At 70.8% G+C, this 57,671-nt stretch carries 48 protein-coding genes and 2 pseudogenes (1 of these 50 only partly in view); 27 read left to right on the forward strand and 23 right to left on the reverse strand.

From position 1 onward, the window contains the following. The 7 genes from BUS84_RS10540 to BUS84_RS10570 all read left to right on the forward strand — a co-directional run. A protein-coding gene (locus BUS84_RS10540; RefSeq protein WP_074310926.1) for a TetR family transcriptional regulator crosses the window boundary here: on the forward strand, window positions 1–397 show its 3' portion. 332 nt of this gene lie to the left of the window's left edge; 397 of the gene's 729 nt are visible here — the last part of the coding sequence; its start codon lies beyond the left edge, outside the window; it ends in the stop codon at window positions 395–397. After that, window positions 394–690, forward strand: coding sequence for a DUF4873 domain-containing protein (locus BUS84_RS10545; RefSeq protein WP_074310928.1), 297 nt, complete (start codon window positions 394–396; stop codon window positions 688–690). The genes BUS84_RS10540 and BUS84_RS10545 overlap by 4 nt, the downstream gene beginning before the upstream one ends. A gap of 13 nt (window positions 691–703) precedes the next feature. Further along, complete coding sequence (locus tag BUS84_RS10550) at window positions 704–1,570, forward strand: SDR family oxidoreductase (RefSeq protein WP_074310930.1); 867 nt, start codon at window positions 704–706, stop codon at window positions 1,568–1,570. 2 nt (window positions 1,571–1,572) lie between these two features. Next, window positions 1,573–2,430, forward strand: coding sequence for an alpha/beta fold hydrolase (locus BUS84_RS10555; RefSeq protein WP_074310932.1), 858 nt, complete (start codon window positions 1,573–1,575; stop codon window positions 2,428–2,430). Window positions 2,431–2,470: 40 nt separating this feature from the next. Then, complete coding sequence (locus BUS84_RS10560) at window positions 2,471–3,091, forward strand: acyl-CoA-like ligand-binding transcription factor (protein ID WP_074310934.1); 621 nt, start codon at window positions 2,471–2,473, stop codon at window positions 3,089–3,091. Window positions 3,092–3,165: 74 nt separating this feature from the next. Continuing rightward, window positions 3,166–4,743, forward strand: coding sequence for an MDR family MFS transporter (locus tag BUS84_RS10565; RefSeq protein ID WP_074310935.1), 1,578 nt, complete (start codon window positions 3,166–3,168; stop codon window positions 4,741–4,743). A 481-nt stretch (window positions 4,744–5,224) separates the two neighbouring features. Next, window positions 5,225–6,781 carry an OFA family MFS transporter gene (locus tag BUS84_RS10570; protein WP_074310937.1) on the forward strand — a complete coding sequence of 519 codons (1,557 nt, stop codon included), beginning with the start codon at window positions 5,225–5,227 and terminating at the stop codon, window positions 6,779–6,781. Window positions 6,782–6,905: 124 nt separating this feature from the next. On the opposite strand, the gene nrfD is transcribed toward BUS84_RS10570, so the two are convergent. The 4 genes and pseudogenes from nrfD to BUS84_RS10595 all read right to left on the reverse strand — a co-directional run bounded on the left by nrfD (window position 6,906) and on the right by BUS84_RS10595 (window position 13,574). After that, window positions 6,906–7,976 carry an NrfD/PsrC family molybdoenzyme membrane anchor subunit gene (gene nrfD / locus BUS84_RS10575; RefSeq protein WP_074310939.1) on the reverse strand — a complete coding sequence of 357 codons (1,071 nt, stop codon included), beginning with the start codon at window positions 7,974–7,976 and terminating at the stop codon, window positions 6,906–6,908. Continuing rightward, window positions 7,973–9,016, reverse strand: a complete 1,044-nt coding sequence (locus BUS84_RS10580) for a 4Fe-4S dicluster domain-containing protein (protein WP_074310941.1) — start codon at window positions 9,014–9,016, stop codon at window positions 7,973–7,975. Before BUS84_RS10580 ends, nrfD begins: the two co-directional genes overlap by 4 nt. Window positions 9,017–9,045: 29 nt before the next feature. Further along, a pseudogene (gene fdh / locus BUS84_RS10585) lies at window positions 9,046–12,294 on the reverse strand (formate dehydrogenase); the annotation flags it as partial. Between the two features lie 119 nt (window positions 12,295–12,413). Beyond that, the gene (locus tag BUS84_RS10595) at window positions 12,414–13,574 is read right to left on the reverse strand and encodes an XdhC family protein (RefSeq protein ID WP_074310947.1); all 1,161 of its coding nucleotides are present in this window, start codon (window positions 13,572–13,574) and stop codon (window positions 12,414–12,416) included. 118 nt (window positions 13,575–13,692) lie between these two features. Here BUS84_RS10595 and BUS84_RS10600 point away from each other — a divergent pair, with 118 nt between their 5' ends. From BUS84_RS10600 to BUS84_RS10635, 8 genes are read left to right on the forward strand one after another with little or no spacing between them, the layout of a single operon-like run. Further along, window positions 13,693–14,565 carry an FAD binding domain-containing protein gene (locus BUS84_RS10600; protein WP_074310949.1) on the forward strand — a complete coding sequence of 291 codons (873 nt, stop codon included), beginning with the start codon at window positions 13,693–13,695 and terminating at the stop codon, window positions 14,563–14,565. A 2-nt stretch (window positions 14,566–14,567) separates the two neighbouring features. Continuing rightward, complete coding sequence (locus BUS84_RS10605; RefSeq protein WP_074310951.1) at window positions 14,568–15,116, forward strand: (2Fe-2S)-binding protein; 549 nt, start codon at window positions 14,568–14,570, stop codon at window positions 15,114–15,116. Next, window positions 15,113–17,503: an aerobic carbon-monoxide dehydrogenase large subunit gene (locus tag BUS84_RS10610; RefSeq protein WP_074310953.1), complete on the forward strand. Its 2,391-nt coding sequence runs from the start codon at window positions 15,113–15,115 to the stop codon at window positions 17,501–17,503. Before BUS84_RS10605 ends, BUS84_RS10610 begins: the two co-directional genes overlap by 4 nt. 11 nt (window positions 17,504–17,514) lie before the next feature. Then, a complete protein-coding gene (locus tag BUS84_RS10615) occupies window positions 17,515–18,381 on the forward strand; it encodes an XdhC family protein (RefSeq protein WP_074310956.1) in 867 nt (288 codons plus the stop codon). A 3-nt stretch (window positions 18,382–18,384) separates the two neighbouring features. Further along, a complete protein-coding gene (locus BUS84_RS10620; protein WP_074310959.1) occupies window positions 18,385–18,960 on the forward strand; it encodes a nucleotidyltransferase family protein in 576 nt (191 codons plus the stop codon). Continuing rightward, window positions 18,957–19,826: an AAA family ATPase gene (locus BUS84_RS10625; protein ID WP_074310962.1), complete on the forward strand. Its 870-nt coding sequence runs from the start codon at window positions 18,957–18,959 to the stop codon at window positions 19,824–19,826. The genes BUS84_RS10620 and BUS84_RS10625 overlap by 4 nt, the downstream gene beginning before the upstream one ends. Next, window positions 19,823–20,608 carry an SRPBCC family protein gene (locus BUS84_RS10630; protein ID WP_074310964.1) on the forward strand — a complete coding sequence of 262 codons (786 nt, stop codon included), beginning with the start codon at window positions 19,823–19,825 and terminating at the stop codon, window positions 20,606–20,608. The genes BUS84_RS10625 and BUS84_RS10630 overlap by 4 nt, the downstream gene beginning before the upstream one ends. Further along, window positions 20,605–21,807 carry a vWA domain-containing protein gene (locus BUS84_RS10635; RefSeq protein ID WP_074310966.1) on the forward strand — a complete coding sequence of 401 codons (1,203 nt, stop codon included), beginning with the start codon at window positions 20,605–20,607 and terminating at the stop codon, window positions 21,805–21,807. Before BUS84_RS10630 ends, BUS84_RS10635 begins: the two co-directional genes overlap by 4 nt. On the opposite strand, the gene BUS84_RS10640 is transcribed toward BUS84_RS10635, so the two are convergent. Continuing rightward, window positions 21,768–22,724, reverse strand: a complete 957-nt coding sequence (locus tag BUS84_RS10640) for a LysR family transcriptional regulator (protein ID WP_074310968.1) — start codon at window positions 22,722–22,724, stop codon at window positions 21,768–21,770. The two genes, BUS84_RS10635 and BUS84_RS10640, sit on opposite strands and share 40 nt — an antisense overlap. A gap of 796 nt (window positions 22,725–23,520) precedes the next feature. Here BUS84_RS10640 and BUS84_RS10645 point away from each other — a divergent pair. Beyond that, complete coding sequence (locus BUS84_RS10645; protein WP_074310970.1) at window positions 23,521–25,050, forward strand: TROVE domain-containing protein; 1,530 nt, start codon at window positions 23,521–23,523, stop codon at window positions 25,048–25,050. Between the two features lie 236 nt (window positions 25,051–25,286). On the opposite strand, the gene BUS84_RS10650 is transcribed toward BUS84_RS10645, so the two are convergent. Then, window positions 25,287–25,709, reverse strand: a complete 423-nt coding sequence (locus tag BUS84_RS10650; RefSeq protein ID WP_074310972.1) for an ASCH domain-containing protein — start codon at window positions 25,707–25,709, stop codon at window positions 25,287–25,289. A 150-nt stretch (window positions 25,710–25,859) separates the two neighbouring features. On the opposite strand from BUS84_RS10650, the gene BUS84_RS10655 reads away from it, so the two are divergent. Continuing rightward, window positions 25,860–26,525, forward strand: coding sequence for a permease-like cell division protein FtsX (locus BUS84_RS10655; RefSeq protein ID WP_244298558.1), 666 nt, complete (start codon window positions 25,860–25,862; stop codon window positions 26,523–26,525). A gap of 50 nt (window positions 26,526–26,575) precedes the next feature. Here the strand turns inward: BUS84_RS10655 and BUS84_RS10660 are convergent, their stop codons facing one another. Both BUS84_RS10660 and BUS84_RS10665 read right to left on the reverse strand, forming a co-directional pair. After that, entirely contained in the window at window positions 26,576–27,343 is a 768-nt protein-coding gene (locus BUS84_RS10660) for a hypothetical protein (RefSeq protein WP_074312462.1), read from the reverse strand. 101 nt (window positions 27,344–27,444) lie between these two features. After that, entirely contained in the window at window positions 27,445–28,194 is a 750-nt protein-coding gene (locus BUS84_RS10665) for a VOC family protein (RefSeq protein WP_208869568.1), read from the reverse strand. 166 nt (window positions 28,195–28,360) lie between these two features. Here BUS84_RS10665 and BUS84_RS10670 point away from each other — a divergent pair, with 166 nt between their 5' ends. From BUS84_RS10670 to BUS84_RS10690, 5 genes are all read left to right on the forward strand, one after another. Then, window positions 28,361–29,290: a hypothetical protein gene (locus BUS84_RS10670; RefSeq protein WP_074310976.1), complete on the forward strand. Its 930-nt coding sequence runs from the start codon at window positions 28,361–28,363 to the stop codon at window positions 29,288–29,290. Then, window positions 29,287–29,742 carry an ABA4-like family protein gene (locus BUS84_RS10675; protein ID WP_074310978.1) on the forward strand — a complete coding sequence of 152 codons (456 nt, stop codon included), beginning with the start codon at window positions 29,287–29,289 and terminating at the stop codon, window positions 29,740–29,742. The genes BUS84_RS10670 and BUS84_RS10675 overlap by 4 nt, the downstream gene beginning before the upstream one ends. A 5-nt stretch (window positions 29,743–29,747) precedes the next feature. Further along, entirely contained in the window at window positions 29,748–30,998 is a 1,251-nt protein-coding gene (locus BUS84_RS10680; protein ID WP_084757326.1) for a sensor histidine kinase, read from the forward strand. Beyond that, complete coding sequence (locus BUS84_RS10685) at window positions 30,995–31,621, forward strand: response regulator (protein WP_074310980.1); 627 nt, start codon at window positions 30,995–30,997, stop codon at window positions 31,619–31,621. The genes BUS84_RS10680 and BUS84_RS10685 overlap by 4 nt, the downstream gene beginning before the upstream one ends. A 120-nt stretch (window positions 31,622–31,741) precedes the next feature. Beyond that, window positions 31,742–32,707 carry a helix-turn-helix transcriptional regulator gene (locus tag BUS84_RS10690; RefSeq protein ID WP_074312468.1) on the forward strand — a complete coding sequence of 322 codons (966 nt, stop codon included), beginning with the start codon at window positions 31,742–31,744 and terminating at the stop codon, window positions 32,705–32,707. Between the two features lie 49 nt (window positions 32,708–32,756). On the opposite strand, the gene BUS84_RS10695 is transcribed toward BUS84_RS10690, so the two are convergent. Together BUS84_RS10695 and BUS84_RS10700 are read right to left on the reverse strand one after the other, a co-directional pair. Further along, window positions 32,757–36,596: a S8 family serine peptidase gene (locus BUS84_RS10695; RefSeq protein ID WP_074310986.1), complete on the reverse strand. Its 3,840-nt coding sequence runs from the start codon at window positions 36,594–36,596 to the stop codon at window positions 32,757–32,759. 209 nt (window positions 36,597–36,805) lie between these two features. After that, window positions 36,806–37,522, reverse strand: coding sequence for a YoaK family protein (locus BUS84_RS10700; protein WP_074310988.1), 717 nt, complete (start codon window positions 37,520–37,522; stop codon window positions 36,806–36,808). Window positions 37,523–37,593: 71 nt separating this feature from the next. Here BUS84_RS10700 and BUS84_RS10705 point away from each other — a divergent pair, with 71 nt between their 5' ends. Beyond that, entirely contained in the window at window positions 37,594–38,274 is a 681-nt protein-coding gene (locus BUS84_RS10705; RefSeq protein ID WP_143728318.1) for a GntR family transcriptional regulator, read from the forward strand. Here BUS84_RS10705 and BUS84_RS10710 read toward each other — a convergent pair. The 8 genes from BUS84_RS10710 to BUS84_RS10745 form a co-directional block, all read right to left on the reverse strand. Continuing rightward, on the reverse strand, window positions 38,271–40,061 hold the full coding sequence (locus BUS84_RS10710; protein ID WP_074310992.1) for a gamma-glutamyltransferase family protein: 1,791 nt from the start codon (window positions 40,059–40,061) through the stop codon (window positions 38,271–38,273). The genes BUS84_RS10705 and BUS84_RS10710 overlap by 4 nt on opposite strands. Next, complete coding sequence (locus tag BUS84_RS10715) at window positions 40,058–41,059, reverse strand: ABC transporter ATP-binding protein (protein WP_074310994.1); 1,002 nt, start codon at window positions 41,057–41,059, stop codon at window positions 40,058–40,060. Before BUS84_RS10715 ends, BUS84_RS10710 begins: the two co-directional genes overlap by 4 nt. After that, window positions 41,056–42,117, reverse strand: coding sequence for an ABC transporter ATP-binding protein (locus BUS84_RS10720; RefSeq protein ID WP_074310996.1), 1,062 nt, complete (start codon window positions 42,115–42,117; stop codon window positions 41,056–41,058). The genes BUS84_RS10715 and BUS84_RS10720 overlap by 4 nt, the downstream gene beginning before the upstream one ends. Continuing rightward, window positions 42,114–43,001, reverse strand: a complete 888-nt coding sequence (locus BUS84_RS10725; protein ID WP_074310998.1) for an ABC transporter permease — start codon at window positions 42,999–43,001, stop codon at window positions 42,114–42,116. The genes BUS84_RS10720 and BUS84_RS10725 overlap by 4 nt, the downstream gene beginning before the upstream one ends. After that, the gene (locus BUS84_RS10730; RefSeq protein WP_074311000.1) at window positions 42,998–43,954 is read right to left on the reverse strand and encodes an ABC transporter permease; all 957 of its coding nucleotides are present in this window, start codon (window positions 43,952–43,954) and stop codon (window positions 42,998–43,000) included. Before BUS84_RS10730 ends, BUS84_RS10725 begins: the two co-directional genes overlap by 4 nt. 6 nt (window positions 43,955–43,960) lie before the next feature. Then, window positions 43,961–45,640: an ABC transporter substrate-binding protein gene (locus BUS84_RS10735; RefSeq protein WP_084757330.1), complete on the reverse strand. Its 1,680-nt coding sequence runs from the start codon at window positions 45,638–45,640 to the stop codon at window positions 43,961–43,963. A gap of 136 nt (window positions 45,641–45,776) precedes the next feature. Then, entirely contained in the window at window positions 45,777–46,997 is a 1,221-nt protein-coding gene (locus BUS84_RS10740; RefSeq protein WP_208869569.1) for an MFS transporter, read from the reverse strand. A 149-nt stretch (window positions 46,998–47,146) separates the two neighbouring features. Then, complete coding sequence (locus BUS84_RS10745; protein WP_084757331.1) at window positions 47,147–47,731, reverse strand: TetR family transcriptional regulator; 585 nt, start codon at window positions 47,729–47,731, stop codon at window positions 47,147–47,149. 66 nt (window positions 47,732–47,797) lie between these two features. On the opposite strand from BUS84_RS10745, the gene BUS84_RS10750 reads away from it, so the two are divergent. Next, complete coding sequence (locus BUS84_RS10750; protein WP_074311004.1) at window positions 47,798–48,493, forward strand: NAD(P)-dependent oxidoreductase; 696 nt, start codon at window positions 47,798–47,800, stop codon at window positions 48,491–48,493. 212 nt (window positions 48,494–48,705) lie between these two features. Here the strand turns inward: BUS84_RS10750 and BUS84_RS38195 are convergent. From BUS84_RS38195 to BUS84_RS10760, 3 genes and pseudogenes are all read right to left on the reverse strand, one after another. Further along, window positions 48,706–48,996, reverse strand: a pseudogene (locus BUS84_RS38195) (glycoside hydrolase family 2 protein); the annotation flags it as partial. A 1,028-nt stretch (window positions 48,997–50,024) separates the two neighbouring features. Further along, window positions 50,025–50,249 carry a translation initiation factor IF-1 gene (gene infA, locus BUS84_RS10755; RefSeq protein ID WP_074311006.1) on the reverse strand — a complete coding sequence of 75 codons (225 nt, stop codon included), beginning with the start codon at window positions 50,247–50,249 and terminating at the stop codon, window positions 50,025–50,027. A gap of 25 nt (window positions 50,250–50,274) precedes the next feature. After that, the gene (locus tag BUS84_RS10760; protein WP_074311008.1) at window positions 50,275–51,045 is read right to left on the reverse strand and encodes a GNAT family N-acetyltransferase; all 771 of its coding nucleotides are present in this window, start codon (window positions 51,043–51,045) and stop codon (window positions 50,275–50,277) included. A 428-nt stretch (window positions 51,046–51,473) separates the two neighbouring features. Between BUS84_RS10760 and BUS84_RS10765 the strand changes: the two genes are divergently transcribed. Continuing rightward, window positions 51,474–52,589, forward strand: a complete 1,116-nt coding sequence (locus tag BUS84_RS10765; protein WP_074311010.1) for a MerR family transcriptional regulator — start codon at window positions 51,474–51,476, stop codon at window positions 52,587–52,589. A gap of 348 nt (window positions 52,590–52,937) precedes the next feature. Here the strand turns inward: BUS84_RS10765 and BUS84_RS10770 are convergent, their stop codons facing one another. Continuing rightward, window positions 52,938–53,255 carry a hypothetical protein gene (locus tag BUS84_RS10770; RefSeq protein ID WP_084757332.1) on the reverse strand — a complete coding sequence of 106 codons (318 nt, stop codon included), beginning with the start codon at window positions 53,253–53,255 and terminating at the stop codon, window positions 52,938–52,940. A 728-nt stretch (window positions 53,256–53,983) separates the two neighbouring features. Here BUS84_RS10770 and BUS84_RS10775 point away from each other — a divergent pair. After that, window positions 53,984–55,408, forward strand: a complete 1,425-nt coding sequence (locus BUS84_RS10775) for a M1 family metallopeptidase (RefSeq protein WP_208869570.1) — start codon at window positions 53,984–53,986, stop codon at window positions 55,406–55,408. A gap of 481 nt (window positions 55,409–55,889) precedes the next feature. Here the strand turns inward: BUS84_RS10775 and BUS84_RS10785 are convergent, their stop codons facing one another. After that, entirely contained in the window at window positions 55,890–56,579 is a 690-nt protein-coding gene (locus tag BUS84_RS10785; RefSeq protein WP_074311014.1) for an IS6 family transposase, read from the reverse strand. A 349-nt stretch (window positions 56,580–56,928) separates the two neighbouring features. Here BUS84_RS10785 and BUS84_RS10790 point away from each other — a divergent pair, with 349 nt between their 5' ends. Next, entirely contained in the window at window positions 56,929–57,588 is a 660-nt protein-coding gene (locus BUS84_RS10790) for a hypothetical protein (protein ID WP_074312476.1), read from the forward strand. Window positions 57,589–57,671 lie beyond the last annotated feature (83 nt).

The raw sequence follows: 57,671 nt of genomic DNA on the forward strand, positions 1-57,671 counted from the left end.
ACGCGGCCTGGTGCAGGCGACCATCGACGCGTACCTCGGGGTGATCGAGGCGCAGCCCACGCTCTACCGGTTCCTGATGCACCAGTCGGGCCACCCCGGCATCCACCAGGTGGTCGCCGGGACCAGCCAGCAGGTCGCCGCCGGATTGGCTCGCGTGATCGGCGACCGGCTGCGCGCGCTGGGCCTGGACGCCGGCCCCGCCGAGCCGTGGGCGTACGGCCTGGTGGGCTTCGTGCAGGCGGTCGGCGACTGGTGGACCACGCACGGCCAGCCGATCAGCCGCGCGGCCCTCACCGACTACCTGACCGCTCTGCTGTGGAACGGAATCGAGGGCGTACGCGCCAGCGCCGACCTGCCGCGCGAGCTCACCCGAGCCCACGAACGGATCGCGCCGTGAGTTACCACGGCCCGGCGGGCGTCGCGGGCACCGCGGTCCGGGTGCACCTCAGCGGGCGGTGGGAGCCGGTCGACGGCCGCTACCACTGGGGTGGGCGGATCGAACCCGATCCGCGGGTGGCCCAGCTGCTGCGCTCCGGTCAGCGTGACGTCGAGCTGCGGATCGCCGACCGGGTCCGGGCCGCCCGGCTCGCCGAGGTCGACCCGTGGGGCGGCGTACGGATCACCGGCGTGGGCGATCCGCCCTGGCCGCCGGCCGGACCGGGCCCGGCGCCCGAGCCTCTGGAGGAGTGATGGAGACACGCGGATGCGCTATGACCTGACCGGCAGGACCCTGCTCATCACCGGCGCGGCGCGCGGCATCGGGGCGCAACTGGCCCGCGCGGCCGTCGCCCGCGGCGCCCAGGTCGCCCTCGTGGGCCTGGAAGCCGAGCTGCTCAAGCAGCTCAGCACCGAGCTGGACGCTCACTGGCAGGAGTGCGACGTCACCGACCAGACGGCTCTGGAGGCCGCAGTCGCCTCCACCGTGGAGCGCTTCGGCGGCATCGACGTGGTCGTGGCGAACGCCGGCATCGCGAACCTCGGCACCGTCGCCGTGGGGCCGATCGACGCGTTGGTCCGTACCGTCGAGGTGAACCTCTGCGGCGCGATCCGCACGGTCAGCGCGGCGCTGCCCCACGTCACGGCCGCCCGCGGCCACGTCCTCATCGTCTCGTCAGCCGCGGCCTTCGCGGCGATGCCCGGCATGGCCGCCTACTGCGCGTCGAAGGCGGGCGTGGAGCAGTTCGCGAACGTGTTACGGCTGGAGACCCGCCAGCGCGGCGTCACCGTCGGCACCGCGCATCCGATCTGGATCGACACAGACCTGGTCCGGGACATCCGCGACGACCTGGCGTCGTTCCGCAGCACGCTGCGCCGGCTGCCGTGGCCGCTGTCCACCGTCGTACCCGTCGAGCAGTGCGTCGACGCCCTGCTGCGGGGCATCGAGCGCCGCAAGCGCAAGGTCTATGTGCCACGCTCGCTCGCCGTGGTGCAGGCGCTGCGGCCGGTGGTGTTGAGCGGGCTCTCGGACGCGCTGATCACCCGATTCGGCGGGCACCGCATGGTCGACCAGATGGAAGACGAGGTACGCCAGCTCGGGCGTTCCTTCGGCAGGACCTCCGTGGAGGGGTAGCCATGACCGTTCACTTTCGTCGCGCCGGCAGCGGTGAGCCGCTCGTGCTCATCCACGGCATCGGTCACCGCCACCAGGCCTGGGAGCCGGTGTTCGACCGGCTCACCGCCCATCACGAGGTGATCGCGCTCGACCTGCCCGGCTTCGGGAACTCCCCGGTGCCCGACGCCGGCATGCCCGCCGACATGGCCGCCACCGTCGCCGGGATCCTGCCGGTCCTGACCGCATGGGGGCTGGAGCGCCCGCACGTGGCCGGCTACAGCCTCGGTGGGGCGATCAGCCTGGAGCTCGCCGCCACCGGGGCGGTCGCCTCGGCCACCGCCTTCTCCCCCGCCGGGTTCTTCACCCCCGCCGAGCGCCGCCGGGCACTGGCCATCCTCACGATGTTGCGGGTCAATTCGCACCTACCCACCCCGATCATGCGGCTCGCGCTGCGCTCGGCGTACCTGCGGGCGATGTGCTTCGCGCCGTTGGTGGCCCATCCGAGGCTGCTGGACGCCGACCGCGCGCTGGGCGACGCGCTCGCCCTGCGGCGTGGGCTCGGCTTCAACGCCGTGGCCCGGGCCGCCCGCGACTACCGCTTCGACGGTCTCCGGCTGGCCGACGCGACGGTGCCGGTGACCGTCGGATGGGGTGACTGCGACCGCATCTTCGGCGTCCACCAGGCCGAGCGCGCCCGGGCTGGCCTGCCGGCGGCCCGGGTGGTGACGTTGCCCGGCTGCGGGCACGTGCCGATGAGTGACGACCCGGATCTGGTCGCCGCGCTCATCCTGGAGACCACCGGTGCCGTGCCCTCGGCGTCGTCCAATCCCCCGGCCGCGGCGCGACGCGGGAGTCAGGAACATCACTTCACAGAATAAAAACTTGCAGGCTCCGCAAGATCCCTCCTAGCCTCGCCGGGTGACCGATACCGACCAGGCTGCCACCGGGCGTCGCGACCGCAAGAAGCGGCAGACGCGGGCCGCGCTGACCGCCGCCGCGCTGCGGCTGGTCGCCGAACGCGGCCTGGAGCACGTGACGGTGGAGGAGATCAGCGAGGCCGCCGACGTCTCCTCGCGTACCTTCTTCAACTACTTCACCTGCAAGGATGAAGCCCTCACCAACGACCCGGCGCTCGACGGCACTCCGGTCGTGGCGCGGCTGGCCACCGCTCCGCGGGAGGTGCCGGCGTTGCAGGCCGTGCGACTCGCCCTCGACGAGGCGGTCGACACGATGCAGGTCGACCGGGAGCTGTGGCGACTGCGGCTCGCCGTCATCGCCCAGAACCCCGCGCTGCTGCCCCGGCTGATGGCGGGGAACGTCGAGACCGAGCGGGCCATGATCGCGGCCATCGCCGCCCGCCTCGGTGTCGATCCCGACCACGGCCACCCGGCGCTGGTCACCGCTGTGGCCGGCGCGACGTTCCGCACCGCGATGCTGCGCTGGGCCGCCGGCGACGACAGCCGGCCCCTGCACGACTTCGTGGACGAGGCGTTCGCCGCGGTCGCCGCCGGCCTGCCGGATCCACCACCCCCGTCCTGACCACACCAGCCCCCGCTCCGGCCGTACCGGTTCCGGGGCCAGCCCTCCAACAACACCCCGACAAGGGAGCGTCAATGACCACCACCGCCCCGCCCGCTGACGTAGCCGACGTCAGCACGCGCATGTCGCGTCGCGAGGTTCTCCAGGCCCTCTCCGGCCTGATGGTCGGCATGTTCGTGTCCATCCTCGCCTCCACGGTGGTGGCGAACGCGCTGCCGCGGATCATCGCCGACCTGAACGGCAGCCAGACCGTCTACACCTGGATCGTCACCAGCGAACTGCTCGCCATGACGGCGACGGTGCCGCTCTGGGGCAAGATGGCCGACCTCTACAGCAAGAAGCTGCTGATCCAGCTGTCGCTGGGGCTGTTCGTGGTGGGTTCGCTGATCGCGGGCTTCACGCCGAACGTCGAGGTGCTGCTGATCAGCCGGGTCGTGCAGGGCATCGGCGCCGGCGGCATGACGGCGCTGGCCACGATCGTGATGGCGGCGATGATCCCACCGCGCGAGCTGGGCCGCTACGCCGGCATCTTCGGCGCGGTCTTCGGTGTCGGCACCATCGCCGGGCCGCTGATCGGCGGCCTGCTCGTCGACACGTCGTGGCTGGGCTGGCGGTGGTGCTTCCTGATCGGGGTCCCCTTCACCATCCTGTCCATCGTCCTGCTGCAGCGCACCCTGCACCTCCCGGTCGTCCGCCGCAAGTTCAAGATCGACTGGCTCGGCGCCGTGCTCATCACCGCGGGCGTCTGCACGCTGCTGATCTGGTCGTCCCTGGCCGGAAACAAGTTCGCCTGGGCCTCGGGCTGGACGGCCGCGATGGTCCTCGGCGGTCTGGTCCTGCTGGCGCTGGCCGTCTTCGTCGAATCGCGGGCGGCGGAGCCGATCGTTCCGCTGGACATCTTCCGCAACCGCACGGTCTCGCTGGCCACTGCCGCCAGCGTGCTGGTCGGTGTCGCGATGTTCGGTGGCACGGTCTTCCTGTCCCAGTACTTCCAGATCTCGCTGGGCAAGTCCCCGACCGTCGCGGGCCTGATGAGCCTTCCAATGATCTTCGGTCTGCTCGTCTCGTCGACGGTGGCCGGCCAGCTCATCACGAAGTTCGGCCGGTGGAAGGCCTACCTCGTGGCCGGCGCCGCCGTGATGACCGTCGGGATGCTGCTCCTGGGCACCATCGACGCCACCACCAGCGTCGTCGTCCTGTCGATCTACATGGCCGTGCTGGGCATCGGCGTCGGCATGCTCATGCAGAACCTCGTGCTCGCCGCGCAGAACGACGTCCCCGCCCACGAACTCGGTGCCACCACCTCCGTGCTGACGTTCTTCCGCAGCATGGGCGGCGCCATCGGGGTCAGCGCACTCGGTGCGGTCCTGGCGAGCCGGGTGACCTCGCTGACGGCCGAGCGGCTCGGCCCGGCCGCGGCCGGCGGCGGCTCCGCCGAGGTGCCCGACCTGTCCACCCTGCCCGAGCCGGTGCTGCGCATCGTGCAGGACGTGTACGGCACCGCCACCGCCGACCTCTTCCTGGTCGGCGCCCCGATCGCGCTGCTCGCACTGATCGTCGTGCTGTTCATCAAGGAAAAGCCGCTACACACCCTCAGTGGGGACGAACGACGCGCCCAGGAGGAGGCGGCCGCAAAGGCCGCGACTCACTGAGCGGTACGGCAACTGTCGGGGGCGGGCCCGTTGGCCCGCCCCCGACCTGCGCCCACCGACGGACCGGCGGGGGCACTCCCTGCCGCCTCTGAGAGTCCGCGGAGGGCCGGTCACGGACGGCACCCGCACCGAAGAGCCCCATACCTCAGAGTCATGTCTATGCCTCAGAGGTATGGGGCTCAGGCCAACTCCCCCGGCACGGCTCGGGTCGCGGCCCGCGTTTTTCGGTAATGACAAGCTGCGAACCAGTTGCCACGTAACGTGAGGTGCAGCCGGTCAACCGGCTGACGCCAGACGTGCGACGGGCCGCCACTGTGGCGGCGCCGCTCGGCCGACTGCCGGGAGTCCGGCGAGATTCCCCGACCCGGCGTGATCCGGGTATGCGCGAATTCTGCCCAGTGGGCGCTGTGACGGTGCGAGGCTTCGGCCAGTTCTGCGCCGCCGCCGGCCCACACAGCCGCAGGAGGTGCGGACGATGCCCATGCTTTCGGTCTTCGATCCTCGGCACACCGTCGCTCCGCCGGGGTACAGCCGCTGGCTCATCCCGACCGCGGCGCTGGCCGTGCACGTCTGCATCGGCCAGGTCTACGCGACGAGCGTCTACAAGAACTCCCTCATCGCGCACTTCGACACCAGCCAGACGGCGATCGGGGCGATCTTCAGCATCGCCATCGTCATGCTGGGTTCGTCCGCCGCCGTGGGTGGCAGGTGGGTGGAGCGGAACGGACCGCGCCGGGCGATGTTCGTCTCGGCCTGCTTCTGGGCCACCGGGTTCCTTGTCGGCGCGCTCGGCATCGCGACCCATCAACTCTGGCTCCTCTACCTCGGGTACGGCGTCATCGGCGGCATCGGGCTCGGCATCGGCTACATCTCGCCGGTCTCCACGCTGATCAAGTGGTTCCCGGACCGGCCCGGCCTCGCCACCGGGCTGGCCATCATGGGTTTCGGCGGCGGAGCACTGGTCGCCGGCCCGCTCGCCCGCCAACTGCTCTCCCTCTACGACCCGGACTACAACCCCGCCAACCCGGCCGCAGTGGCGTCGGGACATGCCCTGGTGGCACTCTTCGTCACGTTCGCCATCGGATACTTCGTGATCATGATGTTCGGGCCGTTCAACGTCCGCGTCCCCGCGCCGGACTGGCGGCCCGCCGGGTTCGACCCCGCGCGCGTCGCCAGCCGGCCGCTGGTGACACGGGCGAGCGTGTCCGCGTCGAACGCCGTACGCACCCGTTCGTTCTGGCTGCTGTGGATCGTGCTGTTCTGCAACGTCACCGCGGGCATCGGCATCCTGGAACAGGCCAGCCCAATGATCCAGGACTTCTTCCGGGACAACGGGGTCAGCGCCGTCTCGGTGTCGGCGGCGGCCGGTTTCGTGGGAGTGCTGTCGCTGTTCAACATGGCCGGGCGTTTCGTCTGGTCGACGACCTCCGACCTCATCGGCCGCAAGCCCATCTACATGGTCTACCTCGGCGTCGGCATGGTGCTCTACGCGCTGCTCGCCGTGGCCGGCCACGCCGCGACGGCGGTCTTCGTGCTGATCGCCGCCGCCATCATCTCGTTCTACGGCGGCGGCTTCGCCACTGCCCCCGCCTACCTGCGGGACCTGTTCGGCACCTTCCAGGTCGGCGCCATCCACGGCCGGCTCCTGACCGCCTGGTCGGCGGCGGGCGTCGCCGGGCCGTTGATCGTCAACGGGATCCTCGACACGCAGGGCAAGCCCGGCACCCTCACCGCGTCGGCGTACCGGCCCGCGCTGTTCACGATGGTGGGCATCCTCGCCATCGGGTTCATCGCCAACCTGCTGATCCGCTCCGTGCCGGAACGGTTCCACGAGCCCGACCGGGGACCGACCTCGCCCGTGGCGCGTGCCACCGTCACCGACCCGGTCGCCCTCGGCCCGGACAGTCAACCCCCGGTGCCGCAGCAGGTCGGCGGCCAGACCGGGCGGCTCTGGCTGTCGTGGCTGCTCGTCACGGCGCTACTCGGATACGGCATCGTCCAGACCGCCATCACCGCCGCGAAGCTGTTCACCGGCTGATGTCATCCGCGCCCCGGCGAGGATGATGGCGCCGGGGCGCGGACACGGGGCGCGGGCACCGCGCGCGCCCACACCCCGGACGAACGGCTCCCAGGCCCGGGGCGTGCGGTCTACGCGCTCCGCGCTAACGGACGGCCGTCGACTCGTTCTGCTCGAGCCGCTCCCGCTGCGGCACGACCGTGTACTTCGGATCGCGCGCGGACGCCCTGCCGGCCTCGAAGACGCCGAACCGGGTAGCGACGGACGACGCCACGAGGGCCGCGCCGGAGATCGCCGACAAGATCCTGCTGCGCCGGCTGACCAGTGCGGCGGCGGTGCCCACGGCGAGCAGCGCGCGCCCCGCCCGGACCAGTCGGCCGCTGCGTCCCTGCGCGTAGGGCTCGCCGGTCAGGCCCAGCCGCTCCAACCGGCGACCGCCGACAAGTTCGATGGTCGCGGCTGCCAGCGCGAGCCGCCGCAGCGGGGCGGTCTCCGCGGCCGGCGCCGCCATCAGCCCGACCCCGGACGCGGCGGCGAGCGCGCTGCCGGCGAAGACGAACGGCAGTGACGGGTACGCGTCGTGCCAGGACGGCACGGCGGTGTCGGCGAGCAGCACCCCGGTGTAGGTGGCCAGAGCCGGCGCGGTGGCCGCGGCGGCCAGGCCGGCGACGTTGCCGATGGGCGGCGCCAGTCGGCGGGCAAGGCCGAGCGCACCGTGCTGCGGGAGCAGCGGCGCCAGCTCGGTGACCGCGGCCACGCCGGCCAGCGGCCCGAACGCGGCGAGGATCCAGGTGCCGACCGACATCGGCGAGGTCAGCTTGGCGACCCGGAGCATGTGGTGGAACCGGTCCGGCCGCCCGAGGTCGTGAACCAGCAGGTACGTGCTGGCGGCGACGCCGCCGAGGGCTGTCCAGCGGCTCACCGTCCGCAGCCCGGGCCGTCCGGTCAGTTGGGCACCCGCGCCAATCAGCGCGCTCCCCGCGGCGAGGCCGCCGGTGAACAGGTAGCCAGCGATGTCGTGCTTCCAGACCGGCGGCTTGAGGACCGGCCGGCCGTAGTAGGAGCTGAAGTCGGCCGGCGGCACGGTCAGCTGCTCGCCGCCGTGGCCACGCCCTCGACCGGGCTGGCGGTGGTGCTGCCCGTCGGGCTGGTCGAGGCGGGCCTGGAACTCGCGGAACCGGGCGCCGGCCGGCTCGGGTGGCGTCGTGTCCGTCATGGCCGCCTGCCCATGAACGCGACTGCGGTGGCGGCGGCCATCGTCAATGCCGCGAGCCCGGCGCGTTTCCACATGGCCGGTAGGTCGCGGGTGGTCACGATCGGGTCCGGCGGCAGCCCGTACACCTCCGGCTCATCCAACAGCAGGAAGAACGCCCCGTCACCACCGACCCCGTCGTTCGGGTCGTGCCCGTACAACCGCGCCTCGGGCACCCCCCGCTCATGCAGGGTCGCCACCCGCGCGGCAGCCCGCTCCCGCAACTCGTCCAACGCCCCGTACTGGATCGACTCCGTCGGACACGCCTGCGCACACGCCGGCGTCATCCCCACACCCAACCGGTCGTAACACAGCGTGCACTTCCACGCCCGACCATCATCCTTACGCTGATCGATCACCCCGTACGGGCAGGCCGAAATGCAGTAACCACACCCATTGCAGATGTCCTCCTGCACCACCACCGTGCCGAACTCCGTACGAAACAACGAACCCGTCGGGCAGACATCCAGACACGCCGCATGCGTGCAGTGCTTGCACACATCCGACATCATCAACCAACGGAAATCCGTACGTTGCTCCGCGCCGGTGCCCCGACCCGGCGGCTGCGCACCCGGCATCCCGAGGAACTCCGGCCCAGCGGCCATCCGAGCCGCCGCCGGCGGCGAGCCGGTGGGCAGACCCGGGTACGTCCCGGTGTCGGTGCTGGTGTGCGCCCCGACCGCCGCCGTCTCCGGGCTGACCGGCGGCCCGTCCGGAGTGTCGCGGAACGCCGGGGTCGCCCAGCCGATCGGGCGCGACTGCTCGACGAACGCGACGTGCCGCCACGAGTTCGCGGTCAGCGCCCCGGTGTTGTCGTACGACATGCCCAGCAGGTCGAGCCCGCTCTCGGGGACGAGGTTCCATTCCTTGCAGGCCACCTCGCACGCCTTGCAGCCGATGCAGACGCTGGTGTCGGTGAAGAACCCCATCCGTGGCGGGGCATCGACGTAGCCGGCGTCGGGCGCCGGGTCGAGCGGGCCGTACAGGCTGTTGGCGTGGGGCATCGTCAGACCTCCGGGTCGCGGCCGCTGTCAGCGATGTCGGTCGTGACCTGCGGTGGATAGTGCTGTACGAGATCCCCGGACCGTCGCCGGTAGTCGACGACGAGTTCCAGCAGCTCCTGGCCTCTCGGGCGTCGACCGGGCCGGACGTCACAGGTGCCGACCTTGCTCTCCTGGATCAGGACGTTGGGGTCGAGGCTGATGCCGAACAGGTCGTTGGCCGAGTCGCCGGTCACCAGGCCCTCGAAGCCGAAGTGGTACGGCAACCACACCTGGTGGATGATCCGGCCGTCCACCCGCAGCGGAGTGAGCCGGTCGGTCACCAGCACCTTCGCCTCGATGGCCGCGCGCGCGGTGACCAGGTGGGCCCAGCCCAGGTGGTTCAGCCCGCGTTCGGCCGCCAACTCCGGCGATACCTCGACGAACATCTCCGGTTGCAGCTCGGCCAGTGGGCGGACCGTCCGGCTCATCGCGCCGGCGGTGTGGTGCTCGGTGAGCCGGCTGACCGTGAACACGTACGGGAACACCGCGCTGTGCGGCTCCGGTGGGCTCGGGTTAAGCGTGTTGATCGGGTGTATGTAGACCTTGCGGGTCGGGTTGGCCTGCTGCCGGTAGAGCGGGTTACGCACCGGCGACTCGACGGGCTCGTAGTGCGTGGGCATCGGCCCGTCGAGCACGCCGGTGGGGGCGTACAGCCAGCCCTTGCCGTCGCCTTGGAGGACGAACGGGTCGTCGCCGGCGAGCCCCGTGATGCCCGAGGAGCCCGGTGGCGGCCGGTAGGACGGCGGTTTGGTCTTTTCGAAGTCCGGCACGTCGTAGCCGGTCCACTCGGCCTTCTGCGGGTCCCACCAGACGTACTTCTTACGTTCGCTCCACGGTCTGCCGTCCGGGTCGGCGGAGGCGCGGTTGTAGAGGATGCGTCGATTCGCCGGCCAGGCCCAGCCCCACTCGGCGGCCACCCAGTCCTGCTCGTGCCGGGACTTGCGTCGGGCCGCCTGGTTCACGCCGTCGGCGTACACACCCGTGTAGATCCAGCACCCACCGGCGGTGGAGCCGTCGTCCTTCATCTCGGTGAACGTCGACAACGGCCGGCCGCTGGCCACCTCGTAGCCGTTGATCTCGTACAGCACCGATTCGGCGCTCGGCTCGGCGTTCGGCCCGTGCGTCGGGTAGTGCCAGTTCAGGTCGAGCAGTGCCCGGTCGCGGGGTCGGGTCGACTGAGCCAACCGTTCCCGGATGATGCGTCCGAGGTGGTAGAAGAACCACAGCTCGGAGCGGGCGTCGCCTGGTGGCTCGACGGCCTTCTCCCGCCACTGCAGCAGCCGCTGGGTCTGGGTGAAGCTGCCCTCCTTCTCCACGTGCGAGGCGGCGGGCAGGAAGAACACCTCCGTACGGCACTCTTCGGGCACGATCTCGCCGGTCTCGATCTCCGGCGCGTGCTGCCAGAACGTGGCGCTCTCGATCATGAACAGGTCTCGGACGACCAGCCAGTCCAGATTCGCCATGCCGAGGCGCTGGGCGCGGCCGTGCGCCGAGCCGACCGCCGGGTTCTGCCCGAGCAGGAAGTACCCCTTGACCTTCCCGTCGATCATGTTCAGCACCTGCTGGTAGGTACCGTGGTCGCCGGTCATCCGCGGCATGTAGCCGTAGCAGTAGTCGTTCTCGGCGGTGGCCGCGTCCCCCCAGTACGCCTTGAGGAGGTTCACCCCGTAGGTGCGCGCGTTACCCCAGAAGCCCTTCTGCCCCGGGTGCCGGATGCTGTCCACCCACTCGTCCAGCGTCGGGTGATCCGCGTGGTGCGGCATCGGCAGGTAGCCGGGCAGCAGATTGAACAGCGTCGGGATGTCCGTCGAGCCCTGGATGCTGGCGTGCCCACGCAGGGCCATCACTCCACCACCCGGACGGCCCATGTTGCCGAGCAGCAGTTGGATGATCGCGCCCGTGCGGATGTACTGCACCCCGACGCTGTGCTGCGTCCAGCCCACCGAGTAGACGAGCATTCCGGTCCGCTCCCGGCCGGAGTTCTGCGTCCAGGCCTGAGCCAGCTCCAGGAACTTCTCCTGCGAGATGCCGCAGACCCGCTCCACCATCTCCGGCGTGTAACGGGCAAAGTGCCGCTTCAGGATCTGGTAGACGCAGCGCGGATGCTGCAACGTCTCGTCCCGTTCGGTCTGCCCGTTCACCGGTGCGCCGTGCGACTCGTGCTCCAGCCCGGCAGCGGTTTCCCGCTGTGTCTCGGTGTCCCGGGTCGCGACGTTCTGCCCGTCCCCCTCGTACCGCCAACTCTTCTGGTCGTAACTGGCGTTGTCCTCCTTGAAGCCGGAGAAGAGGCCGTGCAGATCCTCAGTGTCGAGGTACTCGTCGGTCACAATCGTGGCGGCGTTGGTGTAGGAGACCACGTACTCCCGGAAGTCGAGTTCGTTGTCCAGGATGTAACGCACCACCCCGCCCAGCAGCGCGATGTCGGTGCCCGCCCGGATCGGCAGGTACGCGTCAGCCAGCGCGCTGGTCCGGGTGAACCGCGGGTCGACGTGGAAGACCTTCGCACCCCGACGCTTGGCCGCCATCACCCACTGGAAGCCCACCGGATGTGCCTCGGCCATGTTCGAGCCCTGGATGACGATCACGTCTGAGTTGGCCAGGTCCTGCTGGAACTGGGTGGCGCCGCCGCGACCGAAGCTGGTCCCCAGACCGGGGACGGTGGCGGAGTGTCAAATACGGGCCTGGTTCTCGATCTGGAGCGCCCCCATCGCGGTGAACAACTTCTTGATGAGGTAGTTCTCCTCGTTGTCCAGCGTCGCCCCACCCAGGCTGCAGATACCCAGCGTCCGGTTGAGCGGCCGGCCCTCGGCGTCGACGTCCTCCCACGTCTCGTCCCGGGCCGCCAGCACCCGATCAGCGATCATGTTCATCGCCGTGTCGAGGTCGAGGTCCTCCCACTCGGTGCCGTACGGCCGGCGGTAGCGGACCGTCGTCTGCCGCAACGGGCTGGTCACCAGGCTCTTGCTGGCCGCACCCTTCGGACAGAGCCGACCCTGGGAGATCGGGCTGTCCGGATCGCCCTCGATCTGGGTGACCTGCCCGTCCTTGACGTACACCCGCTGGGCGCAGCCGACGGCGCAGTAGGGACAGACGGACTTGGCCACCGAGTCGGCGGTGTCGGTGCGGGCGGTGAGCGACAGGGAGCGGGCGGATTTGGCCGCGGCGCCCCGACCCAGCGGGTCGGTGCCGGTGACCTGACGGTAGAGCGGCCAGCTTTCGACCCAGCGCCGCACCCCCATCACTGCACCTTTCCGACGAAAGCGATAAAACGTGAACAGACCGACAATAGATGAGCGGCCACCCAGCGCGCAGCGGGATCCCGCAGCTCACCGACGAATGCCCTCCCCGGCCCGGTCGATCAGGCCGGGGAAGGCCGAGGTGGTACGACGTGGGCAACGAGATCCTGACGACCCCGGGCGGAGCAGGAGGCCTGTGGCTCGGTCAGGGGCGGGCGGTGGATCGGGGTCTCGAGGTCGGTGAGCGGGCGACCCGAGCCGCCCCACGCCTCGGCGATGATCTCGGCGGCGATCGCCACGGCCGTCTCCTCCGGCGTGCGCGCGCCGAGGTCCAGCCCGATCGGCGAGGAGAGCCGGGCCAGGGCGGCCTCGCTCACGCCCGCCTCGCGCAGCCGTCGTAGCCGATCGGAGTGCGTACGGCGGCTGCCCATCGCCCCGATGTAGCGGGCGGGGGTGTGCAGGGCGACCTCGAGCAGCGGCACGTCGAACTTCGGGTCGTGGGTCAGGACGCAGAGCACCGTGCGGTCGTCCACGGTCGTCGACTCCAGATACGTGTGCGGCCACTGGACGACGAGGTCGTCGACGTCCGGGAAGCGCGTACGGGTGGCGAACACCGGGCGGGCGTCGCAGACCGTGACGTGGTAGCCGAGGAACCGGCCGATCCGGGCCATCGCGGCGGCGAAGTCGATCGCACCGAAAATGATCATGCGGGCTGGGGACACGTACGACTGGACGAACACCGACACCTCGTCGAGTCGCTCCTCCCCCTGGCGGCCGAGGTGGACCATGCCGGTGGTGCCGAGGGCGAGCATGCCGGCGGCGTGACGGGCAACCGCGTCGTCCAGGTTCGACGCGCCGAGGCTGCCCGCGACCCGGTCGGGCCAGATCACCAGCTGCGCGTTCTCGACCGATGCCGTGGCGACCGGCCGGCCGTCCCGGATCGCCGCGAGCACCTCGTCGGGCTCGGTCATCGCGACGTCCGGCTGAACCAGGATCTCGATCGTGCCGCCGCAGGTCAGGCCGACGTCGAACGCGTCGTCGTCGCTGACGCCGTAGGTCTGGGTGCGGGCCTGGCCGGTCTCGACCGCCGCCCGGCACAGCTCGTAGACGGCGCCCTCGACGCACCCGCCCGAGATGCTGCCCAGGACCTCGCCGCTGGCGGAGACGGCCATGGCGGCGCCGGGCTGCCGGGGCGCCGACTGCCAGGTTCGGACGACGGTCGCGACGGCGAACGGAACGCCGGCGGCGCGCCAGCCGGTCAGTCCGTCGACGATGTCCCTCATGGCCGCACGATCCGCGAGCGCCGGCGGCACCGTCAACGGCGACCTAAGCAGTTGCTTAGGTCGCCGTTGACTTCGGCCGGCGCCGGGATCAGATTTTCCGCAACCACGGAGGTGCGACATGCAGGTGCCGGCACCGTTCGAGTACGAGCGAGCCACCAGTGTGGATCATGCAATCGGCCTGCTGGAGCGGCTGGGCAGCACGGCACGGCTGATCGCCGGCGGGCACAGCCTGCTGCCGATGATGAAGCTCCGGCTGGCCAACTTCGACTACCTCATCGACATCAACGACCTGCACGCCGAACTCGGCTACGTCGAGACGGGCCCGGACGAGGTACGGATCGGCGCGCTCACCCGACATCGGGAGCTGCTCGAGTCAGCCCAGCTGGCCGCGGCGTTCCCCATCTTCGCCGACGCCGAGCGGGTGATCGCGGACCCGGTGGTGCGCAACCGGGGAACGCTGGGCGGATCGCTCTGCCAGGCCGACCCGTCCGAGGACCTCTCGGCGGTCTGCACGACGCTGGACGCGAGGTGCGTCATTCGCGGCCCGGGCGGCGCCGAGCGGGTCGTGTCGATGGAGGAGTTCCACGTCGGGCCGTACGAGACGGCCGTCGCGGACGGCGAGATGCTGGTTGAGGTGCGGTTGCCGGTGCGGCCCGGATGCGGCAGCGCGTACGAGAAGGTCGAGCGCCGGGCCGGCGACTGGGCCGTGGTGTCGGCCGGCGCGGCGGTGTGGCTCGACGGCGGCGCGATCGTGGACGCCCGGGTCGGGCTCGCCGCGGTCGGCCCGAACACGACGGGCATCCCGGAGATCTCGGCGGCGCTGCGCGGGCGTGAGCCCTCCGAGAGCCTGTTCGAGCAGGCCGGAGCGATCGCCGCGGGTAGCTGCGATCCGGCGACCGACCAGCGCGGCAGCGTCGACTACAAGCGGCATCTGGCCGCCGAGCTGACCAGACGGACCCTGCGCCGGGCCGTCGAGCGGGCGAGGAGCTGAGCATGCAGGTCACGATGACCGTCAACGACGTCGAGGTCACCCGGGAGATCGAGGCCCGGCTGCTGCTGGTGCACTTCCTGCGGGACGTGCTGGGCCTGACCGGCACGCACTGGGGCTGCGACACCAGCAACTGCGGCACCTGCGTGGTCTGGTTGGACGGCGAGCCGGTGAAGTCGTGCACGGTGCTCGCCGCGATGGCCGGCGGCCACCGGGTGCGTACCGTCGAGGGCCTCGCCAAGGGCGCCCAGCTCGACCCGGTCCAAGAGGGTTTCATGCAGTGCCACGGCCTGCAGTGCGGTTTCTGCACGCCGGGGATGATGATGACCGCCCGAGCGCTGCTCGACCGGAACCCGGATCCGAGCGAGACGGAGATCCGGGAGGCGATCTCGGGTCAGATCTGCCGGTGTACGGGCTACGCCACCATCGTGCGGTCGGTCCGCTGGGCCGCCGTGGCCGAGGCGGAGGCCGCCGCCCGGGTCGCCGAGACCACCGAATCGACCGAGGCCGGCGAGATCGACACCGCCGGCCAGCCCGCGGAGGCCGCCGCATGACCACCGTGCACGAGCGCGTGGACACCTTCCACGACAACGACCAGAAACCCGTCGGGTACGGCCGGATGCTGCGTAAGGAGGACCCGCGGTTTCTCCGCGGTCGCGGCCGGTACGTCGACGACGTTCAACTGCCCGGCATGCTGCACCTGGCCATCCTCCGGGCTCCGGTGGCGCACGCCCGGATCGTCAGCATCGACACGAGCGCCGCCGAGGCGTCGCCCGGGGTCAGGGCGGTGGTGACCGGCGCGATGCTGGCGCAGCAGGGCCTGGCCTGGATGCCGACCCTCTCCAACGACGTGCAGGCCGTGCTCGCCACCGACAAGGTGCGCTTCCAGGGCCAGGAGGTCGCCTTCGTCGTCGCCGAGGACCGCTACGCGGCGCGCGACGCGTTGGAGTTGATCGACGTCGAGTACGACGTCCTCGACCCGGTGATCGACGCCCGCCGGGCGTTGGAGCCGGGCGCCCCGCTCATCCGCGACGACCTCGAGGGTAAGGCGAACAACCACTGCTTCGACTGGGAGACCGGCGACGAGGCGGCCACCGAGGCGGTGTTCGCGCGCGCGGACGTCGTGGTCAGCCAGGATCTCGTCTACCCGCGGGTGCATCCGGCGCCGATGGAGACGTGTGGGGCCGTCGCCGACTTCGACGCCGTCGACGGCAAGCTGCGGCTCTGGTCCACCACCCAGGCGCCACACGCGCACCGCACCCTCTACGCCATCGTGGCGGGCATCCCGGAGCACAAGATCCAGGTGATCTCGCCGGACATCGGCGGCGGGTTCGGCAACAAGGTGCCGATCTACCCCGGGTACGTCTGCGCGATCGTCGCCTCGATCGTCACGGGCAAACCGGTGAAGTGGATGGAGGACCGGTCGGAGAACCTGATCAGCACCGGCTTCGCCCGCGACTACATCATGCGCGGTGAGATCGCGGCGACCCGGGACGGCCGGATCCTCGGCATCCGCACCAACGTGCTGGCCGACCACGGCGCGTTCAACGGCACCGCCGCGCCGGTGAAGTACCCGGCCGGCTTCTTCGGGGTCTTCACCGGCAGCTACGACATCGAGGCCGCCTACTGCAGGATGACGGCGGTCTACACCAACAAGGCGCCCGGCGGCGTCGCGTACGCCTGCTCGTTCCGGATCACCGAGGCGGTCTACCTGGTCGAGCGGATCGTCGACTGTCTCGCCGACGAGCTGGGCATGGACCCGGCCGAACTGCGGCTGAAGAACTTCATCAAGCCGGAGCAGTTCCCGTACACGACGAAGACCGGCTGGGTGTACGACTCCGGCAACTACGAGCCGACCATGCGGCTAGCGATGGACATGGCCGGCTACGCCGAGCTGCGCCGTGAGCAGGAGGAGAAGCGAGCCCGGGGCGAACTGATGGGCATCGGCATCGCGTTCTTCACCGAGGCGGTCGGCGCCGGCCCCCGCAAGAACATGGACATTCTCGGGCTGGGCATGGCGGACGGCTGCGAGCTGCGCGTCCACCCGACCGGCAAGGCCGTGGTACGGCTCAGCGTGCAGTCCCAGGGCCAGGGGCACGAGACCACGTTCGCGCAGATCGTCGCCGAGGAGATCGGGATCCCGCCGGCCGACATCGAGGTGCTGCACGGCGACACCGACAACACCCCGTTCGGCCTCGGCACGTACGGCAGCCGCTCGACGCCTGTGTCGGGCGCGGCGGCCGCCCTGGTGGCGCGCAAGGTCCGCGACAAGGCCCGGATCATCGCCTCGGGCATGCTCGAGGTCTCGGTGGCGGACCTGGAGTGGGAGAAGGGCGCGTTCCACGTCAAGGGCGACCCGGGCACGTCCGTCACGATCCAGGACATCGCCATGCGCGCGCACGGCGCGGGTGACCTGCCCGAGGGCATCGAGGGCGGGCTCGAGGCGCAGATCTGCTACAACCCGTCGAACCTGACGTACCCGCACGGCGCGTACATCTGCGTGGTGGACATCGATCCCGGCACCGCGCAGGTGAAGGTGCGGCGGTTCATCGCGGTCGACGACTGCGGCACCCGGATCAACCCGATGATCATCGAGGGGCAGGTGCACGGCGGGCTGACCGACGGGGTCGGCATGGCGCTGATGGAGATGATCGCGTTCGACGAGGACGGCAACTGCCTCGGCGCGTCGCTGATGGACTACCTGATCCCGACGTCACTCGAGGTGCCCGACTGGGAGACCGGCTTCACCGTCACCCCGTCGCCGCACCACCCGATCGGGGCGAAGGGCGTCGGCGAGTCGGCGACGGTCGGTTCTCCCCCGGCGATCGTCAACGCGGTCGTGGACGCCCTCAAGCCCTTCGGCGTACGGCACGCCGACATGCCGCTGACGCCGTCGCGGGTCTGGGACGCGATGCGCGGCCAGGCCCGGCCGCCGGTCTGAGGGGGCCGAGGATGACCACCATCGCGGACCGCGCCCGGGAGCTGACCACCTCCCGCGAGCCGTTCGTGCACGCCACCGTGGTCCGCGCCCAGGAGCCGACGTCGGCCCGACCGGGCGACGCCGCGGTGATCCGGGCGGACGGCTCGATCGAGGGCTTCGTGGGCGGGGTATGCGCCGAGAGTTCGGTGCGGGCCGCCGCGCTCGACGCCCTGCGCGACGGTGACGCCCTGCTGCTGCGGGTGCTGCCGGACGGCGCGACCCCGTTTCCCGAGACGCCGGGGGCGCGGGTGGTGGTGAACCCGTGCCACTCCGGCGGCGCCGTCGAGGTCTTCCTTCGACCGATGCTGCCGGCGCCGGCGCTGCGGGTGGTCGGTGACACGCCGATCGCCGCTGCGGTGGCGACGTTGGCGGCGTTCCTGGACTTCGACGTCGTCACGTCCGACGACCACGCCGGCTGCACCGCCGTCGTGGTGGCCGGGCTGGGCAGGGGCGAGCAGGACGCGATCCGGGCCGCGCTGGACGCCGGCGTGGGCTTCGTCGCGCTGGTCGCCAGCCACAAACGCGGCGCGGTCGTGCTCGACGAGCTCGGGTTGACCGACGCCGAGCGGGCCCGCGTCCACTCGCCGGCCGGGCTGGAAATCGGCGCGCGTACGCCGCAGGAGATCGCACTGTCCATCATGTCGGAGGTGGTCCGGGCGATCCGGGTGCACGGGCTGAGCCCGTCGTCGGGCGCGCCGACCGCGAGGCCGCACCAGGCCGTCGACCCGGTGTGCGGGATGACCGTGCTGGTCGGGCCGGAAACGCCGTACGCGCGGGTCGACGGGCAGGACATCTGGTTCTGCTGCGCCGGCTGCCTCGCGCGTTTCACGGCGGCGTAGCCCGTGTTCACGACCGGCCTGGTGCTCGCCGCGGGGGCGTCGGTCCGTCTCGGCGAGGCGAAGCAGTTGCTCCCGTACCGGGGACGGACGCTGCTCGACGCGACCCTCGACCTGGCCCGCTCGTGTGGCTTCGACCAACTGCTCGTGACCCTCGGCGGCGCGGCGAGCGGGATCCGCGACCGGGTGGACCTCACCGGGTGCCAGGTCGTCGAAAACTCGGCATTCAGCAGCGGCTGCGGCTCGTCCGTCAGCACCGCCGCCCGGGCGATGGACCCGCGCGCCGACGCGCTCGTGCTGCTCCTCGGCGACCAGCCCGGGGTGCGTGCCGCCGACGTCCGCCGGGTCGCCGCGGCGGCCACCCCGCTGGCCGTGTGCCGGTACGCCGACGGGTTGGGCCATCCGTTCCGCTTCGGCCGCGAGGTCCTTCCCGAGCTGTACGACCTGCACGGCGACAAGGCCGTCTGGAAGCTGCTGCACTCCGGCCGCCACCCGGTGACCGAGGTGCCCGCCGACGGGCCGGTGCCGATCGACGTGGACACCCGCGTGGACTACGAGCGGCTGCTGGCGGGAGAGCCGTGAAGGATGCCCTGACCGTCCGACACCGCCTCGACGCCGTCGACTACCTGGTCGACGACGGCATGGCGATGGCCCTGTTCCTGGCGTTGCGGCTCGGCCGGCCGCTGCTGCTGGAGGGCGAGCCCGGAGTCGGCAAGACCGCCGCCGCGAAGGCGCTAGCCCGGGCACTGGAGACACCACTGATCCGGCTGCAGTGCTACGACGGGCTGACCGCCGGCGAGGCGCTCTACGAATGGAACTACCAGCGGCAGCTGCTGGCGATCCGGCTCGCCGAGGCGAAGCACGCCCGGCTCACCGACGCGGACCTGTTCAGCGCCGAGTTCCTCCAGGAACGGCCGATCCTGCGGGCCGTACGCCATCAGGGACCGGTCCCGCCGGTCCTGCTGATCGACGAGATCGACCGCGCCGACGACGAGTTCGAGGCGCTGCTGTTCGAGTTCCTCGGCGAGGCCGGGGTGACGATCCCCGAACTCGGCACGTTCACCGCGCGCACGCCCCCCGTCGTGGTGCTCACCTCCAACCGCAGCCGGGAACTGCACGACGCGCTGCGTCGCCGCTGCCTGTACCACTGGATCGACTTTCCCGAACCGGAGCGCGCCGTGGAGATCGTCCGCCGGGCCGTGCCGGGCGCGACCGAGCCCCTGATCCGCACGGCGGTCCAGTTCATCGGCGGCGTACGTGGCCGGGGATTGGAGAAGGCGCCGGGGATGGCGGAGACCATCGACTGGGTCGCCGCGCTGTCCGTGCTCGGCGCCGCCGACCTGGCCACCGCCGAGGTTTCCCGGACCATCGGCACCATCGCCAAGACCGCCGACGACCGCGCCGTCGTCGCCGCCGCGCTCGGCAGCCACCAGGAGAGCCAGGTATGAAGATCACCAATGAGTTCACGGTCGCCGTTCCGATCGAGCGGACCTGGGCTGTGCTCACCGACCTCGAAGGGATCGCGCCGTGCCTGCCGGGCGCCCAACTGACCGGCGTCGACGGTGACGTCTACCGCGGCAGGGTGAAGGTCAAGGTCGGGCCGGTCATCTCGGAGTTCGCAGGCACCGCCCAGTTCGTCGAGAAGGACGACGCGGCGTACCACGGAGTGATCGACGCGAAGGGCCGCGACGCCCGGTCGACGGGGAACGCCTCCGCGCTGGTCACCGCCCGCCTCCGGCCGGACGGCGACCGGACGCTGGTCAGCGTGGACACCGACCTCAAGATCTCGGGGAAGCTGGCCCAGTTCGGCAGCGGCATGATCAAGGAGGTGTCGGGCAGGTTGCTGGCCCAGTTCGTCGCCAACCTAGAGGCCAAGCTGGCGGCCGAGCAGACGCCGTCGGCCGCCGACGCCGCTGCGACCGTGCCGGCCCCCCGGCCTGAGTCCGAGCCCGGCACGTCCGCCGCGCAGCCCGAACCCGGCCCCCTGCCGGCTGCGTCCGCCGCAGCGGTCGCGACGACGCCCGTCACCGCGTCCGTCGCGCCCTCGCCGGTAGAGCCGCCATCGGTAGTGCCGTCGGCCGCCACCCTGCGTGCCACGCCGTCCGCCGAACCGGAAGCGCTCGACCTGCTCAGCATCGCCGGCGGTTCGATCACCAAGCGGCTCGTACCGGTGATCGTCGGCCTCGTCGCGGTCGGCGCGGTGATCGCCTGGCTGGTCGCACGCCGGTGAGTCCAGCGCTGCTGCGCGGAATCGACCGGGCCGCGTTCGCGGTGGGGTTCGCCGGCCGACTGCGGCACGCCGGCATCCCGGCCGGGCTGACCGACATCGACGACTTCGTCCGGGCGCTCGACGCCAGCCCACCCGACTCGATGTCCACGCTCTACTGGACCGCCCGAATCAGCCTGGTCCGGCGGCACGCCGACCTCAGCGCGTTCGACCGCGTCTTCGCAGCGGTCTTCGGGGACGCCCCGCCGCTGCCACCATCGCGCCGATCCGCGATCCCGACGGGAGACCGCGACGACGTCCACGTGCCGATACCCACCGGCACGGCCGACGATGGTCCGGGCGGCGGACTGCCGTGGGCGACGTTGCCGCCGGCCGTCGCTCAGGCGCCGGAGTCCGACACCGCTCTGCGGCTGCCCGAGCGGCGCCCCAGCGCCCTCGCCGGGGTCGCCGAGCGGCCATTCGACGAGCTCGACGCCGCACAGGTCACGCTGCTCGGCGACGCCCTACGCGCGGCCGTCGCCGGCTGGCCGACCCGCCGCGCCAGGCGGCACGCCATCAGCCCGACCGGACGGCGGATCGCGCTGCGGCCCACGATCACGCGGGCCCGCCGCACCGGATGGGAGCCCGTCGAGGTCGTCCGCGAGCGGCCGGTACAACGACCGCGCCGGGTCGTGCTGCTCTGCGACGTCAGCGAGTCGATGCGGGCGCAGGCGACCGCGTACCTGCACCTGATGCGGGCGTTCGCGGTCGTCGCCGAGGCGGAGGCGTTCGCGTTCGCGACGACGCTGACCCGACTCACGGTGCTGCTGCGACACACGTCGGCCGCCGAGGCGGTCGCGCAGGCCAGCGCGGCCGTCACCGACCGGTACGGCGGCACCCGGATCGCCACGAACCTCCGCACCCTGCTCACCTCCCGGCACGCGGACGCCGTCCGCGGGGCTGTGCTGGTGATCGGCTCGGATGGCTGGGACAGCGACCCGCCCCACGAACTCGCCGCCGTGATGGCCCGACTGCGCCGTCGCGCATACCGGATCGTCTGGTTGAATCCGCGCGCCGGCGCCCCCGGCTTCACTCCCCGGGCCGGCGGCATGGCCGCCGCGCTCCCCTACTGTGACCGGCTGCTGCCGGCCGGGACGTTCCAGGACCTGCTGCTCGCCGCCCGTCAGCTCCAGAGCGTCACGTGCACCGACGGCCTGAAATGACCGATGCTGACCCCTGCGCCGCGCATCATCGCCTGTATCGCCCGAGGTGTCGACGAGAACCGCGACAGCTCGGCGGCGGCCGACAGGGGGCCTGGACTGGCGAGCACCTGCGAGTGCCACACCGCCTCGACGGTCGCGTGCGGCCCCATCACCTGCTGGAGCTGGCCGTCGCGCACGTCCGGTGTGACGGTGAACGAGAGCGCCGGCGAGACGCCCCTGCCTCGCTTGGCCTCCCCCAGCGCCGCCGCGTGGCTCTGGAAGATCTGCTGCCGGTCGTCGGGCACGGCCAGCCGGCGCAGCATCGCGGGCACCGCGCCCAGGTCGGTGGCCGCCGACGGGCCGAGCAGCCAGGTCTGCTCCCGCAACTGCCCTGGAGACGCCGACACACCGGCCAGCGGATGATCCGGGCCGACCACGACCACGAGCCGGTAGTTCATCATCGGCCGGCAGGTGATCGCCGTGTCGACAACCGGCGGCTGCGGCCCGACCGCGATGTCCGCGGACCGGGTCAGCAACAGCGACTCGAACGAGCCCGGGTTGCGCACGCTCAGCTCGACATCGAGGTCGGCGGCCCGCTTCGCGAACAGCTCGATCAGCCCCGGCGCGGCGAACTCGGCGAACAGGCTGGATGCGGCCACCCGTAGCAGCCGCCGGCCACGTTTCGCGGCGGACACCTCAAGGATCGTCCGATCCTGCAGACCCAACAGCTCCGCCGCGCGACTGGCCAGCCGGAGTCCGCCCGGGGTGAACGCGAGCCCCGCCGCCGTCTTGGTGAACAGCTTGTCCCCGAACTCCTTGCGCAACTGTGCGACGTGGAGCGACACGGCCGACTCGGACACCGCCAGCTCTGCGGCGGCCTGCTTGACGGACCCCAGCCGGACCACGGCGACATATGCGCGCAGTTGCGTCGGGGTCATCGGCGTCACCCACCTCCCCGCCCGATCGCTGGTTCGGCTCTCCGTCGAGACGAACCTCGATCATCCCCGCTGAACTGCCCCGCCGCCAGCGTCGGTTCACCCGAGCGCAGCCGCCCCCGCGCCACTAATCGGCTTGCCGGTTCGGGGGCGCTTGCCTACCGTCGTGGGGCACCTCCCGGTGCGCAGGCAACGGCTACTTCCTCTTCCGAAGGTGAGACGTGGGTTCGAATCCCACCGCCACTTCGGGTGGCGTCGACCAGTGGCCCAGGTCGCCTTGGCCCGCAAGGGCCGGTCGCCGTCGCCGCTTCGATCTCGGGAGGCGCCCTACGCCGCACGCCCGGTGCGACGGACACGGCTACTTCTATGGTGACGGCCCTGCAAGGGCCTCGCGGTTCGAATCCGCGAACACCGTGTCCACTTTTGATCTCGGGCGTGCGGCGTGACCACATCCCTCTCGCTTTCGAGATCGCAAACTCCATTGCCCGGCCGGTGCCGCCACCGCTACGGTCGTGACCGCACTTCCCGGTGCGGCAGGCGACGGTTACATCTGGAGGGGTTCACGCTCCGGTGAAAGACCACCCGTCGCCGACCTCGATCTCGGGGAGCGCGCGACCACGCCGCACACCCGGTGCGCAGGCAACGGTTACTTCAGGGTTCCGCAGATGGGGGTTCGAGTCCCTCGACGCCTTCGGGCGGATGGTTCAACGGACAGAACGGCGGACTAGTCCGTGGCCGATTCTGATCTCGGGTGTGCGGTGTGGTCGCGCCTTCCCGGCCGACTGACGTGGGGGACGTCATGGCCAAGTTCAACCTCAAGCTGCGCAAGAGCCGACACCAGCCGATGACCGCCGAGGGCGCGCGGGGCTTCACCCGTGAGCCGCGCATCGAGCTGTTCCTGCTCGGTGTGTCGAACATGGTCGGCGAGGACACCTTCTACGAGGGCGCCACGGACCGGGACGCTCGCTTCCGCGACCTGGTCGCCGCCGTGGCCGTCGCCGACCCCGACTGGTTCTCCCGTTTCGTGCCGTGGCTCCGGTCCGGCGCGATGATGCGCTCGGCGTCCGTGGTCGCGGCCCTGGAGGGCGCTCGCGCCCAGGTTGCCGCAGCGATTCCGGGTTCGCGGGCGATCGTGGACGCGGCGTTGCAGCGTGCGGACGAGCCGGGCGAGGCTCTGGCGTACTGGCTGGCTCGCCATGGCCGGGCGCTGCCCAAGCCGGTGAAGCGGGGCATCGCCGACGCGGCGGTCCGCCTGTACACCGAGCGGAGTCTGCTCAAGTACGACTCCGTCGGGAACACGGTGCGCTTCGGTGACGTCATCGACCTGTCCCACCCCACCGCGAAGGACGAGCGGCAGGGTGACCTGTTCCGGCACGCGCTGGATCGGCGCCACCGGCGGGACAACCCGCTGCCGGCGTCGCTCCGGATGCTGGCGGCGCGGGACGCGCTCATGGCGTTGCCGGTCGAGCAGCGCCGGGAGGTCGCCGATCCGGCGGCGCTCGGCGCGGCCGGTATGACGTGGGAGGCCCTGGCCGGCTGGCGACAGGGCGCGATGGACGCCGCCGCGTGGGAGTCGGTCATCCCGAGCATGGGCTACCTGGCGATGCTGCGTAACCTGCGCAACTTCGACCAGGCCGGAGTCGGCGACGCCGTCGCCGAGGCGGTGGCGGCCAGGCTCGCCGATCCCGGCGAGGTCGCCGGCTCGCGGGTGCTGCCGATGCGCTTCCTGTCGGCGTACAACGCGGCACCGAGCCTGCGGTGGGCGTACCCGCTGGAGAAGGCGTTGCAGCACGCCCTGGTGAACGTGCCCGCCCTGGACGGGCGGACCCTGATCCTCATCGACACGTCCGGTTCGATGCAGAGTTCGTTCAGCAGGGACGGCACGCTGCGCTGCTGGGACGCTGCCACGGTGTTCGGTCTCGCGCTGGCCGCCCGGGCGCAGGCGGCGACGGTGGTGTCGTTCTCCAATGCCAGCCGGGTGTTCCCGGCAGTGGGCGGCGAGTCGGTACTGGCGGCGGTGCGGCGGTTCAAGGACGACGGCTACTTCTACGGCATGGGAACCGACACCGAGAGGGCGGTACGCGAGCACTACGACCGGCACGACCGGGTGGTCATCCTCACCGATGAGCAGGCTCACTGGCACGGTGCGGCGGACGTCGCCGCAGCGGTGCCCGCAGCTGTACCGGTGTACACGTGGAACCTCGCCGGGTACCGGGTCGGGCACACGCCGACTGACGGCGACCGGCACACCTTCGGTGGTCTGTCCGACGCCGCGTTCGCGATGATCCCGCTCATCGAGGCCGGCTCCCGCGACCAGTGGCCCTTCTGATGCCCGCTGCGGGGCTGAACATGCCCCGCAGCGGGATCGGCCGCCGCCCGCCTCGTCGACCGCTCAGCGGCGGTTGCGGCCTCGACGCACCGCCCAGATTCCACCAGCGATTGCCGCCGCCGTTGGCAGGAGACAGCAGAGGGTCAGGATGGACAGGTGCCACGGCTTGATCGCTCCCACGGCTGCGAGAGTAGGCGCCGTCGACCACCGGCGCTGCCCCGGCGGACGTTGGATGCTCAGACGATGTGCACCAGCCGGAAGCGCTCGGTCACCACCAGGGTGTCGTCGTTCACCGTGAAGCCGGGATCGCCCAACTCCGCGCGCACTTCCGCGCTGTGCCAGAACGTCTCGTGCCCCGCTCGCCACTGCGCCACCGACTCGTCTCCCTCGCCCTCGGCCAGGGCGTGTTGCAGGTCGACGTCAGCGAGCCGGAGCACACGCACCTCGGTCAGCTCGATCACCGCGACCCGTCGGTCCTCGGAGTCCACGACCGCGGATCGCTGCCCTACCTCGGGCAGCGGCTCGTTCGCGACCTCGTATCCGACCAGCAGGGCGGACGTCGAGGTCTTCGCACCGGACAGGATCGCGGCCACCAGCTGGTCCCGCAGCGGCCCGGGGAACGCGAACTCGGCGCGCGGCAGATCATCGACGAGGTCCATGCGGGGAGGGTACGCGGTACGACGAGCCGCGATTGACATACGGCGGGGGACGCCGGCAGATGGCGGTGGCACAAGCACGCGCACGGGATCGCTGGCCTACGATCTGGCCCCATGCGTCGAGTTGCGCCGATACTGGCATTCGTGCTCCTGATGACCCTGTCCGCCTGCACCTCGGAGCCAGAGGAGAGCGGACACGCCGCGCTGGCCCTCTTCCTGGACAGCGACGTGACGGCAGCCACGAAGGGTGCCGTGGAGCAGCGGCTACGGTCGATGCCCAGCGTCGAGGACGTCGCCCTCGAAACCCGCGAGCAGGCGTACGAGAGCTTGAAGGAGTCGTTGAAGGACAGTCCGGACCTGCTGGCGGATCTGCGGCCGGAGGTCATGCCGGAGTCGTTTCGCGCCACCGTCACCGATGCCTCGATCGCCGAGGCGGTCGAGCTGGTGATGGCTGAGGTTGACGGCGTCGAGGATGTGGCGCTCAGGACCGCACAGACAGACCCACTGCCGTCGCGCATCGGGGTCATCGTCCGGCTGGAGTCGACGGTGACCGGCGAGCAGCGAGCCACCGTGGAGAAGGCCGTCCGGGCGCTGCCGGATGCGGAGTCGGTCGAGTTCGAGGAGCGCGACGCCGCGTACGAACGCCTGCGCGAGCAGTGCCGGGGCAAGGGCGACCTGGTCACGCAGCTCGGCCCACAGATGACGCGCGCGTCGTTGCGCTTCCAGATGCCCTTGGACCCGAAGGGGCCGGGGCTCGCCGAGCTTCTGAAACTCGACGGGGTCGACGTTGTGCGACTGGTCCCGGTGGCGATGGTGTAGTCGCGCACCTCGCGCCGGGCAGCGCGTGCCCTGCCGGCTCTTGTCAGTGGCTAGCGCTGCCAGACGTCGAGGGTCCGGACGCTGTCACGCACGACGCGGTCCAGGATGGCGGGGTTTCCGCTGGTGCCCTCCCATCCCTGATCGTTGAGCACGGTCACCGCCCCGTCGACGCGTGCCACGGCTGTCTGGCTGGACGCGGTGCCGCCGGTTCGTTCTCCGATCAGGCTCGTCTCGGCCCACGTCCTGGTGACCAGCAGCGCCTCGTCCCCGACACCGGGCACAGCTCGCCCCTCGACGTCGACGGGGTTGCCGGCCTCCTTGTAGGAGGGGCACGCCTGCACGGCACCACGCAGCCGCCGCATGTAGTCGGAGGCGCCGTCGCCGTCGAAGGTGAAGATCGTTTGGTGGATCATGCCCTGCGGCACGTTGCTGTCTGGTTCGCCGGGTGTCTTGTAGGTGACGGTCATCGAGGCGCTCGCGGTGACCTGTCGGCCTCCGGTGCCGAACTCGTTGCCGCACATCGTCGGCAAGGCGTCCGCGACGGGCGTCGCCCGTCGGGCGGACTTGCGCAGTTCGGGTGGCAGCTCGACGAAGGCCGACGTCGGGACCGTCGCCCGGATGCTTGCGCTCGGAGACGGTTGGTCTGCCTGGCTCGTAGGTGCCGACGCGGTCGTCGGTGGCGCGGTCGACGGAGCCGAACCCGGCTGGTCCTCCCCAACGGTGCAGGCGGTGGTGAGCGCGACGGTGGCGAGCAACGGCGCGATCAGCGCAATCGTCCTTCGCGCTCGGGCACTCGGTGGCGGCGTGCGGCGGATCATCATCACCTCCTCGGCTCTGCCCGGTCATGCCCTGCGACGAGCCGACCGAAACGATTGTCGCCCGGGCAGGCAGCGCCAGGAGGTCACCACGCGGCGGGACCTCAGCTCACGTCGGGCAGCCACGGCCCGAGCACGGCGGGATCGGCGACGGCCTTCTCCACCTGCGTACGCTCCTGCGCGGTCAGCGACAGCGCCCGGAGACGGGTCCCCCAGTCGGGCAGGCGCTCGGCCTCCCCCAAGGCAACCGACAGTTCGATCAGCCCGGCGAGCGCCAACCCCTGCTCGACCGCCGGGGCGTTGTCGCCGTGCCGGCGCAGCCCCGAGTTGAGCGCCCGGAACGCCGCGCGGTCGTCCATCTTGAACTCGCGCAGAATCCGGGCGTTGTCGAGCACCCGGGCCAGCCCCTGCAACTCCTTCGACCCGCCGTACTCCACCTCAGCCGGCTCGTCGCGCTGGATGAAGATGATGGTGTTGCCGGACGGGTCGACGATACTGAACCGCGACGCGCCGGACCGGTAACGGGTCACCCTGGGCAGTCCCTTGCCGAGCACCTTGCCGTAGGTGCGGCGCATCGCCTCGGTGAACGCCGCGTGGTACGCGGCAACCGCGTCCACCATCACCAAGCAGCCGCCGGTGTTCTCCGCCGACGGATCCAGGCCGCTCGGCGCACGACCGTAGTGCAGCGCGAACCCACTCCACCGGAAGGCCAGGTAGACGTACGGCCTGGTCTGCTCGTAGGTCACCTCGAACCCGAGCGCACGCCAGAAGGCCAGGGTCTCCTCGGGCGACACGCAGTGCAGCAGGGGCACCGTGGTCTCGTTCGGCTGGACGCGGTCCTCGTTGATCGTCATCGCCACTCCCGGTCCGGTCGACAGGCCGGCCATTGTGCCAGCGCCGGGAAAGGGTCACGACCCAGTTCCCTCCTACCCAGGTAGGAGGCGCCGCTCCGACCAGTGGCCGCAACCGGGGCTCGCGGTCGGACGCGATCGGCGGACACGGTCGAGAGCATCTACAGACATGACTATCGCGCTGCGCCGGGCGGCACACTGGCACCGCCCACTCATGGTTTTCGTCTACGCGATGGCGGTGCTGGCCGTCATCTCCGCGGTCGGCATCGTCGTCGACTCGCGCGTTCTCACCGGGTCGCCGATCTGGCTCAAGCCGTTCAAGTTCGCCGTGTCCTTCGTGGTGTACGGCACGACCCTCGCCTGGATGCTCTCCCTGCTGCCGCGCCGGAGCCGGGTCGCGGAGTGGGCGGGCACGGTCATCGTCGCGATGGCGGCGATCGAGATGGTGGTGATCGTCGGGCAGGTGCTCCGCGGTACGACCAGCCACTACAACGGGACCAGCCCACTGAACGCCGCCCTCTTCACGGTGATGGGTGCGGCGATCATGGTGCTGTTCGCCGCGCAGTTCGTCATCGGGATCGTGGTGCTGCTGCGGCGGATCACCGATCGGGCCGCCGCTCGCGCGGTCGGGTGGGGACTCGGCCTGTCGCTGCTGGGCATGCTCGTGGCGGTGCCGATGGTGCTGCCGATGCAGGAGCCGGGGATCGACGGGGTCTCCGGGGCGCACGCCGTCGGCGTACTCGACGGCGGGCCTGGGCTGCCGTTGGTCGGCTGGAGCACCACCGGCGGGGACCTGCGGATCGGGCACTTCGTGGGGCTGCACGCCCTGCAGGCGCTGCCGATCCTGGCGATCCTGCTCAGCCGGTTCCTCGGGACGCGGCTGGACGAGCACACCCGGGCACGGCTGGTGGTCGTGGCGGGCGGGGCGTACGGCGTACTCACGGTGTTGTTGACCTGGCAGGCCCTGCGCGGACAGCCGCTGCTGCGCCCGGACGCGCTCACGCTGGCCGCCGTCGCGGCCCTGGTGGTCGCGACCGCGACCGCCACCGGCCTGGTGCTGGCCCGCCGGCGCAGCCCGGAACTGGCGCTGGCCGCATGACCGCCTGGCTGTTCACCCTGACGTTCGCGGTGGCAGCGCCGTTCTGGGCGCTGATGATCCTGCTGCCGCGCTGGTCGTGGACCGTCCGGATCATCTCCTCGCCGCTGATCGTGCTGCCGGTCGTGGTGATCTACGCGCTGCTGGTGATCCCGGCGTTCGGCGACGTGCTGCCGGCCGTGGCGTCGCCGACCCTGCAGGGGGTACGCGACCTGCTCGGCACCTCCGACGGCGCGGCGGCGGCCTGGGCGCACATGATCGCGTTCGATCTGTTCGTCGGCCGGTGGGCGTGGCTGGACAGCCGGGAACGGGGGGTGCCGGCGCTGGTCATGGCTCCGGTGCTGGTGCTGACCATCCTGCTCGGACCGCTCGGCCTGGCCGCCTACCTCGGGGCGCGGACCCGGTGGCGGCGGCCGACGGCCGTTCGTGCCCCCGAGCCGCAGCGCCTAGGCTGACCTCCGTGGGGTGGGCGGGACGACTGTTCGACACGCGGGACACGCTCGTGCGGATGGTGCTGCTCGACCTCAGCGGTGTGGGCTACCTGGTCTTCGGTACGCAGGCCGGCCGCCCGCCGACGGTCACGCAGTGGGTTCTCGCGGTGGTCGCGTTCGGCCTCGGGCTGGTGTTCCACCGTCGGCCGCTGGTCAACCTGGCGGTGCAGGCCGGGCTGCTGGTGGTCGCTTTCCCCCTGATCGACGACGTCACGATCAACCAGGTGGGCGCCAGCTGGGCGTTGCTCGAGGTGACCATGCGGGTGCGTCGAGCACGCACCATCTGGCTCGCCACCGGGCTGCTGGCCGTGGTCGATCTGACCGACTCGATCTGTGATTCGATCGGCCGGGTCGCCTCCGGTGTGTTCGGGCTGACCCTGGAGGTCGGCGTGCCGCTGCTGCTCGGCCTGGTCATCCGGACCAACCGCGAGCTCGGCCGGCAGGCCGTGGAGCGGGCGAAGGCGGAGCAGCGCCGGCACGAGTCGGAGAGCCGCGCCGCGCGCGCCGACGAACGCAGCGCGATCGCCCGCGAACTGCACGACGTCGTCGCGCATCACGTGGCGTCGATGGTGCTGCGGGTCGGTGTGGCTAGGCACGTGCTCACGGATCTGGACCCCCGGGTGGGCGAGGTGTTCGACGACGTGCACGGCACGGGGACCGCAGCGCTGGCCGAGATGCGCCGGCTGGTCACGGTCCTGCGCAACCCCGACGGGGTACGCGGTGACGCGGCGCTGACCGCGATCGAGCCGTCGGCGCTCCCGGCGGCACTCGGCGCGACGGTCGACCGGGCCCGCCAGGCGGGTATCACCGTGGAGGCCGACATCGACCCGGCGATCGGCTCACTCGACGCGGTACGCGGCCTGGCCGTGCTGCGACTGACCCAGGAGGCGCTGACCAACGTGGCCAAGCACGCCGGAACGTCCGCGCTGGCCCACCTCGTGGTTGCCGTCCGCGACGGCGCCGTCCATTGGGAGGTCTCGGACAACGGGCGCGGCGCGGTGCCGGCGGCGGTGCCGTCCGGGGGCGGTCACGGCATCACCGGCATGCGCGAACGCGTCGAGGTGCTCGGCGGGCGGCTGGAGGCGGGCGCGACCGGGACGGGCTGGCGGGTGCGCACCGTCCTCCCGGCCGTGGCCTCCGCACCCGCCGGGACGTCGGGCGTGTCGGTGCCCCGTGACCGCGAGGCCCCCGCCGGGTCGCCCGCGCCGGAGCCGGCGTGATCCGGGTCCTGCTGGTCGACGACCAGCACCTCATCCGCGCGGGCCTGCGCATGCTCTGCGACGCCCAACCCGACATCGAGGTGGTCGGTGAGGCCGACAACGGCCGCGACGCGATCCCGCTCGCCGCGCGGCTCATCCCGGACGTCGTCGTCATGGACCTGCGCATGCCCGGCGTCGACGGAATCACCGCGACCAGCCGCATCCTCGCCGAGCGCCCCGCTACCCGCGTCCTGGTGCTGACCACCTTCGGCGACGACGACCACCTCTATCCCGCCCTGACCGCCGGCGCCTGCGGCTTCCTGCTCAAGGACGCACCACCGACGGAGCTGCTGGACGGCATCCGCCGGGCCGCCGTGGGTGACAGCCCGTTCAGCCCCGAGGTGCTGCAACGCCTGGTCCAGCGCGCGGTGCACGCCCGCGCCGAGACGCCACGGCCGGTGCAGGGCCTGACCGCGCGCGAGCAGGACGTGCTGAATCTGGTTGCCGAGGGCCTGTCCAACACCGAGATCGCCGACCGGCTGCACATCGGCGTCACCACGGTCAAGACGCACATCACCAACCTGATGACCAAGACCGACAGCCCCAACCGGGTACGTCTGGCCCTCTTCGCCCGCGGCGCTTGAAGATCGGAAGGCGCGACATCGGCGTGGTCGTGCCCCTTGACGTACCGCTGGGAGCGCTCCAAGATCGACTACAGCGGCCCGCGCGCACGGTGGGCCGCCCTAGTCGGGTGTGGTGGACAGTTGCTGAGCGCATTCGGTCTGACCGAGCTGGAGGAGACGGTCTACCTGGAGCTGGTCCGCGGCCGGGCTGGGACCGCGACCGAGCTGGCTCAACGCCTCGCGACCACCGTGTCCGAGGCAGAGCAGGCGCTCGACGCGCTCGCCCGGGCCGGGCTGGTACGCCTGGTCGCCGGCCGCGCCGGCGCCGCTCCCCCCGACCTGGCCATCGAGTCGCTGCTCAATCAGCGGATGCGCGAGCTCCAGGAGGCGCGGGTCGGCCTGTGGGAGTGGCTGCGGGAGCAACGCGCGGTGGACCCGATGGACCAGGGAGTCCAGCTGGTGGTCGGCGTACCCGCGATCATGCAGGCGTTCGACCAGTTCCTGCGCGGCGCCCAGGACGAGGTGCTGGGCTTCGACCGCCCGCCGTACGCGGCCGTGCTGCAGGACAACCCGACCGAGGTGGAGCTGCTCGACCGGGGCGTGCGCTTCCGCGTCGTCTACGACCGACGTGGGCTGGAGCGGCCGGGCGCCGCGGCCCACATCGGCCGGTTCGTCGCCGCCGGGGAGCAGGCGCGGGTCGCCACGAACGTGCCTGGAAAGCTCGCCGTCGCCGACCGTCGGGTGGCGCTGCTCTCCTTCCCCACCCGGGACGAGAGCATCGAACCCTGGGCGTTGGTGGTCCGCGGTGTCACCTGGGTCGAGGTGCTCGTGGCGCTGTTCACCGAGGTGTGGGACCGGGCCACGCCGCTGCGGCTCGCCCCGGCCACGGCCGTGATCGACGACGTCGACCGGCAGGGCGCACCCACCCCGACCGACCGGCAGATCCTGTCGCTGCTGATGACCGGCCTGCCCGACAAGGCGGTCGCCTCCCAGTTGGGCATCTCCCTGCGTACCGTGCAGCGGCGGCTGCGGCAGTTGATGGACGCGACCGGCAGCGCCACGCGGATGCAGCTCGGTTGGTTCGTCGCCCGCAACGGCTGGCTCTGAGCCCGAGGTGGGGCCTGCCGACCCTGGAGGTGTCGGCAGGCCCCGGTCCTCACTTCGTGACCGTGACCGACACGGTGATCGGGGTAGCCGCCGCCTTCGCACCGTTGTTGGTGACCAGCAGCGTGGCGACGTGCGTACCCGGAGCCAGTCCGGTGGTGTCGACGGTGACGGTCAGGCCGACCTTGGCCCCCGGCTCCACCTGACCGGACCCGGCGGCGGACAGCCACGGCACGTCGCTGTACGCCGGGAGCGACCCGTCGACGTGGTAGACCTTGCTGCCGTACGGCCGGCCGGTCGCGTTACCGAGCACCCACAGGTCACCCCGCTCGTCCAGGTCGAGCCCGGCGCCGCTGAGCGGGTTCGGGTCCGGGTCGGGCAGCGAGGCGAGTGGCTGGCAGGTGGCGGGGTCGAGCGCCCAGATCGACTCCTTGGAGTCCTGGTTGATGCCCCACAACACGTTGTGTTCCTCGTTGAGGGCCAGCCCGGTCATCCACGGGATGGGCGGGGTGCACTCGCCGAGCACCGACCCGGGCTGCGGGTGGGACAGGCCGGCGAGGTGTCGGATGGCCCCGTCGCCGCTGAGGTAGAAGGTGTCGTCCGACGCGCGGTGGGCCAGCCCGTAGTAGAGCTTGCCGGCCCACGGTCCGGTGATGGTCTCCTTCACCTCCAGGGTGTCCGGGTCGAAGCACACGATCGGCAGGTCCCCGACGAACGACATCTTCGGCGCGCACATCAGGTCCCGGTTCGGCACGTACGCCATGTCCGACGGCCAGCCGCCGATCGGCAGCACGCCCTTGCCGAGGGACCGGCCGTCGGTGCTGAAGCGCTGCATCTGCCCGAACAGGTACGAGTTGGAGACGATCAACTCGCCGTTGCGGTACCCGACGCCGAACGCGTTGTAGAGCTCCTTCACCGGGAACGAGCTGAGCACCCGACCGGGGATGCCGGCCGGCGGGGTGGGCGAGTTGATTTCCCGGGCCAACCAGGTGGCCGGCAGGTCACCCCGGTTGGTCAGGGTCACCGTCGCGGTCCGGGTCTCCCCGGCCCGTGCGGTCAGCGCGACCGCGCTCCGGTTGGCCAGCAGCAGCGGCGTACGCAGTGCCAGGTCACGCTTGACCACCTTCGCCTCGGCGAGGGCGGTCGAGGTGCTCGGCAGGTCGTAGCCCGGTTGCAACGCGGTCACGGTGACCGGCCCGACCGGCGCCTCCAACTGGTAGAAGCCGTCGGCGTCGGTGGTCGCGGTGATCGGCTGCGGGGCGTTCGGTGACTCGACCCGTACCGTCGCGCCGGCCAACGGCTGGCGGTCGTTCGCGTCGCTCACCGTGCCCCGCAGCAGACCGCGACCGGGAAGCCGGAAAGTGACCGCCCTCGTGGCGTCGAGAACCTGCTCGTCGCGGGAGTACGTCAACGCGTCGCGGCCGGTGGCGTCCTCGATGCCGACCGTCGCCGAACCGCCGGTCGCCGCCGCGGTGGCGTCGAGCCTGCGGTACTCGATGGTGACGTTGCCGTTCTCAGCGAGGCGCACCTGCACGTCGACGCGGCTCTTCGGCGCGCTCTTGAGCGCGGCCCGGGTCCAGCTGACCACGAACTGCCGGTTCATACCGGCCCCGGTGACCTGGGTGCGCACGGTCGAGGCGTGGTCCAGGACCAGGTCGTCCCAGAACGCGTAGACGGCCGCGGCGGAGACCGCCGGCGCGGGCAGCGGCCCGTTGTCGCCGATTGAGGTGGTCGCGTCGGCCCCGAAGGTCAGGTATCCGTCGGTGTGCACGGTGATCCGGCGGTAGGTGCTGCCGTAGAACGTCATCGGGAACGGCAGGTCGACGCCCCGGCTCGCGGTGTCGCCGGTCAGGGCGAGAACCCTGCCGCCATCGGTCCAACCGGCGGTGGCGGTTCCGGCCCGGTAACCGTGCCGGTCGGCCTTCGCGACGAGCGCCACGTCCACCGTCTCGGGCCCGTCCACGGTCAACGCCACCGTCTTCGGTGCCAGCCACCGGCCGTACTCGACCAGCAGGTCGTAGTCGGCCTCGGGCAGCATCCCGCTGTAGCGGCCCTCGGCATCGGTGACGAACGCCGGGAACGTCTCGCCGACGAGGGCGAGCCGGGCACCCACGACCGGCTTTGCGGCCGGGTCGGTGACCCGGCCCTGGATCGGCTGCCAGGCAGCGGGCTCGGACAGGTCCAGCGTCATGTTGGTCGTGCCGCTGGCCGGCACGGTGATCGTCTGCCGCACGGTCTTCCGCGCGAAGAACGACGCGGTCAGCGTGTACTCGCCGGCCGGAACACGACCCAACTGGACGATGCCACGTGCGTCGCTGCGGGCGCTGCGGGTGACCAGAGCGGAGGTGAGGGTGATCCGTGCCCCGGACAGGGCGGACCCGCCCACCGTCGCATGCACCACGACACCGCCGAGCTGCTCGGTCGATGCCTGGGTCACCAGGTCGTACGCGTCGAGCCGGCCCTCGCCGTAGACGTTGTTGTCGGCCGGGGTCCCGCCGCACTGCAGGTCGTTGACGTCGTGTGCGGTGCGGTCCAGCAACTCGCGGGTGGTCACCAGGTCACGGCGCAGGTTCGGCACCGCCGCCCAGGCCAGCGCGACCGCCCCCGCGACGTGCGGGGCGGCCATCGAGCTGCCGTCGCTCAGGCCCCAGTCGTTGCCCGGGACGGTGGAGAGGATGCCGACGCCGGGGGCGGTGACGTCGGGGCGGACCGTGCCGTCCGGGCCCGGCCCGCGGCTGGAGAACGCGGCGATCACACCGTTGGCGTCGGTCGCGCCGACCGCGTACGCCAGCGGGTTGATCGCCGGGTGGCCGGCCGTGCCACACGGCTCGGGCATCTGTTCCGCCTCGTTGCCCACCGCGAAGACCGGGAAGATACCGGCGGCGACCCAGGAGTCGATGATCGTGTCGTAGAAGGTGGGGTCACCGTCGTGGCCGCCCCAGGAGTTGTTGATGATGTCCGGCGCGAGGTCGGGGCGGGCGTTCTCGCCGTTGTGGTCGGTCGGCGCGAGCATCCACTGGCCGGCGGCGAGCAGCGAGCTGTTGCTGCAGTAGTTGGCCTCGCAACCCTTGGCGGCGATCCAGGTGGCGCCCGGGGCCACCCCCGTGATCCGGCCCTCGCCGTCGTCGCCGAGCATGGAGCCGACGGTGTGGGTGCCGTGCCCGTAGTTGTCGCAGGGCGTCGAGGGCAGGCAGATCCCGGTCGGGTCGAACCAGTTGTAGTCGTGGGTGAAGGTGCCGTCGTCGTCGTTGCCGCGGTACTGCCGGACCAGCGCCGGGTGGTCGTACTGCACGCCGGAATCGATGCTGCCGACGACGACGCCCTCGCCGCGCGTGCCGTACTCGCGCCAGACCTTGTCGGCGCCGATCGAGCCGAGGTTCCAGGGCAGTTGGGTGGTGTCGGCGGACGCCCCGGCGGTGCGGACCGGCTCCTCCAGCCGGGTCCCGCCGATCGCGGTGATCCGCGCGACGTCCGCCCGAGCGGCCAACTCGGTGAGCAGGCCCAGGTCGCCGCTGACCTCGATGACGTTCGCGATCCAGTACGGGGTGAAGTCGGCGTGCCGGTCGCGCAGCACTGAGCGGAGCCCGCGCTGGGTCTTCTCGGCGTGCGCCACCTTGGCCTCGTAGACCCGCTTGGTGCGGGCGACACGTCCGGCGCGCCCGCCGACGGACCGCTCGACGCGGTCCAGGTCGCTCTGGTCCAGTTTGGCCTCGTCGGTCAACTCGACGAAGAAGCTGGTGCTGGCGCCGGTGCGGGCCGGCCCGAGCACACGCGGGTCCACCTTGCGCAGCGGGTCGACGGTGCCGCCGGTGGGCGTGGGCGTGGGTGCGGCCACGGCGACGCCGGTGGGCAGCGCCAACACGACGGCCAGTGCCGCGCCGATGGCACTCATGGCCCGGGGTGTCCGGTGTCTGGATCTGAGCATGAAGACGTCCCTCCCTCAGGCGGTCGCCCGGGAAGGCCGACACCGCCGCCGCCGATTCTCAGTCGCCGGGCGTCGGGGGGAGCAGCATGATCGCTGGCGAAGCACGGACATGGCGGGTCTCCGCCATCCCCGGTTGGCCCCACCGACATCGGCGCGTCACCGCGGCCGGTGGACGTTCAGTCCCTCATCCGCGCGGACACGACGATGACGAGCACGAGCGGCACGATCAGCAGCGCCGGCGCGACCACTGGCAGGTGCAGGGCGACCAGGGCGCCGATCGCGGCGCCGGTGATCAGGGCCAGCAGGACCTGGGCCTTGGGCCGCAGGCTGCCCCACGGGCTGCGCGCGGCGACGCCGGCGATCAGGCTCGTCAGGGTCCCGGTCAGGTACGTGGAGGACAGGCCCGGTACGCCGAAGCGTTGGATCGCACTGCTCTGCACGCCCAGCGCCGCCGCCGACAGCAACAGGAGCGCGAGGTCCACGTGGTCGTCGTGGTGGGAAAGGTTGACCTCCCAGACGATGAGGAACACGACGAACACCAGGAGTTCCAGGACGAGCGCCCAGGTGACCCGCCGTGGCCAGACGGGGTCGTCCGGCTGTGCCGAGCCGACGAGGCGGGCACCCGCGAGGACGCCGACGATGAAGCTGACGATGGCGCAGCCTGAGGTCAGGGCCAGCTCGGCATCGCCTCTGCCCGCCGAGAGTCCGAGCAGGACCATGTTGCCGGTCATGACGCTGGAGAAGGCTCCGCCGAGGGAGAGGAAGCCGATGGCGTCGGCGCTCCCGGTCAGGAAGGTGAGCACGACGACGAGGGCCTGCCGGCGCCGCAGGAGGCGCTGCCGTTCCGGCGTTGTGGTGGAGGGGCTGATGACGTGGGGCGCTGTGCTCGACACTGTCGGCTATCCTCCAAAGATTGTTCTTCGTATACACTTTGCCCCGGACGATTCACGGAGAGGCGATCCAGGTGGCTGAAGATCTGCGGGACAAGCTCGGCGCTCAACACCTGCCGCTACGCGACCAGGTCCTCGCCGCCCTGCGGACCGCCATCATCGACGGCGACTACCTGCCCGGAGAGCGGCTGACCGAGGACCGGCTGGCCGAAGACTTCGGCGTCTCCCGCAACCCGGTCCGCGAGGCGCTGCGCGTCGCGGAGGCCGAGGGCTTCGTCGTGATCCTCCCCCGCCGCGGTGCGGTCGTCGCCTCCCCGAGCAGCGGCACCATCTCGGACATGTTCGTCGTCCGCGAGCGCCTGGAGGCACTGGCCGCCCGGCTGGCGGCCGAGCGGGCGACCGCGGCGGACGTGGCCGCCCTGCGCATGCTGCTGGAGCAGGGCCGAGAGGCGACGGAGCGGCGGGACCTGCGCCGGGTCGCCGAGTTGAACAGCGCCCTGCACCTGCGGATCCTCCAGATCAGCGGTAATCCCTGGCTGTCGTCGATCGCCAAGGCGCTGTACCTCCATGTCCAGTGGGTCTTTCGGCTGGGGGCCGCCGAACGCGCACCACACTCGTGGGCCGAGCACATCCAGTTGGTCGACGCCATCGAGTCAGGTGACGGCGACCGCGCCGAGCGGGCCGCCCTCGCCCATCTCGACGCGGCATCCGCGGCCGCCTACGAGAACGCCGAGGGCGGCTACGGCGCCCGCTAACGGCCGCACGCGTAGCCCTGCATGCCCCGCGGGTTCGCGCCGGCAGCGAGCACGCCCGTGCCCGGGTCCCGGGTCACCGCACAGAGCCGACCGAGGCTCCACGCGTCGGAGAGCCGCACCTCGTGCCCGTACGCCCGCAGCGCGGCCAGCACGTCCTCGTCGAAACGGTCCTCCACCACGAGGACACCGGGCTCCATCGTGCGCGGGTAGAACGATCCCGGCAGGCTGACGGTGTGCCAGGCGGGCGCGTCGATGGCCTCCTGAAGGGACTGGCCGCCGGCGAGGTGGCGGAGCAGGAACGGCAGCTGCCACTGGTCCTGCTGGTCGCCGCCGGGTGTGCCACACGCCAGGACCGGCTCCCCGTCGCGGTGCACCATCGTCGGGCTCAACGTGGTACGCGGTCGCCGACCCGGAGCGAGCGACGAGGCGAGACCCTCCTCCAGCCAGAACATCTGCAGCCGGCTGCCCAGCGGGAAGCCGAGGTCCGGAATGGTGGGCGAACTCTGCAACCAGCCACCGCTCGGGGTAGCGGAGATCATGTTGCCCCAGCGGTCGACCACGTCCACGTGGCAGGTGTCGCCGCGGGTCACCCCGTCCGCCTGGACCGTCGGCTCCCCCGTCGTCGGGTCCGTCGGGTCGGCACGACGGACGACACCGGGTCGGACGTGGGCCGGGAGGTGCGGTTCCGCCCCGTCGGGACGCCCCGGTCGCAGCTCGGCTGACGCTCGGGCGCCGATCAGGGCTGCCCGCTCCCGCGCGTACTCCCGGGAGAGCAGCGCCTTGGCGGGCACGTCGGCGCCGTCGCCGTACCAGGCCTCGCGGTCGGCGAAGGCGAGCTTGAGCGCTTCGACCTGGGCGTGGATGCCGGCGGCGGTCGACGGGTCGTACGCGCTGGCGTCGTCGAGCGCGTCGAGGACGGACAGCGTCTCCAGCAGCACCGGGCCCTGACCCCAGAAACCGGTCTTCGCCACCGAGTAGCCGTGCCAGTCGAGGGTGACCGGTTCCTCCCAGGTTGCCGAGTAGGCGGCCAGGTCGGCGCCGGTGACGAGCCCGGCGTGCGGGCTCCCGCTGGAGTCCTGGAACGGCTCCCTGCTGAACCGGTCGATCGCCTCGGCGACGAACCCCGTACTCCAGGCCCGCCGCGCGGCCTCGATCTGCGCCTCCCGGTCCGCGCCGGCCGCCTGCCCGGCCTGAACCAGTTTCTGCAGGTTGCGCGCGTAGGCCGGGTTGGCGAACAGCTCCCCCGCTGCGGGGGGCCGGCCGCCGCGCAGCCAGAGCTGGGCGGAGGTGGGCCAGTGCTCCTCGAACAGCGACCGGACGGCCGCCACGGTGTCCCCGACCCGGCCCACCAGTGGGTGGCCGGCGCCGGCGTAGCCGATCGCCGGCTCCAGCACCTCGTCCAGGGAGAGCGTGCCGTGATCGCGCAGCAGGAGGAGCCAGGCGTCCACGGCGCCGGGCACGGCCGCCGCGAGCGGGCCGGACCCGGGAATGAGGTCCATTCCGAGGGACCGGAAGTGCGCGATGGTGGCACCGGCCGGCGCCGGCCCCTGCCCGCACAGCACCTTCGGGGTCGGGTCCTGGGCGGTCGCCACGATGGCCGGCACCTCGCCGCCCGGCCCGTTGAGGTGTGGTTCGACGACGTGCAGGACGAACCCGGCGGTGACCGCGGCGTCGAAGGCGTTCCCGCCGCGTTCCAGGATCCCCATGGCCGCCTGGCTGGCGAGCCAGTGCGTCGAGGACACCATGCCGAAGGTTCCCTGCAGCGTCGGTCTGGTGGTGAACGTCATGACAGAACCTCACTCGTGTGTGCGGCCCGAACGTCGGGCCCGCTGCCGTCCGGCTGGACCAGGTGGCACGCGGCCATGCCGTCGCCGATTCCCACCTGTGCCGGCACCTCCGCCGCGCACCGGTCGAACGCGAGCGGGCACCGGGTGCGGAACCGGCAGCCGGACGGCGGATCCAGCGCGGACGGTAGGTCGTCGCCGAGCAGCACCAGCTGACGCTGCCGTTGACGGACCGGGTCGGCCACCGGCGCTGCGGACAGCAGCGCCTGCGTGTAGGGGTGGGCGGGCCGGGCGAAGATCCGCTCGCGCGAACCCTTCTCGACGAGCTGGCCCAGGTACATGACGGCGATGTCGTCCGCCAGGTACTCGACGGCGGACAGGTCGTGGGTGATGAAGAGGCAGGCGAACCCGATGTCGCGTTGCAGATCGGCGAGGAGGTTGAGCACCGACGCCTGCACCGACACGTCGAGTGCGCTCGTCGGTTCGTCCGCGATGAGCAACCGGGGCTCGGAGATCAGGGCCCGGGCGATGCTGACCCGCTGGCGTTGCCCGCCGGAGAGCTCATGGGGGTACCGGCGCGCCACCTCGGCGCGCAGGCCCACCCGCTCGAGCTCCGTGGCGACCCGGGCCTCCCGGTCGCGCCGCGGGATCCGCTTCCCGGACAGCCGCAACGGCTCGGCCACCACCTCGCCCACCAGCATGCGCGGGTCCAGTGACGCGGCGGGGTCCTGGAAGACGATCGACACCTCACTGCGGTGCGGGCGCAGCTGTCGCCGGGACAGGTGCGTGACGTCCGTCCCGGCGATCCGGACCACACCCGCGGTCGGTTCCACGAGCCGCACCACGCACCGGCCCACCGTCGACTTCCCGGAGCCGCTCTCCCCCACCAGGGCCGTGACCCGACCCCTCGCAATCGTGAGGGACACCCCGTCCACGGCGCGTACCGGGCCGAAGTGCATCACCAGGTCCTGCAGTTCCAGCGCGTCCGGCTGGGCCGTCATCGGTTCGCCTCCTCGGGTTGCGTCCGGGGTTGCGGGCAGGGGTGCCAGCATGCCGCGAGGTGCTCGGTCGCGGCGAGTGTGCCGCCGGCCCGCGCCACCTCCAGGGGCGGCGCGGACTCGCGGCACCGCGCGTCGGCGGCGGGGCACCGGTCCGCGAAGGTGCACGCGTCCGGCTGGACCGACAGGACGGGCACCAGACCGGGAATCTCCTGCAACCGGTCGGTGCCCGCGTGTCTCCCCGGCGTCGGCGACGCCGCCAGCAGCCCGGCGGTGTACCGGTGGTACGGGTGCGCGAACAGGTCGGTGACCGGGGCCCGCTCCACCACCCGCCCGGCGTACATGACGACGACGCGGTCCGCGATGTCGGCGATCACGCCGAGGTCGTGCGTGATGACGAGAATGCTCGTGCCGAGCCGGTCACGCAAGTCCCGGAGCACCTGGAGGATGCCGGCCTGGACCGTGACGTCCAGCGCGGTGGTCGGTTCATCGGCAACCAGCACCTTGGGGCCGCAGGCCACCGCCATCGCGATCATCACGCGCTGGCGCATGCCTCCGGAGAGCTGATGCGGATAGTTGTCGACGCGTTTCGCGGCGGACGGGATCCCGACGAGCGTCAACAGTTCGACGGCACGGGCCCGGGCGGCTCGCCGGGACATCCGTTCGTGGATCTGGAGCACCTCGCCGATCTGACGCCCGACGGTGAGCACCGGATTGAGCGACGTCATGGGCTCCTGGAAGATGTAGGCGATCTCCTTGCCGCGTACGCGCCGAAGCGCCGACTCGCGGGTGCCGACCAGCTCGGTGCCGTTCAACCGCACCGAGCCGGACACCCGGGCGCTGCCGGGCAGCAGGCCCGCGATGCTCATCGCGGTGACGCTCTTTCCGCACCCCGACTCGCCCACCATCCCGACGATCTCCCCGGACGCGAGATCCAGGCTGACCCCGTCGACCGCCGAGACGGTTCCGGTCTCGGTGGGAAACGAGACCGAGAGGTCGCGTACCGCCAGGACGGGTGTGGCGACCGCCGCGGCGGCTCCTGCCCGTTCGGCCGTGGTCATCCCCGGTCTCCCTTCGGGTCGAGGGCGTCCCGGAGCGCGTCGCCGAAGACGTTGAACGCGAGCGCCAGCCCCATGATCACGACGCCGGGAAGGACCGCCGCCCACGGGGCTCGGGCGGCGAACTGCTGGGCGGTGGCCAGCATGGTGCCCAGGCTGGGTGCCGGGGGTTGGATGCCCAGGCCGAGGAACGAGAGCACCGCCTCGCCCAGGATCGCGGCCGGGATCGCGACCGTCGCCTGCACCAGGATCACCGACGTCGCGTTCGGCAGGATGTGCCGGGCGAGCACCCACAGGTCGCTCGCGCCGTCCACGACGGCGGCGGCGACGAAGTCCAGCGACTTGAGCCGGAGCGTGTCCGAACGCACCACCCGGATCACCCCGGGGATCTGGGCGATGCCGATGGCCACGGCGGCGTTGCCGAGGCTGGCGCCCCGGATGGCCGCCAACCCGACCGCCATGATCAGGAACGGGAACGCGAGCAGCAGGTCGGTGAAGCGCGAGATCACGGCGTCCCAGGCGCGGAAGTAACCGGCGGCGAGACCGAGCGGGACTCCGATGACCAGGGAGGTGGCCACCGCGAGGAGTCCCACCTGGAGCGACGCCCGCGCCCCGAGCATGATCCGGGACAGCACGTCCCGACCGAGGTCGTCGGTGCCGAGCAGGTGGCCGGGGGTGCCGGGGGGCGCGAACGTGCGGGCGAAGTCGGTCTGGTCGACGGAGTAGGGGGCGAGCCACGGCGAGAGCAGCGCGATGACGGCGGCGAGCGCGAGCACGACGAAACTCACGACGGCGAGCGGGTTGCGTCGCAACCGCCGCAGAACGCGGGTACGCCGGGTGATGCTGGCGGGACCGGTCTCCGCCATGGGAACGGTGAGGACGGTCATGCCGGATCTCCCGTCACCCGGATTCGTGGGTCGATGACCGAGTAGAGCAGGTCAACGAAGAAGTTGATCACGATGTAGGCCGTTGCGGTGAGCAGGACGACGGCCTGGATCACGGGGTAGTCCCGCTGGAACACCGCGTCGATGGTCATCTTGCCGAAGCCCGGCAGTCCGAAGATCTGCTCGGTGACGACCGCGCCCGAGATCAGGCCCCCGAGCTGGAGGCCCACGACGGTCACCACCACGATGAGGCTGTTTCGCAGGGCGTGCTGGGTGATGACGGCTCGCGGCCGGAGACCCTTCGCCTTCGCCGTCCGTACGTAGTCCGAGGAGAGCGAGTCCAGCATCGCCGACCGGGTCTGCCGCATGATGATGGCGGCGAGACCGGTCCCGAGGATCACCGCCGGCAGGACGATGTGGTGCAGGTTGTCCACCGGATCCTCCAGGATCGGCACGAAGCCGGAGGCGGGAAACAGCCCGGTCGCCACGGAGAGGTACAGGATCGCGAGCAGCCCGAGCCAGAAGTGCGGCACCGACAGGCCGATCAGGGCCATGCCGTTGGCCACCCACTCCGCCGGGCGCCCGCGGCGTACCGCCGCGAGCACCCCGGCGCCGACGCCGAGCGCCGTGGCGAGCAGGATCGCCAGGACGGAGAGTTCGACGGTCACCGGCAGGGCGGTCGTGAGCATCGACGAGACCGGCGTACCGGTGCGGATCGACACCCCGAAGTCGCCCTGCGCCATGCGTTCCACGTACTGCGCGAACTGCAGTGGCAGCGGCTGGTCGAGACCGTAGTGCCGACGGATGGCCTCCAGCGCCTCCGGCGACCGGTCCTCCCCGGCCAGCGCGAGGGCCGGATCGCCGGGGAGAGCCCGTACACCGAAGAACACCACAATCGTCGACAACAGCAGGGTCAGCGCCGACTGCCAGGCGCGGGTGAGGAGATACCGGGCCACCGCGACCTACTTGGTGAAACCGGCGAAGGCCGCGCGGATCACGCCGTCCGGGAAGACCTGCAGGCCCTGGATCTGCTTGCTGACCGCGGTGAGGTTGCGCTGCCGGTAGAGGTAGATCAGCGCGTCGTCCTGCTGGAGCAGCGTGACCGCCTGCCCGTACAGCTTCTTACGCTCCTCGATGTCGCCGGACTGGCGGGCCTGGGTCAGCAGGGTGTCGAGCTGCGGGTTGCTGTAGCCGGCGACGTTCTGGCTCGCGCCGGTGCCGACGAAGTTCGTGATGTTGGCGTCCGGGTCGATCCGCCCGCTCCAGCCGAGCTGCAGCAGTTCGAAGTTGCCGCGGTCCTGCTCGTCGAGGAGGGAGGAGTACTCCACCGGGTTGATCTTCAGATCGAATCCGCCGTCCTTGAGCATGGACTGGAGCGCCTGCGCGAGGCGCAGCGTGTCGGGCGTGTTCGACGCGAGCATCGTGACCGTGTACGGCGTCTGCACGCCCGCTTCGCCGAGGAGCTGCTTGGCCTTGGCGGGATCGTGCGCCGGGCAGGTCTGCGCCTCGGGTGACGAGAACGGGCTGGCGGGAGAGATGGGTGAGCAGGCGGCGGTGTGGATGCCGTTGAAGACGGCGTCGACCAGCGCCTTTCGGTCGATCGCGTGCTCGAAGGCCTGTCGCACCTTGGCGTTCTGGGCGAGGGGGCGGTTGATCGGCTTGGGTGCCTTGCCGAGCCCGTCGACGTTGCCGATGTTGATCGTCAGGCCCTGGTAGCCGAGGGACTGCGACTGCAGGACCGAGACCGAGGCGTCCTGCCGCAGGGAGGCGACATCCTGGGTGGAGATGCTGTCGGCGACCTGGGCGTCGCCGGAGCGCAGGTTGGCCGCGCGGATGCTGGCGTCGCTGAGGATGCGCCACGAGATGGCGTCGAGGTGGACCTTGTCGGCCTCGTAGTAGTTCGGGTCCCTCACGACGTCGATGGAGTTCTGCGGCACCCGCTTGGCGAACTTGAAGGGTCCGACGCAGACCGGCGCCGTGGCGAAGTCGTCGCCGAGGCTCTGCAACGCCTTGGCGCTCATGATCATGCCGGCGCGGTCGGCGAGCGCGCCGAGCAGCGGCGCGAACGGCTGCTTGAGCCGGAGGACGACGGTCTGCGCGTCGGGGGTGTCCACGCCGTCGATGGGACCGAGTTCGCTCTTGCGCGCCGACCGGGCGTTGGTCAGGTGTCGCTGGAGTGTGGCCTTCACCGCGGCGGAGTCGAACGGCGTCCCGTCCGCGAAGCGGGCGCCCTGGCGCAGCGGGATGGTCACCGTCCGGCCGTCGCTGCTCGTGGTGGGCAGGGCGGTCGCCAGCTGCGGTACGACCTGCGCCTGCTCGTTCACGTCGTAGAGCTTCTGGCACATCGCCTGGAAGACGTAGCGGGAGTAGAGGCTGCGCGACAGTGTCGGGTCCAGCGCGTCGGGTTCTGCCGAGAGGGCGATGAGCAGCTTGCCGCCCTGCTTCACGGCAGCGGGGTCTGCCGGCGTACCGAAGGAATCCTGGCCTGCCGACTGGTTGTCGTCGGACTGGTTGCCGCCGCCCCCGTCGTTCGACACCGGTGAGCAGGCAACGACCGCGCAGGCAACAGCGACCGCCGCCACCGCGGCCCGGAGTGAACGGCGCCGGGGCAGGCTCGTTTCGCTGAGGGAGAGGTTCGTCATGGGGAGCTCCTCGAGTGGGCGATTCGGGGAGCGTATGTTGTATACGATGACCCACGCAAGACCTCCATGGATGCCTCTCGGCCACCCGGCCGCCGGGCATCGTGGACAGATCGCGGGCGGCGCCTGCGAGCCCGGGTCAGCCGGCGGTTCGCGGTTCGGGGTGGGCCCGCCCATTCCGCACCAGGCTGAGCAGCACGACCACCGCGAGCACCGCCACCACCGCACTGAAGACCTCGCCGGCGGGGCGCAGGCCGACGACCTGGATCAGCAGGCCGACCCCGATCGCCGGCAGGCCGAGCATGGTGAACAGGATGGCGAAGTAGGTCGACACCGCCTCGGCCTGGCGCTGCGGAGCGGTCTTCATCGTGATCGTCGCGATGCCGTCTCCGACCGCCACCCCGGACGCGACCCCGTTGATCAACGCGCCGATGATCAAGGTCGCCAGGACCGCCATCCACATGCTGTAGGCGAGCAGGCCGGCCGCCACGATGAGGCCCCAGCAGGCGCTGGCCAGCGCGGCGCGTGAGGACAGGACGCGGGTCAGCAGCTGACCGAACGCCGCACCGGCGAAGGCCAGGAAGACCACCAGCGCGGCAAGGGTGTGCGAGGTCTCGTGCAGGACCATGCCGAGGAACAACCCACTCACCGCTGTGAGCACTCCGAGTGCGGCGAAGCCTGTGCCTGCGGTGATCGCGGAGCGGACGAAGTCGCCCCGGATCTCCTGCGGTATGCGCAGCCGCTGAAGTCGCAGGGTCATCGGGGAACGCTGGGCCACCGTCTCCGGCACTCCGACCATCGCGATGATCGCGATCACCGCCAGGGCCAGCACGATGGCCCAGGGCAGCCGGAGAGGATCGGGCGCCACGTCCGACACGATCCCGGACAGCATGGTGCCGGTGGCGAGACCACCCAGGTTGGCGAAGATGGCCACGGTGGCGGCTCGCCTCGGATGCCGCGGGCTGATCAGCTCGGCCAGCGCCGCGGTCGCCGCACCGATGACCAGTGCCGCGGAGAGACCCGCGAGCAGTCGGCCCACGACGATCATCGCCAGGTCCACGGCGGCCAGGAACACCGCGTCGGCGGCGACGGAGAGGACCAGTGCGGTGAGAATGACCGGCCGGCGGCCGATCTGGTCCGCGAGCCGGCCGAAGACCAGCAGACCGACGACCACGCCGAGCGCGTACACCGCGTAGACCACGGTCACGGTCAACGACGAGAAGCCGAACTCCATCTCGTAGAGCGGGTAGAGCGGAGTCGGCACGGTGGTGCCCACGAGCGTGATCCAGAACGCGAACGCGACCCGCACCGCGCCCGAGGTGGAACTGGACCGTGCCATTGCGCCATCGGCGTTGGACATGATCAGTCCCTCCGGGCTCGGACCCTGCTGCGACCGGCGCCGCCCGCACCCTCCCGTCGCGGCTCCCGTCCCCCGGTGCAGCATGAGTCGTGGCCCTCGACCCAGGTGCGGCAACACCCCTAAACGCCCTCATCAGGTGGCGCCGGGGCTCACGGCTGGCGGGGTCGGCCGTACAGGGCGGCCCGCAGCGCCGGCCCGAAGACGCGCCGGACGTCGGCCGGGGAGAGCCCACCGATCGAACGGATCGGGTTCAGGTACCGCGTGAAGATCAGCCCACCCAGCACGCCGACCGCGGCGGTGGCGCGTTGCGTCGCATCGGGCCCGCCGAGAAATTCAGCGATGCGGAGGCGCAGCTCACCGTCCAGGTAGTCACGCAGGGCGCGCATCGTGTCGTCGTCCTGCACCGCCATCCGGTTCTCGGCGGGCGCGGTGGCGTCCCACAGGCCGGTGACCGAGTCGAGCAGGCGCTCGGCCAGGCCGGCCTGATCACCCCGCAGAGCCTGGTCGAGAGCGGTGGGATCGACGCACAGCAGGGTCAACGACTGGCTGAAGAGGCCCTGCTTGGAGCCGAAGTGGTAGCTGATCAGCGCCGAGTCGACGCCCGCCGCGACGGCGATCGCCCGGACCGTCGTGCCCGGATAACCGTGCTTCAGGAACAGCTCGCGGGCGACCTCGGCGATGCGGGCCTTGGTATCGGGATTGCCTCGCGGCCGACCCCGGGTTTTATTCAACACGATTGAATAATGCTCTCCCCCGGTGGCACGGTCAACGCCGTCAACCCCGCAACGAGGAGCGAAAACATGCGCACTGTCGTCTTCGGCGCCACCGGCCCCACCGGCCGCCAGATCACCGAGCAGTCCCTGGCCGCGGGCCACGAGGTCGTCGCGGTCACCCGCCGCCCGCACAACGTCCAGCCCCGCACCGGCCTCACCGTGGTCGGCGCCGACGTCGCGGACCCGGACGCCGTCCACCGGGCCGTCGCCGGCAGCGATGCCGTCTTGTCCAGCCTGGGTGTCCCGCTCACCCCGAAGCCGATCACCGTGTACTCAGAGGGCAACGCGAACATCGTGGCCGCCATGCACCGTCACGGGGTGAAGCGCCTGGTCACGGTCAGCTCCAGCGTCATGGATCCCACCTGGCGACCGACCGGCGAATTCTTCTTCAACAACGTGCTGGATCCACTGTTCAACCGCAGGGTGGGCCGCACCGCGCACGAGGACATGCGTCGGATGGAGTCCCTCGTTCGCGACAGCGACCTGGACTGGACCATCGTGCGGCCGTCCGGGCTGTTCGACCACCCGGCGGCCACGCGCTACCAGGTGACGGAGAACGTCGCGGACGGCCTGTTCACGGCCCGCGCGGATCTGGCGGCGAGCATGGTGGCACAGTTGACCGACGACCGGTTCGTCCGGCGGGCGATGGCGGTGATCACCACCGAGGTCCGGCCGAGTATCGCGGGTCTGATCTGGCGCGAGGCCGTCATGAGGAAGAAGTGACGCGCCAGCAGGCGGTTACCGGGGCGCGGCTCGGTGCGCGGCATCCGCTGGTGGTCGCCGGTCCGTCTGCTCCCTGCCGTGGAAGCGTTGACGAGCTCGGCGAGTTCGTCAACGAGCGGTATACCTCAGAGGTATCGCGCCCACAACACCCACCGGGCTGTCCGCGGTTGCGGTGGGAAGCGGCCCCGGGCGCCGCCTCCCACCGCGGACTCCTAACTGCCGGCCGAGTTGTACGCCTGAGCCGTCACCTTCACCTTGCGGCCCAGACCCGGCCGCGCGGGCCAGGAGATCTGCACCTGACGGGTCTCTCCCGGCAGGAGCCAGAAGTAGTTGTCGTCGTACCGGGCCGGCAGGACCCGCTCCCCGCGCTCGTCGCGCACGGCGAGCCGGACCAGGGCGGCGACCGTGCGGCCCTGGTTGCGGACCGTCGTGGTGACGGTGGACCGGCGATCGATGACGCGTACGACGCCGGTCGACGTCGACAGTCGGGCCGCTGGCAGGTCGTTGAGCGCCCGCTAGCCGAAGCGCGACGCTGTGTACGGGCGGTGGGTCACCGCCCGTGCACAGCAGTCGTCAGCGCGCATTCACTCCGGGTACGAGGGCCCCGGCTCGGTTGTCGGTTCTCACCGGAGGCTTCAGTGCGTCAAGATTCTTTTCGGTGCAAATTTCAGCGGTGCCTTCGAGATTTCAGCGATCCTCCTCCTGCCCTTCCTCGTCTTCACCGGCAGCGGCTCAGGCGGGAACGGGCAGACTCTTCCCGGTTCCCGGCCGTACGCGTACAGCGTCGCCGCCAGGTCGGGATGCCTCTGCGCTTCGAGAAGGGCGAGGTAGGCCTCCGCGGCGCCGGGATGCCCGCCTCAACCTCGATGCTGAGCAGATCGCCGGCGTCCGCGTTGCAAGGACGCTCACCAGGCGCTGGGCGGCCAGCGCATTCCCTTGATCCCTGAGGGTCTCCCCATCGTGCTCGGTGACGGTTCCGACCGGCGTCAGGGCGGTCGTGTGCGGCCTGGGCATGGTCACACCACCCCGTCACGTTCGAGGACCCGCGGCGTGACCGCACGGCAGGACGTCCGACGCTTCAACCGCCGGCGAGCCGACCAGCGGACTCAGCGAGACCCACAGGAACGGGGCGGCCGTCGTGACGTTCCGTTACCAACGACCCGGCACCGATCGTGTGGCGCATCCGCATCTGCCGATGAGAGTGCGTGCATATTGACCATCTGCGACGGATCATGGTGGCGCGTAGGAACCCGGTCGCCATCCCGAAACGTACGAGAAGTCCAGACCGCTATCCGCCCAAGAAGAGCGGATATTCCATTCGGGCTGGGCGAATCCCGGCCGAGGCGACGATTCGGCGAAGGTTCATGGCAGTGTCCTCTCCTGCGGGTTGCCCCCTGCGCGAACTCACTGCCACCACGACCCCGACCGCGACCGGGTTCACGGATCCACCGACGTCACCCGATCATGTCAGGGGATCCAGCGGTGCGGGCGACCGGCGGGAGGCGGGATGCCCGCACCGCTGGGGACGAGGCTAGCTGCGGTAGCGGAAGAGGATTCGGCCTCGGGTCAGGTCGTAGGGGCTCAGCTCTACGAGCACCCGGTCGTACGGGAGGATCTTGATGTAATTCTTACGGATCTTTCCACTGATGTGGGCCAGCACCTTGTGGCCGTTCTGCAGCTCCACCGTGAAAGTGGCGTTGCGCAGGCATTCGAGGACGGTGCCCTCGAGTTCGATGCCGTTTGATGTTCTCGCCATGGTCAGCGACTCCTCTCGTTCGCGGTCAGCGGAGGACCAGTTCGAGGTTGCTGCCGGTGCGCCGGGCGCCGATGCCCTCGAACAGCGCCGTGGCGGCCACGTTAGATTCGGTCACCTCGGCCGAGGCCGTTTCCTTGCCGATGCGGTGCAGCCCGCCCAGTGCGTGGGCCAGCAGCGCCCGGGCGATGCCGCGGCGTTGGCGGTCGGCCCGGACGGCGATCAGCCCTATCCGTGGCAGCCGGGTCACCATCGCTACCCGCAGTAGACCCACGTATTGGCCGGACTGCGCCGCCACGGCGTATTTCGACGGGTCGAGCACGGGAAGGGCCAGAACTTCGGCCGGCATGTCCTGCCATCCAGGGCCGGCATCCACCTGGTCGCGGATCGTGCGGTCCAGGGCGCGTAGCGGGGCCTCCTCCGCACGGCCGAAGGCCTTTATCGTCACGTCCGGCGGTGGCAGAGCCGAGTCGAGGCCCGTGGCGCGGGGGTCGGTGGGTACGGCATACTCCCACTCCCGACGCCGTGTCGTGAAGCCGGCTCGCTGCCACCGGGCGGTCAGGTCGAGGTCGGCCTCGTCGACTACCGTGTGCAGCTGCCTCGGCAGAGCCGCCAGCATGGCCTCGGCCAGCCGGTCGAAGGCCACGCCGTGCCAGGCGTCGATACTGACGAACATCCGCCCGTCGGGCCGGCGCGACGCCTCGCCGCGGCCGACTACGAGGTCGTCCTCCAGCGCATGCCATTGCCCGGACGCGACGCGCGAAATCAGCACGGCGTGGCTGAATTCCACAGGATTCATAGGTTGGTGCCTTTCGGAATCGCCTTGTTAGGGCGCTCCCGGCGACACCTACGTCAGTGGCCGGCCCGTGACGGCGAGGGGAGCACCCACATCGATACAACGTTCACGGGTCTCACCTCCTCGGTCAGTGTCACGGCTCAAGGGAAGCTACCAGCCGGCGCGTCGCACCGTCCAACCATTTCCAGCGAGTGTGCGATGCTGCACCTCTTCATGATCAAAGGGCGAACGGCCGTGTCCCACGGCCATCGCGCGGCAGATCGCGGTCGGCCTGCCGTCGCCACAGTCTGGTGAGCCAGTCTGCCGTCCGTACACCACACGGCGCCACGGCGCGGGCCCGCAGACGCGGATATGCCGATGAGCGGAAACTCGATCATGTCAGCAGCTAAGCGCTTGCTCCTCACGCGGCGTCATGCCACATAGTCGGTGACGTGGAGGAGCACCTGACCGTGGGGCGTGTGGCGGAGTTGGCCGGCGTCAGCGTCCGCACACTGCATCACTATGACGAGATCGGCCTCCTGGAGCCGTCCACGCGAACCGCGGCTGGGCACCGGGCCTACTCCCCGGGCGATGTGGAGCGACTCCGGGAGGTGCTCGCCTACCGCCGGCTCGGCTTCGGATTGCGGGAGATCGCGGATCTGGTTGACGATCCGACCACCGACGCAGTCGCGCACCTGTGCCGGCTGCGCGGCCTGCTGATGGACCAGCGCGACCGCGCTGCTGCCATGGTGACGGCAATAGACAGGGAACTGGAGGCACGAGCAATGGGAATCAGGACGACGCCAGAGGAGCAACTGAAAGTGTTCGGCGCGCAGTTGTACGACGCCATCGGATCCGCTTACCCAGCGACGCGGCGCACCGAGCCACGGATCGCCGCGCGCATCTGGGATGCGCTGGGGGACGCACGAACGGTGCTGAACGTCGGGGCTGGCACCGGCTCCTACGAACCACCCGACCGCGACGTCACGGCGGTGGAACCGTCGGCGGTCATGCGGGCGCAGCGTCCCGTGGGCGCGGCGCCGTGCGTGGCCGCCGCTGCGGAGAGTCTGCCGTTCGAGGACCAGTCCTTCGACGCCGCGATGGCAGTCAGCACCGTCCATCACTGGCCGGACCCGGTCGCCGGGCTGCGGGAGATGCAGCGTGTGTCCCGCCGCGTGGTGGTGTTCACGTACGACGCCGATGACACCGGCTGGCGTCAGCGGTTCTGGCTCACCCGCGACTACCTGCCTGAATTCGCAGACCTTCTCATCGGCTGGCCGTCCCTTGCCGACCTAACCCGCGCGATCGGAGGACGCGCGGAACCGGTGCTCGTCCCATGGGACTGCGCTGACGGCTTCTTCGAGGCACACTGGCGCCGGCCTGAGGCATACCTGGACGAACATGTACGCCGCGCGGTTTCGGTATGGACCAGAGTCGGACCGCAGGCCGAGCAACGGGCAGTCAGCACACTCCGCGAAGACCTTTCCTCAGGCCGGTGGGCCGAGCGCAACCGCGACCTTATCGCCCTCGACACGGCAGAGCTCGGCCTCCGCCTGCTCGTAGCCTGAACCACCGTGCGCGAGAACGCCGCCAGAGAGCGGACCACCGGGATTAGCAAATACTGCCGCGGGGACGCTTGGCCTCCATTGCGTGCTCAACCTGGACGTCCTTGCCGTACAGGTCGAGCTTGGACCTGTCGGCCCAGCTCATGAGCTGCATGAGAGAGCGACGCGCGGATTCGGGGCACGCTCATGCCGCGATCCGCGCGCATGTCGCAGATCAGTTGGCTGACGTGTGTCGCGTATCAGTCGACGGAGGACACGGCCGCCTGCCGGCATGTCGGGCTCCAGTTGATCCGTTACGGATCAGCGCCGGGTGATCCGTGACATGTTCGGCTAGATGGTCTTCGTTCGTCTTTACCAGTCTGGCTCGTGGATGTCCTCTTCGAGGGCCTTGATGGTGCTGTAGAAGGTGGTGGTGGGCCAGGATGGTCTATCGGCCGCCCGTTTCCAGGTGAGGTGGACGAGGGCCCAGCCCCCAGAGGTCAGTTCCACAACGATGTCGTCTGAAGCCTCGGACCTACCGATGACTTCGACGGGTTGGTTGTGTAGGGGGTGGCCGGCGGCCACCTCGGTCAGAAGTTCGGCGTGCAGTGCTTCACGCTGTCGTTGTTCGGCGGGGCCACCCCGGCGCAGGTCCCACCACGGGTCAGTAAAGACGGGCTGTTCGTCCACCGGGTCATCGTTGCGTAGCTCGCGGAAGTTCGGGCTCGCGGGCCTCGGCCCAGCGCTGGCGAAGCGTCACGTATCAGTTGAAGCCACCGTGTAACGGATCAAGCGGAGTACGACACGGCCGCCTGCCGGCTGTCTAATCCGAAAATGACCTTGCGTGGATGTGCGGTAGCGCCTGGCGGCGCGTAGCGCCGTCGTGCCCGGGCAGCACATCTTCAGGTGGCGCTGACGACGGGCTGGTCGTTTCACGTGCACGTGGTGGCGCCGACGCCGCCGGTCTAGTTGTTGCTGGCCCATGACGGTGTTGGCGGCGGCAGATTGAGTCAGCTCGGTGGCGAGCGGGTTAGCAGGTCATGTTGGTAATGCACCTGCGCAAACGACTGTCAGTGGCGGGTGTGCGTGATGTCGCCGGCGCTGCGATCGGCCTGCCGGACGGCGGAGCGCGACGAGAACACCGCAAAGACCCAGGTGCCGAAGCACGCGGGCCGTGCTCCGGCGGCGGTCGGGAGCCTGCTGGCACCGGCTCGCCGTCAGCTCCTCACAGGTGGGCTCTCAGGTAGGCGAGGTGGCAAGACTAGACCTGGTGTCCCTCCCTGGTTTGCCAGCATTCGCATGAACGGTGAAGGCGAGGTGGCCTGCAGACCTTGACGCACACGCGTCCAGTGCGGGTGGATAGGGCGTACACATCTGGTGGCCAGCACGGCCGTGGCAGTCCAATGGAGAGGATTCACATGACAGTCCCACACCTGCGCGGTGCCACGCTGGCCACGGTCGTCCTGGTGGCTGTCGGGTCGGTGGTGGCACCGGCCGCGGCCGGCGCAGCACCTGGCACCCCTGGAGCCCCCCGGTACTCGGCCGGTGCGGCGAGCGTCGGCGACCCGTACTTCCCCGAACAGGGCAACGGCGGATACGACGTCCAGCACTACGACCTCAACTTCTCCTACGACCCGGCGACCCGATTCATGGATGCCACCGCCACCATCACCGCGATCGCCACTCGGGACCTCAACCGGTTCAACCTGGACTTCCGCGGTCCGGAAATCTCCGCCGTGACGGTCAACGGGCATGCGCACGACTTCAACCGAGGCGGTCAGGAATTGATCGTCACCCCGCGTCCGAAGCTCAAGACCGGGCACACGTTCACCGTGGTGGTGAGGTACGCCGGCGTACCGGGCCCGATCACCGACCCCGACGGGTCGATCGAAGGCTGGGTGCCCACCGACGACGGCGCCTTCGTCGTCGGGGAGCCCCAGGGCACGCCCACCTGGCTACCTACCAACGACCACCCGACCGACAAGGCCACCTTCCGGTTCACCGCGAGGGTGCCGGCGGGGCTCACCGCCGTCGGCAACGGCCAGCTCCTGTCCCGGGAGACCCGGGACGGCTGGACCACCTTCACTTGGGACTCGACCGAGCCGATGGCCACCTACCTGGCGACGATCACCATCGGCAACTTCTTGGTCACCGAGTCGACCACGCCCAACGGGATCCCGGTCTACGTCGCGGTCGACCCACGGCAGGTCTCCGGGTCCGCCGCCGCGGTGGCACAGATCCCGAGGATGATCGACTTCTTCTCCACGAGGTTCGGTCCGTACCCCTTCGCCTCGACCGGGGCGATCATCGACCGGGCCCCCGACGTGGGCTACGCCCTGGAGACCCAGACCAAGCCGATCTTCTCCAGCCCGGCGAGCGTCGGCACCATGGCCCACGAGCTGGCCCACCAGTGGTACGGCGACAGCGTCTCCCCGAAACGTTGGTCGGACATATGGCTCAACGAGGGCTTCGCCACCTACGCCCAGTGGATGTACACCGAGTACAACGGCGGCGCGTCGGTCAGCCAGACCTTCAACAGCAGCAGCAACTACGGTCGGGCCCCGTCGTCGCCGTTCTGGCAGATTGTCCTAGCCGACCCGGGTCCCGAGGACATGTTCAGCAACATCCCGTACAACCGGGGCGCGATGACCCTGCACGCGCTGCGCGGCAAGGTCGGCGACGACACCTTCTTCCGCATCCTGCGCGAGTGGGCGGCGAGCCACCGGTACAGCCACGCCGCAACGGCCGACTTCATCGCCCTCTCCGAGCGGGAGTCCGGGCAGAACCTCACCGCCTTCTTCGATGTGTGGCTATTCCAGAAGGGCAAGCCCACGACCTGGTGACGGAGGGTGTGGGGCTCGCGACCGTCTCGGTCGCGGGGCCCTACCCAGGCCTTGAAGTGCGGACTGCCGCTCTGCTTGAACCGTGCGAACGGTGATCGGCGCCGGCCCGGCGTTGACCAACATCAACAGCCCGGACAGTTGGACCGATCCCTGACCGCCGCGGCCGTCTGCCTGTACGCCTCGGCCACCACCCAGGGCCGCTGACTGGCGTACCGTGGGCGGCTCAGCGTCCCGGTGCCATGGCCGATCGAGGTCGGTCTGACGACGCTCTAGCCGTGGCGCGCCACCAGCGGCGCGACGCCAGCGCGGCCAGCCCGGCGCCGGCGGCGGTGAGCAGTATGTCGTCCACAGAGGACAGTCGGTCCAGCCGCAGGACGTACTGCGCGGCCTCGACCAGGACCGAGCAGCCCGCCGCGAGCGCAAGGAGGTGCCGTTGCGTTGTGGGATCGGAAGACGCGTTAAGCCCGTGCCGGGTGGGCGGTCAGATCGCTTGGGCGAGTTCGGCATACGCCGCTGCGACCCGCAGAGCGGGCGGGGTGTCGATGGCGAGTTCGTAGTGTCCGCGGCGCAGGTTCTGCATGAAGGCGTGTCCGGCGATGATCACTTGTGCGGTCTTGCCTGTTCGTAGCCCGCGCATCGGTCTCAACCGGTGTTTGAGCTGGCTGTGATCGGCTTCGATCGGATTATTGGCGTACTGCTCGACGTGGTGCCACGCGGACGGGATCAGCTCGTCGAGCACGGCACGGTAGACTGCGGCGGCGTCGGTGACGATCTCGCTGGGTGTCACTTTCAACGTCGACAGCGCGCGTCGGAAGAACCGCCGGGCGGCGCCGGCGTCCCGGCGGGCCGAGACGAGCACGGCGATGACCTGCCCATACTGGTCGACCGCCCGGTACACGTACCGCCACACGCCGTTGACCTTGACGTAGGTTTCGTCGACATGCCACCTGTCGCCTGGTGAGTGGCGGGAGAATCGGGCGGCGTCGGCCAGCAGCGGGGTGAACCGCTGCACCCACCGGTAGGCGGTGACGTGATCGACCTCGACCCCACGTTCGACCAGCAGCTCCTCCACGTCGCGATACGAGAGGTTGAAGCGCAAATACCAGCGGACCGCGACCACGATCACCTCGGTCGGGAACCGGAACCCGGCGAACGCCGACGTCGGAGGCAACCACGGGCGAGAGCGGGTCGATGACTTCACTGCTCAATCCTGCCTCGATCATGCCAACGCTCAATGCAACGGTGCCCTTTGAACCAACTTGCCGGCAGCCGGCGGCGACAACCTGCGGGCGAGCCGGCGAAGTCCCCTGCGCGACCTGGCCTGACCGGCTTCGCGGCCTGGCACAACCCCTGCCTGACGCATCTCAGGCCTGTCAACGAGGGCTGCGTAGGACCGGGGCGGTGGTCATGCCGGGACGACGGTCGGCTGCGGCGGCGCGCAGGCCTTGACGGCGACAGCTAAGCGCCTTAGCTTTATGGCTATCTCGGTTAGCATCATCGCCTCGCCCCAGGAGACCGCCATGCCCCTCTCCCGCAACCGCCTCGCCGCCGCGTCGTTGATCGCGGCCGGAGTTTTGTTCTTCCTTTACCCGGCGCTGCGGCCATGGGCCGACGAGTCCACAGCGGCCGGTGCGCTGCATGCCATGTCCTCGCCATGGTGGGCTGCGACCCATCTCTTCGCGATGATCGGGTTCATCCTCGTCCCGCTGGCGCTGCTCCACGTCGACCGCACCGCCGCGGTCATCATGTGGATCGGCGCCGGGCTGACTCTGCCGTACTACGGCGCGGAGGACTTCGCGCTGAACACGATCGCCACCAAGGTGGCGGACGGACAGCAGCTGGACCTGCTTGATCTCGCCCAGAGCATCCGCTACCACCCGACCGCCATCACCACCTTCAGCGTCGGACTCGTCCTGCTGGCCGTCGGCGCGGTGTGGGCCGCCGTGGCGGTCTGGCGGGCCGGCGTCCCGCGTCGTTTCAGCGGGGTGCTCTTCGGTGCCGGATTCGCCTTGTTCCTCCCGCAGTTCTTCGTCGGCGAGGCCGGGCGCATCGGGCACGGCGTCCTGATGGCCGCCGGGTGCGGATGGCTCGCCGTGGCACTCTGGCGAGCCCCGTCCGCGCCGGTTCGCCCCTCGCGTGACACCCGCCCCGGCCGGTCCGTTCCAGAGCCGGCGGTCTGACGGCAGGATCGCCAGACCCCACAGCCAGCAACGTCGCGGCCGGCAAGCCCCGGTTCTCGGCGGCTGCGTGGCCGCGTCGGTCG

This window comes from Micromonospora cremea, from assembly GCF_900143515.1.
GTDB lineage: Bacteria > Actinomycetota > Actinomycetes > Mycobacteriales > Micromonosporaceae > Micromonospora > Micromonospora cremea.

What these genes read in the sequence shown, in the direction of transcription:
- BUS84_RS10740 (WP_208869569.1), bottom strand. Translation starts at nt 46,997, where the DNA reads ATGTCCAACGCCGATGGCGCAATGGCACGGTCCAGTTCCACCTCGGGC.
- BUS84_RS10790 (WP_074312476.1), top strand. Translation starts at nt 56,929, where the DNA reads ATGCCCCTCTCCCGCAACCGCCTCGCCGCCGCGTCGTTGATCGCGGCC.
- BUS84_RS10655 (WP_244298558.1), top strand. Translation starts at nt 25,860, where the DNA reads ATGACCCTGTCCGCCTGCACCTCGGAGCCAGAGGAGAGCGGACACGCC.
- BUS84_RS10565 (WP_074310935.1), top strand. Translation starts at nt 3,166, where the DNA reads ATGACCACCACCGCCCCGCCCGCTGACGTAGCCGACGTCAGCACGCGC.
- BUS84_RS10600 (WP_074310949.1), top strand. Translation starts at nt 13,693, where the DNA reads ATGCAGGTGCCGGCACCGTTCGAGTACGAGCGAGCCACCAGTGTGGAT.
- BUS84_RS10775 (WP_208869570.1), top strand. Translation starts at nt 53,984, where the DNA reads ATGACAGTCCCACACCTGCGCGGTGCCACGCTGGCCACGGTCGTCCTG.
- BUS84_RS10715 (WP_074310994.1), bottom strand. Translation starts at nt 41,059, where the DNA reads ATGACGGCCCAGCCGGACGCGCTGGAACTGCAGGACCTGGTGATGCAC.
- BUS84_RS10695 (WP_074310986.1), bottom strand. Translation starts at nt 36,596, where the DNA reads ATGAGTGCCATCGGCGCGGCACTGGCCGTCGTGTTGGCGCTGCCCACC.
- BUS84_RS10750 (WP_074311004.1), top strand. Translation starts at nt 47,798, where the DNA reads ATGCGCACTGTCGTCTTCGGCGCCACCGGCCCCACCGGCCGCCAGATC.
- BUS84_RS10670 (WP_074310976.1), top strand. Translation starts at nt 28,361, where the DNA reads ATGACTATCGCGCTGCGCCGGGCGGCACACTGGCACCGCCCACTCATG.
- nrfD (WP_074310939.1), bottom strand. Translation starts at nt 7,976, where the DNA reads ATGACGGACACGACGCCACCCGAGCCGGCCGGCGCCCGGTTCCGCGAG.
- BUS84_RS10710 (WP_074310992.1), bottom strand. Translation starts at nt 40,061, where the DNA reads ATGACGTTCACCACCAGACCGACGCTGCAGGGAACCTTCGGCATGGTG.
- BUS84_RS10660 (WP_074312462.1), bottom strand. Translation starts at nt 27,343, where the DNA reads ATGATCCGCCGCACGCCGCCACCGAGTGCCCGAGCGCGAAGGACGATT.
- BUS84_RS10665 (WP_208869568.1), bottom strand. Translation starts at nt 28,194, where the DNA reads ATGACGATCAACGAGGACCGCGTCCAGCCGAACGAGACCACGGTGCCC.
- BUS84_RS10675 (WP_074310978.1), top strand. Translation starts at nt 29,287, where the DNA reads ATGACCGCCTGGCTGTTCACCCTGACGTTCGCGGTGGCAGCGCCGTTC.
- BUS84_RS10580 (WP_074310941.1), bottom strand. Translation starts at nt 9,016, where the DNA reads ATGCCCCACGCCAACAGCCTGTACGGCCCGCTCGACCCGGCGCCCGAC.
- BUS84_RS10735 (WP_084757330.1), bottom strand. Translation starts at nt 45,640, where the DNA reads ATGACGAACCTCTCCCTCAGCGAAACGAGCCTGCCCCGGCGCCGTTCA.
- BUS84_RS10555 (WP_074310932.1), top strand. Translation starts at nt 1,573, where the DNA reads ATGACCGTTCACTTTCGTCGCGCCGGCAGCGGTGAGCCGCTCGTGCTC.
- BUS84_RS10650 (WP_074310972.1), bottom strand. Translation starts at nt 25,709, where the DNA reads ATGGACCTCGTCGATGATCTGCCGCGCGCCGAGTTCGCGTTCCCCGGG.
- BUS84_RS10595 (WP_074310947.1), bottom strand. Translation starts at nt 13,574, where the DNA reads ATGAGGGACATCGTCGACGGACTGACCGGCTGGCGCGCCGCCGGCGTT.
- BUS84_RS10630 (WP_074310964.1), top strand. Translation starts at nt 19,823, where the DNA reads ATGAAGATCACCAATGAGTTCACGGTCGCCGTTCCGATCGAGCGGACC.
- BUS84_RS10570 (WP_074310937.1), top strand. Translation starts at nt 5,225, where the DNA reads ATGCTTTCGGTCTTCGATCCTCGGCACACCGTCGCTCCGCCGGGGTAC.
- BUS84_RS10615 (WP_074310956.1), top strand. Translation starts at nt 17,515, where the DNA reads ATGACCACCATCGCGGACCGCGCCCGGGAGCTGACCACCTCCCGCGAG.
- BUS84_RS10760 (WP_074311008.1), bottom strand. Translation starts at nt 51,045, where the DNA reads ATGAATCCTGTGGAATTCAGCCACGCCGTGCTGATTTCGCGCGTCGCG.
- BUS84_RS10640 (WP_074310968.1), bottom strand. Translation starts at nt 22,724, where the DNA reads ATGACCCCGACGCAACTGCGCGCATATGTCGCCGTGGTCCGGCTGGGG.
- BUS84_RS10610 (WP_074310953.1), top strand. Translation starts at nt 15,113, where the DNA reads ATGACCACCGTGCACGAGCGCGTGGACACCTTCCACGACAACGACCAG.
- BUS84_RS10725 (WP_074310998.1), bottom strand. Translation starts at nt 43,001, where the DNA reads ATGACCGTCCTCACCGTTCCCATGGCGGAGACCGGTCCCGCCAGCATC.
- BUS84_RS10550 (WP_074310930.1), top strand. Translation starts at nt 704, where the DNA reads ATGCGCTATGACCTGACCGGCAGGACCCTGCTCATCACCGGCGCGGCG.
- BUS84_RS10720 (WP_074310996.1), bottom strand. Translation starts at nt 42,117, where the DNA reads ATGACCACGGCCGAACGGGCAGGAGCCGCCGCGGCGGTCGCCACACCC.
- BUS84_RS10645 (WP_074310970.1), top strand. Translation starts at nt 23,521, where the DNA reads ATGGCCAAGTTCAACCTCAAGCTGCGCAAGAGCCGACACCAGCCGATG.
- BUS84_RS10605 (WP_074310951.1), top strand. Translation starts at nt 14,568, where the DNA reads ATGCAGGTCACGATGACCGTCAACGACGTCGAGGTCACCCGGGAGATC.
- infA (WP_074311006.1), bottom strand. Translation starts at nt 50,249, where the DNA reads ATGGCGAGAACATCAAACGGCATCGAACTCGAGGGCACCGTCCTCGAA.